The sequence below is a fragment of the Roseovarius sp. M141 genome (assembly GCF_024355225.1).
GTDB lineage: Bacteria > Pseudomonadota > Alphaproteobacteria > Rhodobacterales > Rhodobacteraceae > Roseovarius.
In genome coordinates this window covers 625,911-682,365 of record NZ_VCNH01000008.1, presented here as the reverse complement: position 1 = coordinate 682,365, position 56,455 = coordinate 625,911, and the positions used below count along the sequence as shown (strand labels likewise).

The window sequence follows — 56,455 nt, the reverse complement described above, 5'->3', positions numbered from 1 at the left end:
GGGTGATAGCAGCTACAGTCGAAATGGCCATTCCAGGCGGACCCTTCCTGGTCGCCATGGGTCGGGCTGACCGAGCTGTCCATGTCCAGAACGATGTACTTCAGCCCGTTACGGTCATGGAACCGGTCGATCCATTGCCCGTTCAGGTCGGCCAGCGCGGCACGGTTCCCGGCCAGAGCCAGCGTCTCGGTCTCGAACCGTCCCATCTGCGATGCCGAGGCCGCTTGTGCATCGACCGCTCTGCCGCCGACAACTTGGCGCATGACCGGATCGCAGGCGAGACGGTTGGCGTCGTTGACATCCTCGTATCCGGCCAGCCGCCCAAAGACTGATTGCCGGAACAGGCCGTCGAGCCGATGGACCGTGTTCTTGCCAGAGCGAGTATCGCGCAGCGCCGCTGACGCCAAATCGGACAACCCGAGCGCGTCATCAAGCTCGCGCATCACCAGAAGGCCGCCGTCGGAACTGAGCTGCGTGCCGCGAAATTCCAGCCGCACGCGAGGGTCGAAATCCACCCGATCTGCCCGTTGCAAGCCCGCACCCTCTGGGTGATCCATGAAACGCGCCCCTCGCAGCCTTCAACACCATGTTTTATATAGGAAATATAATGGTCAGGACAGCGAAATCAGCGCCTTACTTGGGAAATGTGGGTTTAGAACGATGAAAGCCGCCTTGGTTTTTTCTTGGTTCAAATACCCAAATCCCGCCCTCACCACCGGGCAAGAAGGCCTGCCAGCCGGGCGCGGCCGTCTATCGAATCCAGATTTCGACCCGGCGATTTGCGCGGCGCCCCCATTCGCTGTCATCACAGGCCATCGGCATGGCCTCGCCAAAGGTTTCGACATCCATCTCTAGCCGGTCCAGTTGCGCGGTTTCCGCAGTCTGCACAACGGCGTTTCGAACAGCATCGGCGCGGCGTAATGCGATGGCATTATTGGCCGATGCCAGCCCTTCTCCATCGGAAAAACCGACAAAGACCAGTTGTCGCCCATCGTAAAACCCGCTTTCCAGCGCGCGGGCCAGACTATCGACGTTCGAGCGTGATTGCGGGTCCAGCCGGATCGATCCCGGCTCGAACCGGAAGGTGGTGGTCAGGCGTTTCAGCGGGCCGAGCACCCGGACCATGCGTTGCAGATCGGCCAGCGTCACGTCCCCGCCCGCCCGCAGCACCGCATTGGCAAAGCGGTCGCCCTGCGCGTCGATCTCGATCTCCTCGGGTAGCTGGTCGACAAACCCCGCGCGCCGGATGACCAGTTGCGCTGCAGATTCCCGGGTAAAGACCAGAAATTCGCGCACCAGCCTGGGCAGGCGATAGGACGGCAGGTAAAGGAACATGGGCGCCGTCAGGGGGTAATCCTCGGTCTTGACGGCGCGGCGCGTGGCCTGCATCGCAAAACCGCAGGCACCTGTCAGCGCCAATTCGAATGTCGGCCCCATTTCCGAGCGGCTGCCGATTCCCAGCGCAAGGGGGTCTTGCGATACCGCTTGCGACAGCCCCTCGCCCGTTGCGTGCCGGATGGCGCCCGCTGCAAAACCCTGCGCGCCGCCGATCAGCATCTGCCGCTCGGTCACCTGCCCCAGCCCCGTATCCGGGTCGTGCAGATGGACCGCGATGGGCGCATCGGCGCCGCCCAGTTCGGCCCAATTGGTAATTTCACCTGACAGCACTTTGACAAGTTGCGGGGTCGTAATGGTCGTTACCGGATTGCCTGCGGATACCAGCGGCACCAGCGCATCCAGTGCCAGAACGCGACTGCGCCGCGCGTCGCGCAGATCGCCCAGCCCCGCCTCGCGGCCACGGATCGCCTCGCTTCGGGTGACTTCGCGCAGGGACATGACCATTTCCGCCTCGCCCGCCAGCAGATCGGCAAAGCCTTCGTCGGTATTGGTCAGGCGCACGTGAAACCTGCCACGCGGCTGTCCGCCACCCGGGTCGCTCAACGTATAGGTCATGGCGATGTCAGAGGTGGGCTGGCGCGACAGTTCCAGCCCCTGGCGCAGGGCGAATGCCTCGATCAGGGCCGGCATCAGGACGCGGCCGATGGTGGGAGCGCCGGACAGTGTGACATTTGCGACATAGGCCTTCAGGTCCGGGCATTCGGACCCCTCGCACAGCACGCCCGACCCATCGACAGTCAATTCCCCATAGATCGTATCGACCCGGTAGAATTCGCCGTCAAAGCCCAGAAGGTTGCCTGAAATCTCGATGTCGCCGGCGCGCGACGTCAGCGTGACGTCCTGCGCCGCGACGGGCAGGCCAGCGCAAATCATGATAAGTGCGGCGAGGGTCGCCGCACGCAGAATTGCCATCAGGGGACCTCGGACGCTGAAATTCAGTTGCGCGCGATGGTGAGGTCATTCAGCAGGTTTTTCAACACCAGAAAGCCCGCCACTGCGTCACATGCGGGAATTGCGCCCCGATATCACGGGCGCAAATAGGCTGCGCTACCGTGGCATCGACCGGAAAGGCGTCGGCCCGTCATGTTTGTTCAAACGTGGGAAAGGTATAAATCTCGGCCATCAGCGCCTCGGAATCGCACGGCACACACCTTGGCACTGGCCGTGCAAGACCCCTAAAGTCATCCGGGCCGCCCCTTACGGCGACCCGATGACGACAATACGCTGGCGAGGATCAGGCAAGGCGCCCGTGGCAATGCTTGAACTTCAGGCCTGAACCGCAGGGGCAGGCCGTATTGCGGCCCGGATTGCCCCATGTCGACTGATCACTCTCATCAAAGCCCTCAAGCGCGGCCTTCTGCGTGGTCTCGGCTTTCTGAGGGCCATCCTCGCGCGGGGTCGCCGCCTCGGTCTGGGCCTCCAGCGCCGCGCGCTCCTCCAGCATCCGTTCCAGCATGGCCTGCTGATCGGCCTGCGGCATCGGCTGCACCTGTGCCAGCTTGCGGGTGACGTCCTGACGCAGGGTGTCCAGCATCGTCTCGAACAGCTGAAACGCCTCGTTCTTGTATTCGTTCAGCGGGTCACGCTGCGCATAACCGCGGAATCCGACGACGCTGCGCAGATGTTCCAGCATCAGCAGGTGGTCGCGCCATTTGCCGTCGATGGTCTGAAGCAGAAGCTGCTTTTCCACCAGACGCATGTTGGCCGGTCCGAACGCGACGGCCTTTTTCGCCATCATCTCGTTCGCGTGCTTTTCAATGCGCTCGCTGATCTGCTCGTCATCGACGCCTTCTTCGTCTGCCCATGCCTGCACCGGCAGGTCCATGTTCAGCGCGTCGATGACGGCGTCGTGCATGCCGTCCATGTCCCACTGATCGGCGTAGGTCTTGGGCGGCATGTACTGATCGACCAGATCGTCGATCACTTCGCCGCGCATGTCCTTGACGATATCGCTGAGGTCGGCGGCGCGCATGATGTCGAGGCGCTGCTTGAAGATCACCTTGCGCTGCTCGTTCATCACGTCGTCGAATTTCAGCAGCTGCTTGCGGATGTCAAAGTTGCGCCCCTCGACCTTGGCCTGCGCGCGTTCCAGCGATTTGTTCACCCACGGGTGAATGATCGCCTCGTCCTCTTTCATGCCAAGGCCCGACAGAACCTTTTCCAGACGCTCCGAGCCGAAGATACGCATCAGGTCATCGTCCAGCGACAGGAAGAACGAGGATTGCCCCGGATCACCCTGACGGCCCGAGCGGCCGCGCAGCTGGTTGTCGATGCGGCGGCTTTCGTGGCGTTCGGTGGCGAGGACAAAGAGGCCCCCGGCGTCCTTGACCGCCTGCTCTTCGGTCTTGTGGCCCTCTTCGATCCGGGTGCGGATCTCGGCGGGATCGCCGTCGGGATCGGCATTGATCGCCTCAAGGATCTTGATGTCGATATTGCCGCCCAGCTTGATGTCGGTGCCGCGCCCGGCCATGTTGGTGGCGATGGTAACGGCGCCCAGTTTTCCGGCGTCGCCGACGATCTGCGCCTCTTTTTCGTGCTGGCGCGCGTTCAGGACGTTGTGAGTGATGCCCGCATCGGTCAGCATCTGGCTGAGCATTTCCGATTTCTCGATAGATGTGGTGCCGACCAGCGTCGGCTGGCCTTTCTCACTTGCCACCTTGATCTCTTCGATCACGGCCTTGTATTTTTCGGCGGTGGTGCGGAACACCGCGTCGTCCTTGTCGACACGGGCGATAGGGCGGTTCGTCGGCACTTCGACCACGCCAAGGCCGTAGATCTCGGCGAATTCCTCGGCCTCGGTCGAGGCGGTGCCGGTCATGCCCGCCAATTTGTCATAGAGCCGGAAATAGTTCTGGAACGTCACCTGCGCCAGCGTCACGTTTTCGGGCTGGATATTCGCGCCTTCCTTGGCCTCGATGGCCTGATGCAGGCCGTCGGACAGGCGGCGGCCCGCCATCATGCGCCCGGTGAATTCGTCGATCAGCACGACCTCGCCATTGCGAACGATGTAATCCTTGTCTTTCAGGAACAGCTTGTGCGCGCGCAGACCCTGATTGACGTGATGCACGATTGTCGTGCTTTCGGGGTCATACAGCGACTGGTCCTCGGGCAGGATTCCGCGTTCGACCAGCAGGGTTTCCAGAAATTCGTTGCCCTCGTCGGTAAAGGTGCAGCTGCGCGCCTTTTCGTCGATCTTGTAATGCTCTTCTTTCAGCTCGGGGATCAGCTTGTCGATGGACAGGTACAGGTCACTGCGGTCCTGCGCGGGGCCGGAAATAATCAGCGGCGTGCGCGCCTCGTCGATCAGGATGCTGTCGACCTCGTCCACGATGGCAAAGTTATGGCCGCGCTGGCTCATCTGGGTCAGCTCGGATTTCATGTTGTCGCGCAGATAGTCAAAGCCCAGCTCGTTATTCGTGGCATAGGTCACGTCGCAGGCATAGGCGCGCTGCTTCTCGTCCTCGGGCTGCTGCGGATAGACAACGCCGGTGGTCATGCCGAGCGCGCCGAAAACGGCGCTCATCCATTCGGCGTCACGCTTGGCCAGGTAGTCGTTGACCGTGACGATATGTACGCCGTCACCGGTCAGCGCATTCAGATAGGCCGGGAAGGTGGCGACCAGCGTCTTGCCCTCGCCGGTCTTCATCTCGGAAATGTTACCCTGATGCATGAAGATTCCGCCCATCAGCTGCACATCGAAGGCGCGCAGCCCCAGCGACCGGCGCGCCGCCTCGCGGCAGTTGGCAAAGGCCTCGGGCAGCAGCGCATCCAGCGACTCGCCGTTCTGTGCCCGCTGGCGCAGCTCGTTCGTCCTGGCGATGATGCCAGCGTCGTCCAGCGCCTGTATGTCGGGCTCCAGTGCGTTGATCTTGTCGATCAGCGGGCGCGTTGCCTTGACCTTGCGGTCGTTCGGCGTACCGAAAACCTTACGGGCGACCGTTCGAATACCCAGCATGTTCAATCTCAATCCCGTTTGTGATCAGCTCTGCGCGTGGCGATGCCTTGTCCCGTTTCCATTGCCACCCTACATGGGGCAAGGTATCAGCGGGAAAGCCTGTATTGACAGGCGATGTAAGGGCCTGCTGGCTAAGTGTCAACGTCGCGCCCCCGTGCGCGGCACCAACCGACCCAACTGCGAAGGAACCGCCATATGTTCGACCGTCTCAAACCGATTGCCACCTCTGTCATTCTGATGGGGGCACTCGGCGCCGCACCGGTCCTGGCCGATGACAGCGCCCCGACCGCCGATACCGTGGTTGCCACCGTTGGCGGCACCGATATCACGCTGGGCCATATGCTGACGCTGCGGGCCGGTCTGCCCGAACAGTTCACCCAAGTGCCCGCCGACGTGCTCTACAAGGGCATTATGGACCAACTGGTGCAGCAAACGCTGCTGGTGAACGCCCATGACGGCGATCTGCCCAAACGCGCCGCACTGGCACTGGAAAACGAGCGCCGCGCGCTGATCGCCTCCGAGGAGATGGCCGACATCGTGGAAACCGCCGTGACAGACGAGGCGATCCAGACCTATTTCGACGACAACTATACGAACGGCGAAGACGTCACCGAATTCAAGGCCGCGCATATTCTGGTCGAGGCCGAAGAAGACGCGCAGAAATTGGTGGACGAGGCCCGCGGCGGCGCCAGCTTTGCCGATTTGGCCAAAGAACACTCCACCGGCCCCTCCGGCCCCAGCGGCGGCGAGCTGGGCTGGTTCAGCGAAGGCATGATGGTAGAGCCGTTTCAAGAGGCCGTCGCGCAGATGGAGCCGGGCAGCATCAGTGACCCGGTCGAGTCGCAATTCGGCTGGCACGTGATCAAGCTGGAGGAAACCCGCATCAAGGACGCCCCCAAGCTGGAGGACGTGCGCGCCGAAATCGAAGAGGCGCTGCGCCAGCAGGCCATCGAGGCCCGCATCACCGAACTGGAGGAGGCGGGCAGCGTTGACCGCGCAGCCGGCGACGCGCTGGACCCGGCAGTTCTGAACCAGTTCGACCTGCTGGAAGAGTAAGCAAACGTGGCCAAGATCACCTCCGTCTCGCCGCTGGCGCCCGCTGCCTTTCCGGATCTTCCGGCCATCAAGGGCGTTCGTTTCGCCAGCATCGCCGCCGGTGTGCGCTATACCGGGCGCACCGATGTGATGTTGGCGCATCTTGCGCCGGGCAGCACGGTGGCGGGGGTGTTCACCCGCTCGGCCACGCGCTCGGCGCCGGTTCTGGACTGTCAGGCCAAGATTGGCCGTGACGGCGGCGAGGGGGCGGCGATCATCGTGAATTCGGGCAATTCCAACGCCTTCACCGGGCGCCACGGGGTGGAATCTGTCCGTGCGGTGACGTCCGGGGTGGCCGATGTGCTGGGCCTGCCGGCGCATCGGGTTTTTTCCGCCTCCACCGGTGTCATCGGTGAGCCGATGAAGCACGAGCGCATCGTCGCCAGCCTCGGCGCGCTGAACGACACGCTGAGCGACGACGGCATGGCAGACGCCGCCCGTGCGATCATGACGACCGATACCTTTCCCAAGGGATCGGCCACCCAGATCGAAATCGACGGCAAGATCGTGCAGATTGCCGGCATCGCCAAAGGCTCCGGCATGATCGAGCCGGACATGGGCACGATGCTGGTCTATATTTTCACCGATGCACAGGTTGACCAGCCGGTGTTGCAATCCATGGTCAGTGCGCTGAACCGCACCACGTTCAACTGCATCACGGTGGATAGCGACACGTCCACCTCCGACACCCTGCTGGTCGGCGCAACGGGGGCCTCGGGCGTGCGCATCACCGAACATTCCATCGGCTTCATGGAAGGGCTGCGCCGCGTCATGCTGGACCTAGCGCAACAGGTGGTGCGCGATGGCGAGGGCGCGACCAAGCTGGTCGAGGTGTCCGTCACCGGCGCCGCCAGCGATGCAGATGCACATAAACACGCCAAGGCGATCGCCAATTCACCGCTGGTCAAGACGGCCATCGCCGGTGAGGATCCCAACTGGGGCCGCGTTGTCATGGCCGTCGGCAAATCCGGTGCGCGCGCTGATCGCGATACGCTGGCGATCTGGTTCGGCGATATCAAGGTGGCCGAAAATGGCTGGGTCAGTCCCGACTATGACGAAACCCGCGCCGCAGCCTACATGACACAACAGGAGCTGTTGATTCATGTCGATCTGGGTCTGGGCGGTGGCACCGCGCGGGTCTGGACCTGTGATCTGACGCATGGCTACATCGACATCAACGCCGATTATCGATCGTGAAGGTCGTTCTGGTTTCGGCGGCCGCGCTCATCGATGTCGATGGGCGTGTCCTGCTGGCGCAGCGGCCCGAGGGCAAGTCGATGGCCGGTCTGTGGGAATTTCCCGGCGGCAAGGTCGAGCCGGGAGAGACACCCGAGGCCGCGCTGATCCGCGAACTGCACGAAGAACTGGGCATCGACACATGGGCCAGCTGCCTCGCGCCGCTGACCTTTGCCAGCCATTCCTACCAGGATTTCCACCTGCTGATGCCACTGTTTGCCTGCCGCAAATGGAACGGCATCGTGCAGGGGCGTGAGGGGCAGGCGCTGAAATGGGCGCACGCAGCGGATTTGAGAAACTATCCGATGCCGCCTGCGGATGTGCCGCTGATCCCGATATTGCGCGACTGGCTGTAGCTGGAGCGTTTCGCGAAACGCCTTGGAACACAGCAAAAGGGCGCCCGTTAAGGCGCCCTTTTTAGTGTCCATCGCCCGACTGGATCACTCCAGCGTGCGAACGATTTCCTCACGCTCGAAGATCTCGATCACGTCGTTCGGACGGACATCGTCGTATCTCTCGAAAGCCATGCCGCATTCCTGACCCGACTGAACCTCTTTCACTTCATCCTTGAAGCGCTTGAGCGTTTTCAGCGTGCCCTCGTGGATCACGACATCGTCGCGCAGCAGGCGCACACCGGCAGAGCGGCGCGCGATGCCTTCGGTGACAAGGCAACCGGCGACATTGCCGACGCCTGTAACCTTGAAGACTTCCTTGATCTTGGCGTAGCCGATGAACTTTTCGCGGATCTCGTTGCCCAAAAGGCCCGAAGCCGCTGCCTTCACGTCATCGACCAGGTCGTAGATCACCGAATAATACCGGATCTCCACACCCTTCTGGTTCGCGCTTTGGCGTGCGGGTGCGTTGGCCCGGACGTTGAAGCCGAACACAGGCGCACCGGACGCTTCGGCAAGGCTGATATCGGATTCTGTGATGGCACCGACACCCGAGTGAAGGACGCGCACGCGCACCTCATCATTGCCGATCTTCTCCATCGCCTGGCTGATCGCCTCGGCCGAGCCCTGTACGTCGGACTTAACAAGAATTGGCATTTCGGCCACGTTCTTGCTTTCCTTGGCTTGCGCCATCAACTGGTCCAGCGTGACGGCAGCACCGGCTGCGGCGCGCTTCTCCTTGGCGGCATTGGCACGGTACTCTGCAATCTCGCGGGCCTGCGCTTCGGTGTCGACGACGTTCAGAACGTCACCCGCCGAGGGCGTGCCATTGATACCCAGAACCTCGACCGGAACGGACGGGCCTGCCTTCTTGACGCGGTCGCCCTTGTCGTTGATCAGCGCGCGGACCTTGCCGTACTGCTCGCCCACGACAAAGATGTCGCCTTGGCGCAACGTGCCCTTCTGGATCAGCACGGTCGCGACGGGGCCGCGGCCCACATCCAGCTGTGCCTCGATCACGGCGCCTTCGGCCGCGCGGTTCGGGTTCGCCTTCAACTCGAGGATCTCGGCCTGAAGCGCGATGGCCTCCAGCAATTCATCCAGCCCCTTGCCGGTCTTGGCGCTGACCTCGACGTCCTGCACGTCACCCGACATCGCCTCGACGACGATCTCGTGTTGCAGCAGGTCGGTCCGTACTTTTTGCGGGTTCGCCGAAGGCTTGTCGATCTTGTTGATCGCGATGATCATCGGAACCTTTGCCGCCTTGGCGTGGTTGATCGCCTCGATGGTCTGCGGCATGACGGCATCATCGGCGGCCACCACCAGAACGACGATATCCGTCACCTGAGCGCCGCGCGAGCGCATCGACGTGAACGCCGCGTGGCCGGGCGTATCGAGGAACGACAGAACGGAGCCGCCGGCAGTCTTGACCTGATAAGCCCCGATATGCTGCGTGATCCCGCCCGCTTCGCCAGACTGAACCTTGGCATCGCGGATGGCGTCCAGCAGCGACGTCTTGCCGTGGTCGACATGGCCCATGATGGTGATGACCGGCGGACGCGGCAGCATGTCCTCAGCCTTATCTTCGATTTTTGCGATCACGTCCTCGACGTCCGCGTCCGAGACACGCACGACGCGGTGGCCGAATTCCTCGATGATCAGCTCGGCAGTGTCGGCGTCGATCGCCTGATTCTGCGTGACCATCATGTCATTGTTCATCAGCGCCTTGACCACGTCGGCGACCCGCTCGGCCATACGCTGGGCCAGTTCGGCGACAGAGATGGTTTCGGGCAGCTGCACGTCGCGGATGATCTTCTCACGCTCTTGCGTGCCACCCATTGCCTTTTGACGGTTGCGCTCTTGCTTGCGCTTCATCGCGGCCATGGATTTCTGGCGGCCACCTTCGCCGCCCGACAGCGCCTGATTCAGCGTCAACTTGCCCGTACGGCGATGGTCTTCGCCCATGCCCTTGCCCTTGGCGGGGCGTTTGGTTTCCGTGTCGCGATCCTGCTTGCGCGGGGTCGACGCGGGCGCGGGACCGCCGCGCGGGGCGACGCGGGCGGCGTCCGGCTCGGCCGGGGTGGCAGCCTGCTTGGCTGCGTCCTCGGCGGCACGGCGCTGGCGTGCGTCCTCTTCTTCCTTGGCTTTCAGGGCCTCGATGCGCTCTTGCTCTTCGCGCTCCTTGGCCTCGGCATCGTCACGGCGGCGCTGGCGCTCTACCTCGCGCTCTTTTTCTTCGGCTTCGCGGCGCGCGGCATCCTCGCCCTCACGGGCCTTGGCGGCCTGAAGCGCCTTCATCCGGCGCTCCATCTCGGCGTCGGATATGCCTGCGGGACGTCTGGAGGGATCACCAACGGGCGCGGGTTTGCCAGCACCAGCGAGGTTGCCTGCGCCCGGCTTGGGCACGACGACGCGCTTGCGCTTGGTTTCCACCACGACGTTCTTGGTCCGGCCATGGCTGAAGCTCTGCTTCACGTTGCCCGCACGCGGACCGCCACGAACACCCAATGTTTTCTTTCCGTCGTTGTCGCTCATTTGGTCTTTTTCCCTTTCCGATGGCCGCTGCCATCGTCCGAAACGCGCAGGCCCTTGAGCCTTGCCGCCTCATCTACAACACGTTGCGTCAAACCACCAGCGGACAGTGCCGCATGAATTGTGGTTTGTCGCCCGAAGGCCTGTCCCAGCTCATCGGCCGTCAGCCAGCCGATAAAACTGCCGTAATGCGGCGTGCTGAGCTTGGATTTGCCCCGCTCCGACCCGTCGCTGGCCTGTATCAAAACCTCGGCCTCTTCCTTGTCCAGGCTGGCCTTGACCTTCTCATAACCCGAAACCGCGCGCCCCCCCTTGCGGGCGAGGCTGATCAGGTTGACCACCCGCTGCGCCAGCAGGGATTCGACCCAGTCGGTCAGCCCCTCGGGCACCTGCACCGGCTGCCTGGCGGCGCGGGCGAACAGGCCCTTGGTTGCCGCCTTGTCCAGTGCGGCACGGTCGGCAGCCACCCAGATGCCCCGGCCCGGCAGTTTTTCCATCAGGTCGGGGGCAATCTGCCCCTCCGGCCCGATGACAAAACGGAGCAGCCCGAATTTCGGCTGCACCTCGCCTGTGGCGATGCACTTGCGCTCGGGACCGTCATCTCGGTCTTTGGGTTGCCCACCGCGGCCCATAAGGTCTCTCCGAAGCCTGCGATCAGGCTTCGGAATCCTCCTCGGTCTCGTCTTCTTCTGTCTCGGCCTCAAGCTCGGTCGGATCGACCCAGCCCAGCATCACGCGCGCGGTCATGACCATGTCCTGCGCTTCCTCAAGCGAGACGTCGAAAGGCTCCAGCAGGCCGTCATCCTTGATGCGTTCGCCGTCCTGAATGGTCCAGCCGCCGGCCAGCTCCCAATCGGCGCAGGTTGCGAAGTCTTCCAGCGTTTTCACGCCATCCTCGGCCAGCGCAAGAACCATCTGGGGTGTCAGCCCCTCGAATTCAACCAGGCTGTCCTCGACACCCAGTTCGCGGGCCTTGTCCAGCGCGGCCTTGGCCTTGGCCTCGAGGATATCGCGGGCACGGGCCTGAAGTTCCTTTGCGGTGTCGTCGTCGATGCCGTCGATCACCATCAGTTCGTCCAGATCGACATAGGCGACCTCTTCGAGATTGGTGAAGCCTTCGGAGACCAGCAGCTGGGCAAAGAATTCGTCCAGATCCAGATTTTCCATGAACAGGCCGGTGCGCTCTTCGAATTCCTTCTGGCGGCGCTCGCTATCCTCGGCCTCGGTCATGATGTCGATGTCCAGACCGGTCAACTGGCTGGCGAGGCGCACGTTCTGACCGCGGCGACCGATGGCGAGGCTCAGCTGTTCCTCGGGCACGACGACGTCGATCTTGCCGGCCTCTTCGTCCAGAACCACCTTGGTCACTTCGGCAGGCTGCAACGCGTTGACCAGGAATGTCGGCTGGTCGTCGTTCCACGGAATGATGTCGATCTTCTCGCCCTGAAGCTCGTTCACGACGGCCTGAACGCGGCTGCCGCGCATACCGACGCAGGCACCGACCGGGTCGATGGAGCTGTCATAGCTGATGACGGCGATCTTGGCGCGGCTGCCGGGGTCGCGCGCGACGGCCTTGATCTCGATGATGCCGTCGTAGATCTCGGGCACTTCCATCTTGAACAGCTCGGCCATGAATTCCGGCGCGGTACGCGACAGGAAGATCTGCGGGCCGCGCTGTTCGCGGCGCACATCCTTGATGTAGCAGCGGATGCGGTCGCCGGGGCGATATGCCTCGCGGCCGATTTTCTCGTTCCGGCGCAGAATGGCTTCGCCGCGACCCACGTCGACGATGACGTTGCCGTATTCCTCGCGCTTGACCAGACCGTTGATGATGGTGCCGGCGCGGTCCTTGAATTCCTCGAACTGGCGGTCACGCTCGGCTTCGCGGACCTTTTGCAGGATCACCTGCTTGGCCGATTGGGCAGCGATTCGACCCATTTCCACAGGCGGCACTTCTTCGGCGAATTCGTCGCCGATCGTGGGCTCGGCCATGTATTGCCTGGCCTGCTCGACGGTGAATTCGGCCTGATAGTTTTCGACCTCGTCATCGGCGACCACGGTGCGCACGCGGGTGAACGTCGCGCGGCCCGTCTTGCGGTCGATGCTGACGCGGATGTCCATTTCGGCGCCATAGCGGGACTTGGCCGCGCGCGACAGGGATTCTTCCATCGCCTCGACCACCAGACCGGGGTCGATCATCTTTTCGCGGGCCACGGCCTCGGCGGTTTGCAGCAGCTCAAGCTGATTTGCAGATGTGATTGCCATGGATATCAGTCCTCCTCAGAACCGGTGTCAGTCTGGATTTCGTCAAATTCGGTTTCGTCTATGGTGCCCGCCGCCTTGCGTTGGCGCAGCATTTCTTTAATCAACTCGTCGGTCAGGACCAGCTTGGCGTCGGCCAGCCAGTCGAATTGCAAGCCAATGGTGCCTTCGTCGACGTTGATCAGCACCTCGGTGCCCTCAACCCCGGCCAGTATCCCCTTGAAGCGTTTGCGACCATCAATCAGATCGTTCGTCTCGATCTTGGCCTCGTAACCCTCGAACGCCTCGAAATCCTTGAGCCGGGTCAGCGGGCGGTCGATGCCGGGGCTGGAGACCTCAAGCGTATACGCCTCGGTCAGCGGATCCTCGACATCCAGCGTGGCGCTGACGGCGGTGCTGACCTGCGCGCAGTCATCCACCTCGATACCGCCCTCGGGCCGCTCGACCATGATCTGAAGCGTGTGATATTTGCCGCCCATCAGCCGCACGCGCACCAATTCGAACCCCAGATCCTCGATCACGGGTGTGATGATCTCGGCCATGCGGCGGTCGATGGCGGCTTTGGCGATAAGGTCGTTGTTCATGGCGATCAGGTCAGTCTTTCTCATAGGTGTCGGCAAGCACAAAAAAACGGGCGCGCGGCCCGTTGCATTATCCGGTGGTGCGCTTCGGTGTGGACCCGAACCGCGCCGCTATCAATCCGCATATAGCGAAGCGGTCGGCAGGATGCAAGGGGATTGGCACGCCCCCGGCAATCAGCGCTGCGCCAGCCCATCCATCACGCGCACCAATTCAGCGCTGATCCCGGGTTCGGACAGGGCGTGACCGGCCAGCGGGATCATATGCAGGCGGCTGCCGGGCCAGGCATTTGACAGCTCATGGGCCGTCGCGGGCGGGCAAATCATGTCGTAGCGGCCCTGCACGATGGTGCCCGGCACCTGCGCCAGTTTGCCGACGTTGGACAGGATCCATCCGTCGTGATCCAGAAACCCGGCATGGCTGAAATAGTGATTCTCCAGCCGGGCAAAGGCGCGGGCGTAGTCCGCCGGGCTGTCGCCGCCGACCCCGGTGGAATTGACGGTGGCCAGCGCGTTTTCCCACGCGCTCCACGCCTTGGCATGCAGGATTTCAGTGTGCAAATTACCAGAAAACAGCCGTTGGTGATAGGCGCCGATCATATCCCCGCGCTCCTCCTCGGGGATCAGATCCTCGAATCGGGCCCATGTTTCGGGCCAGAACCGCCCGGCCCCGCCGCCATAGAACCAGTCAAGCTCGGCCTGGGTCATGGTGAAAACGCCGCGCAGCACCAGATGCGCGCAGCGATCCGGATGGGTGATGCCGTAGACCAGCGCCAGCGTGGCGCCCCAGCTGCCGCCGAAAACGATCCACCGCTCGATCCCCAGCGTCTGGCGGATCAATTCTATGTCATCAATCAGATGCCAGGTCGTGTTCGCCTCGACCGATGCATGGGGTTTCGAGCGTCCGCAGCCGCGCTGATCGAACAGGATGATGCGATAGGTCGCCGGGTCAAAATAGCGTCGCATCGCCGGGCTGCACCCCCCACCGGGGCCGCCGTGAAATACGATGACGGCGCGCCCCTGAGGGTTTCCCGACTGTTCGACATAAACCTGATGGCCATCGCCCACGTCCAGCATCTGGCGGTCGAACGGCTCGACCGGGGGATACAGATACTGGATCGCGCTTTTATGCACCGAGATTTTATCCATGCCCGCCCTATGTTATGTCGCGCACACAGGATAAAAGGTGATGCGCCTCTGGCGCAATGAATCATACGGAGAGCGAAATGCAAAGGGCAGCATCCACCATAGACCAGGGCGAAGTTGCCAAGTTCCAGGCCATGGCCGAAGAGTGGTGGGATCCCACCGGCAAGTTCAAGCCGCTGCACATGATGAATCCCTGTCGGCTGGACTACATCACCCGGCAGATCGCCGCCGAATTTCAGCGGGATCTGAGCGACGCCGCGCCATTTACGGGCCTGCGCATCCTGGATATCGGCTGCGGCGGGGGCCTGCTGTCCGAACCGATGGCCCGTCTGGGCGCCGAGGTGGTCGGCGCCGATGCCGCCGAACGCAACATTCCCGTCGCGCAGGTTCATGCGCGGCAATCGGGGCTGGAGATCGACTATCGCCACACCACAGCCGAGGCACTGGCCGCGGCGGGCGAGCAGTTCGACGCCATTCTGAACATGGAGGTGGTCGAGCATGTCAGCGATCCGGCGGCCTACCTGACCGCCTGCCGCGCATTGCTGAAACCGGGTGGCTTGCAGATCTGCTCCACCCTCAACCGCAATCCGAAAAGCTATGTCGCGGCCATCATCGGCGCCGAACATGTGATGCGCTGGCTGCCCAAGGGCACGCATGACTGGGCGAAATTCATCACGCCCGATGAGCTATATGAACTGCTGCGACAGGCGGGGCTGGAGCCGGTGGATCGCAAGGGATTCGTGTTCAATCCGATCAGCTGGAAATGGTCGATTTCCGACCGCGACCTGAGCGTGAATTACGTCACCGCCAGCCGCAAACCGCGCTAGGCATCCGGCTCCAGCCGGGCGCGCAGGCCGCGCAGCACCGGCAGGGCCGCGCGCACCTTGTCTTCGCCCAGTTCCGAAACGACCTCGGAAATCAGCGGCGTGATCGACGATATCGCCGCCGCGCGCGCGCGGCGACCTGACGGGCTGATCGACACCCGCTTGCGCCGCGCGTCATCCCAATCGGGCCGGATATGGACGTACCCGGCCCATTCCAGCTTGCGCAGGGTATTGGTCATGGCGCCGCGTGTGACGTGAAAGTTCTTGGCCAGTTCGGCAGGGCTACGTTCGGCGCCCGCCCGGGCCAGATGATTCAACACCGAAAAATGCGATATCTCCATCCCCTTGGGCAAAACGCGGCTCAGTTGATTGCGGATCAACTGGTCGTTCGTCAGGATCTCACTGAACAGTGCGACAGCAAGGGCGTTGGTGGGGGTATCGTCCATTCAGGGGCCGTCAAATCCAGGGTTATGCATCAGCGCCGGGATGCGCTGGCGCGCTTGTGCCACCTCGTCCATGCTCAGATCAACGTAAATCACCCCCGGCGCGGTGCCGCCATCCCCCAGCACCTCGCCCCATGGCGATATGGTCAGAGAGTGCCCATAGGTCTGGCGCGGCTTGCCATGGCTGGCGCTGTGCGTGCCGGTCTGGGCGGGGGCCAGCACATAGGACCCCGTTTCGATCGCGCGGGCACGCAGCAGCGTTTCCCAATGCGCCGCGCCGGTGACCGGCGAAAAGGCCGACGGCACGGTCAGAACAAGCGCGCCTGCCTGCGCAAGGTTGCGGTAGAGATGCGGAAACCGGACATCGTAGCAGATTGTCATCCCCAAAAGGCCGAAGGGCATGTCCGCCAATACCGCCTGTGTACCGGGAAGATAGCCAGCCGATTCGCGATAGCTTTCACTGTCCGAGATGGTAACATCGAACATGTGAATTTTGTCATACCGCGCGGCAATGCCCCCATCCGGGGCGATCAGGAACGACCGGTTTGCAAACCGCCCGTCCGCATCCCCCGTCTTCAGCGCCAGCGAGCCGATCAGCAGCCAGATCCCCCGCGTCGCCGCCAGATCGCGCAGCGCGGCCAGCGTCGCATCCTCGCCCTCGGGCCGCAGCACGTCCATCTGACGGGTGCGGCTGGCCGATACGCAGTTGGTGACCTCGGGCGTCAGAACGAAACCGGCGCCGCCTGCGACAGCCTGCTCGATCAGCGCCGCCGTCGCTGCGAGGTTCGCGGCAGGATCGTCACTGCTGCACAATTGGACCAGCGCGGCCCTCATGCCGCCAGCAGCGCGTCCAGTTTGCCCGCCCGCTCCAGCATGAACAGATCATCGCAGCCGCCGACATGCGTCTGGCCAATGAAAATCTGCGGCACGGTGCGCCCGCCATTGGCGCGCTGTGTCATCTCGGAGCGCCGCTCGGGCTGGCGGGCGATATCGATCTCGGCAAAGTTGACGCCCTTTTGCGACAAAAGGCGCTTGGCCGCGTGGCAAAAACCGCAAAGCGGCGAGGTGTAGATTTCGACGGGTTGCATGGCGGGCCTTCTTTTGGTTCAGGGCGTGCCTTTGAATTTAGGCATCCTTGCGCGCGCGCGCCAGTACCAGAATATCGACGCCCGCCGCCCCCGCCGCAAGGCACGCGTTCGCCGCCGCTGAAAAGGTGGCGCCCGATGCCATCACGTCGTCCACCAACAGGACATGCCGCCCGGCCAGACGGATGCGCCGCCGGGGATGCACGCGGATCGTGCCCTCCATCGTCGCAAACCGGGCATCGCGCCCCAAACCGCCCAAGGACGGCGTGGCGCGCGGACGGATCAGCAGATCGGGGCACATCGGGCGGTCGACCTCGGCGGCAACCGCGCGCGCCAGCAGCGCGGCCTGATTGTAGCGGCGACGAAGCAGCCGCAGCCAGTGCAGCGGCACCGGCGCGAACAGCGTATCGGGGCGCAGCAGCGGCTGCGCGGCGCGCGCCATCCAGACAGCGGCGGGGCGCACCATGTCCTGCCGGTCACCATGTTTCAGCGCCAAGACCAGTTTGCGCCCAGTGCCCGAATACGTCAGCGCCGCGCGCCCTGCGTCCCATGGTCGCGGTGTTCTGAGGCAATCGTCACAGGTCAGCAGGTCGCCCGGCGCGTCCGGCCCGGCAGGCAGCGATACGCCGCACAGGTTGCACACCTGCCCCATCACGAAAGGCGTATCGCGCCAGCACGGCCCGCAGAGACCGAAATCGCTGTCCACCAGATCGCCGCAGACGGTGCAGCGCGGCGGATAGACCAGCCGCAGTGCCGATTGCAAATGCGTGGCCTTCACCTATATGTCCCATCCATGCGAATGATGTTCCCCCGATGACCGCGCAACTGACAGACCGCGCCGCCCTGATGCGCCAGCGCGCCCGCGCCGTTGACGCAGGTCCGGCGCTGTTCCTGCACGAGGCGGCAACCGACGAGATGCAGGATCGCATTTCGATGGTTAACAAAGCGTTTACAGCGCCTGCAATCATCACCGGCTGGCCGGCGCCATGGCGCGCCGCCTTTCCCGAGGCGACGATCATCGCGGACGAGCCGACCCTCGCGCTGGAGCCGGAAACCCATGATCTGGTCATTCACGCCATGGCGCTGCACTGGTCGGACGACCCGGTGGGCCAACTGATCCAAGCGCGCCGCGCGCTGAAACCTGACGGCCTGTTTCTGGGCGTCATGTCGGGCGGCACGACGCTGCACCAGTTGCGCGCCAGCCTGGCGCAGGCAGAATCCGAGGTGACGGGCGGCCTGTCGCCCCGGATCGCCCCCACCGGCGAAGTGCGCGATCTGGGCGGCTTGCTGCAACGCGCCGGGCTGGCCCTGCCGGTTGTGGACAGCGTACCGTTGACCGCCAGCTATACCGATATGACCGCCCTGATGCGCGATCTGCGCGCCATGGGCGAAGGCAACGCCATGGCTGCGCGGCCCCGCCATTTCGCCCGACGCGCCGTGTTCGACCGCGCCGCGCAGATCTATGCCGATGCCTTCGGGGATGGCGCAGGACGGATCATCGCCACCTATGATCTGATCTTTCTCACCGGCTGGGCACCGCATGCGTCACAGCAGCAGCCACTCCGCCCCGGGTCGGCCACAACGCGGCTGGCGGACGCCCTGAACACCAAAGAGACACCGCTGGACGATTGACCCCCGCCGTCATTCGCTTATGTCCCGGTTTCAGACCGGCGCAGGATAAAGGACGACCCCATGACGCAGCCAACCCTTCAGGCCACCTGCCCCGCGCATGCGCCCGTAGATCACCCCGCGATCCCACGTGAGAAGACAGGCATCCTTCTGGCAAATCTCGGCACGCCGGATAGTTACGACTATTGGCCAATGCGCCGCTACCTGAACGAATTCCTGTCCGACCGCCGCGTGATCGACTATTCCCCGTGGAAATGGCAGCCGCTGCTGCAACTGGTGATCCTGACGAAGCGCCCCTTCACCTCGGGCAAGGCGTATAAATCGATCTGGAACGAGGCCAAGGGCGAAAGCCCCCTGATGACGATCACCCGCGACCAGACCGACGCAATGCGCAACACACTGACCGCCGAATATGGCGACGACGTGATGGTCGATTTCTGTATGCGCTACGGCAATCCCTCGACCCGGTCAAAAGTGCGCGAAATGACCGAAGCAGGCTGCACGCGCATCCTGTTCGTGCCGCTTTACCCGCAATATGCCGGGGCGACGTCCGGCACGGCAAATGACGAATTCTTTCGCGCGTTGATGAAGGAAACCCGCCAGCCCGCCGCGCGCACCATCGCGCCCTATTTCGACCAGCCTGCCTATATCGATGCGTTGGCGACCTCGGTCGAGACGGCCTATGCAGGCGCAGCACGGCCCGAAATTCTGGTCGTATCCTATCACGGCATGCCGCAGCGCTACCTGATGCAGGGCGATCCGTATCATTGCCAATGCCAGAAAACGACGCGCCTGCTAAAGGAACGGCTGGGCTGGGATGACAGCCAGATCACCACGACGTTCCAGTCGGTCTTTGGTCCCGAAGAATGGCTGAAACCCTACACCGTCAAAGAGGTCGCGCGCCTAGCCACCGAAGAAGGCAAGCGCCGGATCGCCGTGGTCGCCCCCGCCTTTTCCGCCGATTGCATCGAGACGCTGGAAGAGATCAACGAGGAGATCCGCGAAAGCTTTGAAGAGGCCGGAGGCGAGGAATTCACCTATATCCCATGCCTCAACGACAGCCCGGCGCATATCGACGCGCTGGCGGATATGATCCGCGAAAATCTGCAAGGCTGGATCTGACTGACCGGCAAAGAAAAAGGCGCTGAACCCGATGGTCCAGCGCCTATTCCGTAGCAAAAATCGCGAAACGCTTTAGTCAGCAATGACCACAGCTGCGACGATTGCCAGCAGAACCAGCGGAACCCAGACACCTGCGGACGACGAGCTAGCGTTGGTTTCTTCGACGATGACGGGCGCTTCCATGACGGGCGGCTCCATGTTGCCAGCGAAGGCAGTCGAAGCAGCAGCGGAAAGAGCAGCGGCGAGAACGATTTTTTTCATAGTATTCTCCAGAAATTAGCCTGCGCCGCGTATCGCGACAGCAAGCACCCAAGACGTTTACCTCGTGTCAACTTTGTAGACAGCAATTTTTCGTGATTGCAATTAATTCTGGGCTGAGCTGGCCAAGAGGCGTCGCCACTTCGTCAAATAAGCAACACTTGCGTGCCGACTTTGGTGAGGCTGAAAAGCTCGGCGATGTGCTGATTGTACAGGCCTATACAGCCGCTCGACGATTTGCGCCCGATCTTGCGTTTATCGTGCGTGCCGTGGATCCGGTAATACTTCCACCCCAAATACAGGGCATGGGTGCCCAGCGGATTATCCGGGCCGGGCGGCACATATCTGGGCCAATCCGGATTGCGCTTGAGCATGTTTGCCGTCGGGCTCCAGCTGGGCCCCACGACCTTGCGGGTTATGCTGGTGCGGCCCCGGCGCGTCAGACCCTCGGACATGGGCACGGAGGACGGATAAAGCCTGTAGGTCTTGCCATCCGCACTCCAGAAATGCAGGGCACGCGAATCGATATCGACCAATACGGCGCCGTTTCTGAGGCTTGAGAAGTAAGGCTGCCAGGTCAGCGACCGAAAGCTCGAGATGTTGCGACGCACGGTGGAGCTTACATCCGCCTCCATCTGGGTGGTGTTCACGCTCTGCCCTATTGCGGGGGCACCTATCATAGCGACTGATGCAGCCAGAAAGCTGCGACGATTCAACATCTTGGGGGTATTCTGATTCATATCTGCCTCCAAGGCGGCGGGATGCTTCTGATCCGGTTGACCATATTGCGCGAAAGACGCAGTCGCAATTCAAACTATACCACAACCGCGAGGTTCCGGCCATGTGGGTTTGAATCGCAACGCCGGGCACTGTACAGCTTGCACACACAAATCATGCTGGGTGGTCCTTAGTCTATGTCGCGAATTCTGGTTCTTCTCCTCACCGCACTGCTCGCTCTCAGTGCCTGTGCGCCTTCTCTTCCGTCGCAACCGCAGATCGGCCCCGATGGTAAGCCGTTGCCGAAGGTCTACCCTATCCGGTCCCGCGACACGTCGACGATCCAGTACCGCATGCTGGATTCGGTCAATTCCCTGCGCAGCGCCGCGGGCCGTAGCCCGGTCGCGTTGAACGCGCAGTTGAACGCAGCCGCAGCGACCCATTCGCGCGATATGTCGGTGCAGAACAGGCCGTGGCATTTCGGCTCGGACGGGTCGTCCCCGATCGACCGGATCCGCCGCGTGGGATATACGGGCAACCTCGTCGGCGAAAACATTTCGGAAACCTACGAGACCGAGCTGGAAACCCTCGCCGCATGGATGGATGAACCCTCGACGCGCAAGGTCGTGCTATCGCCCAACGCCCGCGATCTGGGGTTTTCCTGGCTTCAGGAAAACAATGGCAAGATCTGGTGGACCATGGTGATGGGCGGCTGACGCCCCACTGCCCTGCCCGCCTGAAATGTCAAAACGCCGGAACGGGGTCAAATCCGCTCCGGCGCTTTCGTCTTCCTAATTATACTAATGCCCGGGCCGCAACCCGACATCCTGTCATGGATATACCGTAATGGGCGTGCCGTCCTTCACCATTGCATAGATCCATTCGACCTCTTTGTTGCTGACGGCGATGCACCCGGCGGTCCAGTCGCGCCCCTGACGACGCCCCTTGGCTCCGTTGGGTTGACCATGAATAAAGATATCGCCTCCCGGGCTTTTGCCCCGCGAATAGGCCTGCGCGCGATCCACCACATTGGGATAGGAGATTCCGATGGACAGGTGGAATTTGCTGTTCGGATTGCGGCGGTCGATCAGATACGTGCCCTCGGGCGTGCGCCCGTCGCCCTCTTCGGTTTTGTGACCGGCCGGCATAAAGCCAAGGTCGAAATCGTAATCCTCCAGCACCTTGTTATGATGCAGCAGATACATCTTGCGCTCGGCCTTTTTCAGCACGACATGCGTGACTTCGGGGCCTTTATACGTCTTGAACTTGGAACCGCATGCCGACAGTCCAACAACGACCAGCGCGATCGCAAAAAATCTAATAATCCTCATGTGCCCTACTCGATCCGTTTTTTTCTATGTATACCCCAGTTTGGGGGCCCCGAGATAGAGGAAATTCGCAGGCACGCGTCACATCCGGGCGAAATCGGCCACCAGTTCGACGTGACTGGACCACCGAAACTGGTCCACCACGCGCAATCCGGACAGGGTATACCCGCCCGAGATCAGCGCCGCCGCATCGCGTGCAAAGGTCACCGGATTGCACGAAACATAAGCGATGCGCGGGATCGCCGCAGCGATCAACTGCGCCACCTGCGCCTCGGCCCCGGCGCGCGGCGGATCGATCACCGCCCCGTCAAAGCGTTTCAGTTCGTCCGGCAGCAGTGGGCGGCGAAACAGATCGCGCACCTCCCCCGTCACCTGTTTCAGCCCCGCCGCCTTGCGCCAGCCAATGTCGAGCGCCTCGATCATCGCCGCCTCGCCTTCGACCGCATGAACCTGCGCCCGCGCAGACAGCGGCAACGTAAATGTGCCGCACCCGGCGAACAGGTCGACGATCCGCGCCGCATCCGTCACCGCCGCCATGACATCGGCCAGCAGCGCCGCCTCGCCCTCGGCCGTCGCTTGCAGGAACGCGCCGGGCGGCGGGACGATCTGGGTGTTTCCAAAGCGTTGCACAGGCGAATTGCGCGTGGCGATCACCTCGCCCTCCCACGCAAGGCGCGCCAGATCATGCGCCTCGGCCAGCCCGGCAAGCGTGATACGCAGTGGACCGTCCAGCGCCCGGCCGCCCGTGACGTTTACATCCAGCCCCCCGCCCGACAGGCAGGCGGCCACGTCCAGCGCGCCCTTGCGGCTGGCCGTTTCCCGCGCCAGCGCCGCGGCCACCGGGATCGCGCGCATCAGATCGGGGTGCAGCAGCCGGCACTCCGGTATTTCCACAATCACATCCGACGCACGCCCATGAAACCCGGCCATCGCGCCCTTTTTGGTGCGCCGCGCCGACAGGGTCGCACGCCGCCGCGCCTGCGGCGGGGACGTTGCGATGGGACGAAACGGCGCCTCGATCCCGTGCGCAGCGAGGGCGGTGCGCACGACATCTTCTTTCCACGTCGCGACAAAGGCGTCATCCGCATGCTGTAACTGACAGCCTCCGCAGGCCTTGAAGTGTCGGCAGGGCGGCGAGACCCGGCGCGCGCTAGGCTCATCGATGCGAATATCCGCCAGCCGCTGGCCGTTCAGCGTGCCGCTGACCACCTCGCCGGGCAGGGTCATGGGCGCGAATACCGGGCCGGCGGCGATGCCGTCCCCCTGATGGCCCAGACGGTCGATGCGATAGCTCATGGCGTCCCTTCCAGCAATTCCTGCCGCGTCAGGGCAAAGCCCGAGGCGATCCACCGCTCTTCGAGCGTTTTCAACCGTGCGCCCAGCGCTGCGCCCTGATGCTGCGGCATCAGATCGCGCGCCTTGATCGGAAATACCGCCTCGGCGCCAATCGATGCCGCATCCAGCGCGGCAACGTCCAGCGGCCCCTCCAGCATGGCCGCACGCAGCAGCAAAATATCGCGCGCGCTCGACAGCCCGTGTCGGTAGCCCAGCGCAGCGGGGCCTGTTGGCGCGCCGACCTCGCCACGCAGCAGATCCAGCCGCGCCCCATCGGCATTCGACAGGCGCAAACGCTCGCGCGGTGCCTCACCGCCAAGGGCCGCAAGGCGGCGCATGGATTCGGGCGGCGTGCCGGTCTGATCCTCAAGATGCACCAGCGGCGCCAGCGCCCGCATATCCGCCCCCGGCAGAACCCGCGCCAATGCTCCGACCTGTGCCATCGCAGCAATCGCCAGCGCCGGATCAGGCGCAGCCAGTAGCCGCCGCATTTCGGTGCCAACCCGTTCGCGGGCAAGGCTGTCCAGACCATCCAGATTATCAGCGACGGCAGCCAGCCCATCGGCGTCGATGCCGCGATCGCCACCATATTGGGCGTGAAACCGAAAAAACCGCAGGATGCGCAGATAGTCCTCAACGATACGCTGGCCCGCGTCACCCACAAAGCGCACGCGCCGCGCCAGCGCGTCCGGCAGCCCGCCCAGCGGGTCGATCACCACACCATCGGCATCGGCATAGAGCGCGTTCATCGTGAAATCGCGGCGGCGCGCATCCTCGGCCATCTCGCGGGTGAATTCGACAGTCGCGCGCCGCCCGAATGTTTCGACATCGCGGCGAAACGTGGTGACTTCGTGCGGCACACCATCCGCGACCAGTGTCATGGTGCCGTGATCGGCGCCAGTTGGCACGGCCTTGATGCCCGCCGCCCTGGCCAGCTGCGTCATTTGCTGGGGTGTCGCGTCGGTGGCAAGGTCCAGATCGCCGACCGGCTCGCCCAGGACAGCATTGCGCACCGCGCCGCCCACCAACCACGCCCGATGACCCGCATCACGGAACGCGGCGAACACCGCCTGAAGCGGCGCAGCGGCCAGCCAAGGCGCGTCGATCCTCACGGGCGGCCCGCCACTTCGGCCAGCGACCGCAGCATCCGCGCCGTCGCGCCCCAGATATAATAGGGGCCGAATGGCACGGTATAATACCGCCGCATCGTGCCACGCCAATAGCGCGCCTCAATCCGGTAACGGCAGCGCCGTAGCACGTGACCGAGCGGTACATCGAACACCTCGGCCACCTCGGCCACTTCCGGGACGGGGATGTAGGGGGACAGCACGCGCGCGACCACGGGAGTCACGGTAAACCCTGTCACCGTCTCATGCGTGGGCAAATATCCCAGAACCTCGACATTGGCAGGGTCAAGACCGATCTCCTCGCGCGCCTCGCGCAGCGCAGCGGCGGTCACGTCGGCATCGCCCTCGTCCTGCTTTCCGCCCGGAAAAGCAATCTGGCCGGGGTGATGTTTCAGCCCCGATGACCGCTGCGTCAGCACAACACGCGCGCCGGTCGCACCCATCATCAGCGGCACCAGAACGCCGGCCGGGCGCAGCCTGCGCCCCTCGGCCAGGACCGTTTCGGGGTTCAGATCGAAATCAGACGTCGGCCCCCCTGCGCGGCCCAGCGCAGTGGCGACCGCCGCGATGGGATCTGACGCACTCATGCCGCGCCGCCGTCATCCTTGCTGCCTGCCTTGCCTTGCGTGGACTCGAACCCCAGTGTTTCGGGGTCCAGATCGTAATGCGCGCCGCAGAACTGGCAATCGGCGGTGACGCGGCCATCGTCCCTCGTCATCGTCTGAATATCCTTGGCCGAGTAAATCGACAGGCTCTGGCGCACACGCTCGGCCGAGCAGGTGCAACCAAACCGGACAGCCTGCGCATCATAAACACGCGGCGCCTCTTCGTGAAACAGCCGCAGCAAAAGGTCAGTCGGCGCGACGCTGGGGCCGATCAGTTCCAACTCGTCGACTGTATCCAAAAGCACGTTCGCACGGGTCCAGTTCTCACCCTCTTCGCCGTCCGGGGCGACATCGGCGGGCTGCAACAAGCGTTCCTCGCCACTGCCCGCACCGGCAATCTGCGGCGACGCCTTGGGCATATGTTGCAGCATGACGCCGCCGGCCCGCCAATGCTCGGAACCTGCCTGTTCCGTCGAGCGGCCAAAGCTCAGGGCAAATCTGGTGGGAATCTGCTCGGACTGGGCAAAATATGCCTCGGCGCAGGCGCGCAGGCTGCCCCCTGCCAGCGGCGTGATACCCTGGTAAGGGGTGGTGCCCTTGCCCTGATCGATCATGATGGCAAAATATCCCTCGCCAACCTGTGCAAACGGGGCGGCATCCGTCAGGCGATCCGCGTCATAACTGGCATAGGCCCGGATGCGCGCAGGCTCTCCGTCCTCTTGCGGGCCGTAGTAATCGGTGGCGATCATGCGAACAGGGCCGTTCGACTGCACCTGAAGCGACAGCTTCCAGCGCAGCTTGATCGTCTGGCCGATCAGCGCGGTCAAAAGGGCCATTTCCGCGACCAACGCCTCGACCACCGGGGGGTACTCATGCTGCTTCAGGATGCCGCCAAGCACCCCGTCAAGCCGCGCAACGCGACCCCGAATATCCGAATTATCCAGCTGGAACGGCAGAACCGTGTCGTCCCAGGCAAGTTTTTCACCGAGTGTCATGGGGGTTTCCTTATGTGCCGGACCTTGGCATATCGCGAAGATATAGGCAGGGGCAACCCGCCGTCCAAGAGGAGCAAACCATATGATCCGACGCGTGGGAAATCTGCCCCGGCCCGATATCTCCTATCGGATGCGCCACGGGGTCTATGCAATCCTGCCGCGGCAGGGCGGTCTGCTGGTCACTCTGCAAGAGGAACCAAAGCCGGAATTACAGCTACCGGGCGGAGGAATAGATCCGGGCGAATCGCCACTGCGCGCGCTTCACCGCGAAGTTATGGAGGAAACCGGGTGGATCATCGCGGCGCCCCGCCGGATCGGTGCGTTTCGCCGCTTCGTCTATATGCCGGAATATGACATGTGGGCCGAAAAGCTGTGCACGATCTATGTCGCCAGACCGGTACGGGCGATCTGTGCCCCGACGGAGGCCGGTCATCGCCCCCTGACAATCAGCACCCCCGATGCCACCGAACAGCTGGGCAACGAAGGCGATCGCATGTTCGTCAGCCACTGGGCCGGATTGGCTTGATCTCCAGCAGGATCGCCGACACATCGTCGGCAAAGCTGTCATCGCCTGCGAAATCGGCCAGTTTCCAGATCAACGATTCCAGGCACGCCATCGCGCGCGTGCCGCGCAGATCCTCCAGCAGTCGTGCCAGCCCCTCATCATCCAGCAGCTTGCCGTCCATCCCGGCGCACTCTGTCACCCCATCCGAATGAATCATCAGCCGATCCCCCGGGGCAAGCTGAACCTCGAACTCCTGAAATTCGGCCCCCGGAATCAGACCGACCGGTAATCCGCCACATCCAATCATCTCGACCGAACCGTTCGCGCGCTGGACAGCCGGATACGGATGGCCGGCCTGCGCCATCACCACCCGGCCGGTCGCCAGATCCACATCGGCCAGCAGCAGGGTAAAGTAGTGCTCCGTCTCCAGTTCGCTAAGAAATAGGTCATTAAGCGCGGCGATCGTCTGCCCGGGCGGGCGCGATGCGAAGGTGCCATCGGGCATTCGGCGCATCGCGACGTTCTGCTCAGGTGCCGCGCCCGACAGGTACCCCGCCAGCCGCGCCGTCATTAACGCCGAACTGATTCCATGGCCCGACACATCGATGCCGTACAGACCGATGCGCGTGTCACTGACCGGAAACATCCCCACCAGATCACCGCCCACATGCCCCGATGATCGCAACAGCATCGACACCTCAGCGGTGCCATAATCCCGGTGGCGATCACTGACCAACGACTGCTGCAGTTTTTTCGCCTCGATCAGGTCATTGTCCAGCGATTCATAGAGCGCGCTCAGCTTCCCAAGGGTAGCGTTGATCAAGCGGTTCTTGTCGGTCAGTTGCCGTTCCATCTGCAAAATCCGCTCGCCCGCCGCGATGCGCGCGCGCAATTCGCCGGAATTGACCGGTTTTGTCAGAAAATCGTCCGCACCTGCATCCAGACCACTGGCAATCTCTGCCTTGTCCGATTTTGACGTCAGCAGGATGAAATATCCGTAGCTTTCACGGTCCATACGGCGAAATTCATCGCAGAATTCCAAACCGGACATGCCGGGCATCATCCAATCGCTCAACACCAGATCCGGCGGGTCGGACCGGCAGATCTGCAACGCGTCTTCGCCTGACTCGGCCTCGGCCACCACGAACTCCCACTTCCTGAGAGATGCGGCAAGAATACGCCGCTGCAATCGGCTATCGTCGACAATCAGAACACGCTGAATCGCACGGGTCGAGGCGGCTACATCCAGCGCGGGATCGGTTGGCAGTTGAGTAATATGGGACACGGAAATTCCCTTTGAAAATAATTCACCAGTCCTAGCGCACAAAGGATTAACACTCGGTGAAAGTCGATATTTTTGACCAGGCCGCTCCCCGTAACGCCTTGTTAAGAGATATGCGCCATTTTCAACCGCAAATGGCGGAGGCGACATGATTGATTGGAGTCGGGTCAGAGAATTGCAAAATGAAATCGGCGCCGAAGATTTCGGCGAGGTGGTTGAAATATTCCTGGAGGAGGTCGAGTCCGAGATCGCTGATTTGCATGCCGGGTGCGATCCGGCGCAGTTGGAGTACAAATTTCACTCGCTCAGAGGGAGCGCGCTGAATTTGGGCTTCCGGGCATTTGCCGAACATTGCCAGACCGGTGAAACGGCTGCAGCACAGAGCCAACACTCACAGATTGATGTCCCGGCAACGCGCACCATCTACGATCTCTCAAAAACAGAGTTCCTGACACGCCTGAACCAGCAAAGCCGATGAAACAGCCCCTGTCGGCGATCAACAGGAAGGCTGGGGAAATACGAAGGCAAAATGCCGGGCGTCGGTCAGATCAGGAATTCGGCCAGTACCCTGTCGTCGGTGATATCGCGATAGTCAAACCCTGCTGACGTGAAAGCCCCCAGCAGACGCACGAAATTCTCTTCGCGGCTCGTTTCGATACCGATCAAGACCGAGCCAAAGTTGCGCGCGGATTTCTTGAGATACTCAAATCGGGCAATGTCGTCTTCAGGGCCCAGCAAATTCAGGAAATCCTTCAGCGCACCGGGTCGCTGAGGCATACGAAGGATAAAATACTTCTTGACCCCGGAATGGCGCTGCGCGCGTTCCTTGACCTCGGGGAGGCGCTCGAAATCGAAGTTTCCACCGGAGGTCACGCAGACCACAGTCTTGCCACGGATACGGTTTTTCATGTCCTTGAGCGCGTCGACGGCCAGCGCGCCAGCGGGTTCCAGCACGATACCTTCGATGTTCAGCATTTCGATCATCGTCGTGCACAAACGGTCCTCGTCGACGGTCACCGCCTGACCGGGGTCAAGATGGCGCAGCCGTTGAAACGTTCGCGCGCCAATCTGCGCCACGGCGGCGCCATCGGCAAAGGTGTTCACATGCTCCAGCCGCACGGGCGCACCGGCCATCAGCGCCGCATGCAGGCTGGCGCCCCCGGCTGGCTCGACCAGTGTCAATTCGGCCCGATCACCAACATAGCTGCAAACGCCGGCCGACAGTCCACCACCGCCGACAGGCATCACGATGTGATCAGGCATTCCGCCTAGGTCGCGTTCGATCTCGACCATCACCGAGGCCTGGCCCTCAATCACGTCCTCGTCGTCAAATGGCGACAGGAAATGCGCGCCGATACGCACGCAATACTCCTGCGCCGCAGCGAGCGTGACGTCAAAATAATCGCCTGTCAGTTCGACACGGACGTTGTCACCGCCGAAAATCCGCGTCTTGCCGATTTTTTGCTGCGGCGTCGTGACCGGCATGTAGATAACGCCCTGCACGCCGAAATGTCGGCACATGAACGCAACGCCCTGCGCATGGTTGCCCGCGCTGGCGCACACAAAGGTCGGCGTCTCGTCGCCCAGCGCCAACACCTTGCGCATGGCATTGAACGCGCCGCGCAGTTTGTAAGAGCGGACCGGCGTCAAATCCTCTCTTTTTAGCAATATGTTGGCGTCGTAGCGCTCGGACAGATGCTCGTTGCGCTGAAGCGGAGTCGGGTCAAAGACCGGGCGCATCGCAGCTTCGGCGGCGCGGGCGTTTTGCTGAAAATCACTCATGCGGACATGCCTGCCTCAACCGCCTGCCCGGCGCAAGACATGGCGAACCGCCGGGCATCGCTTTTCCATGGATGGGCGGGACATTTTCCGGCCCGCAACCTTTGCAACCGCCGCCAGTCCCCGCGCAGTGCGGCGCTCCTTTGCGCCTCCGCGTCATATAACGGTCCTCGCACCCATGCAGCAACGCCTGCCCGCCTTGCCTGCCATGGCAAAACCCGCTAAGCCCCTGCCCGACCCTGACAAAGGAAACTGTCTCATGTCCGCGCCCAAGAAAGTCGTGCTGGCCTATTCCGGCGGCCTCGATACATCGATCATCCTGAAATGGCTGCAAACCGAATATGGCTGCGAGGTGGTGACCTTCACCGCGGATCTCGGCCAGGGCGAAGAGCTGGAGCCCGCCCGCGAAAAGGCCGTGATGCTGGGGATCGACCCAAAGAACATCTATATCGAGGACGTGCGCGAGGAATTCGTGCGCGATTTCGTGTTCCCGATGTTCCGCGCCAATGCGGTCTATGAGGGGCTGTACCTTCTGGGCACGTCCATCGCGCGGCCCCTGATTTCCAAGCGGCTCGTCGAGATTGCCGAAGAAGTCGGCGCCGATGCGGTCGCACATGGCGCGACCGGCAAGGGCAACGATCAAGTCCGTTTCGAACTGGCAGCCTATGCGCTGAACCCTGATATCAAGGTCATCGCGCCGTGGCGCGAGTGGGATCTGTCCAGCCGCACCAAACTGCTGGATTTCGCCGAGAAAAACCAGATCCCGATCGCCAAGGACAAGCGCGGCGAAGCGCCATTTTCGGTGGATGCGAACCTTCTTCACACCTCATCCGAAGGCAAGGTGCTGGAAGATCCCGCCGAAATGGCGCCCGATTATGTCTATCAGCGCACCGTCCACCCCGAGGATGCACCGAACGAGCCTGAATTCGTCGAAATCGGGTTCGAGCGCGGCGATGCCGTGTCAATCAACGGCGAGGCGATGAGCCCCGCAACTGTCCTGACCAAACTGAACGAACTGGGCGGCAAACATGGCGTTGGCCGGCTGGACCTCGTCGAAGGGCGTTTTGTCGGCATGAAATCACGCGGAATCTACGAGACCCCCGGCGGCACGATCCTGCTTGAGGCGCATCGCGGGATCGAAAGCATCACGATGGATCGCGGCGCGATGCACCTCAAGGACCAGCTGATGCCGCAATACGCCGAACTGATCTATAACGGCTTCTGGTTCTCACCCGAACGGAGCATGTTGCAGGCCGCCATCGACGCCAGCCAGACGCATGTCACCGGAACTGTCCGGCTCAAGCTCTACAAGGGCAGCGCACGCACGGTCGGTCGCTGGTCGGACCATTCGCTGTATTCCGAGGCGCATGTGACGTTCGAGGACGATGCAGGCGCCTATGACCAAAAGGACGCCGCCGGCTTTATCCAGCTGAACGCCCTGCGGCTGAAACTGCTCGCCGCGCGGGATCGCCGTCTGAAAGGCTGAAACCCGCTTGAAAGGGCAGCGCAACCTGCCCTTTCAATGTTCCAAAAATACTCAAATAATGTCGATTAAAGCACAGGCCGCCCTTATCTGGGCGACCGTTTTGCCAATATCCGCTGCAGCGTCCGCCGATGCATGTTCAGACGCCGCGCGGTCTCGGATACATTGCGGTCACACAGCTCATATACGCGCTGGATATGCTCCCACCGGACGCGGTCGGCACTCATCAGGTTTTCCGGCGGTGGCGGCAGTTCGTCTCCCGTGGCCATCAGGGCGTTGATGATGTCGGTGGCGTCGGCAGGTTTTGACAGATAGTCGGTCGCACCAATCTTGACCGCCGCGACGGCCGTGGCGATGGCGCCATAGCCGGTTAACACCACCACGCGGCTTTCCGGACGTTTCTCGCGGATCACTTCGACCACGTCCAGACCGTTGCCATCCTCCAACCGCAGATCACAGACGGCATATGCAGGGGGCCGGGCCGTCGCACTGGCGCGCCCTGCCTTGACCGAGGTGGCGACATCCACGTCGAACCCGCGCTTCTCCATGGCCTTGGCCAGTCGGCGCACGAACGCCTCATCATCATCGACCAAAAGCAGCGATTTATCGTCGCCCAGATCCAGTTCGGTATCGGCCATGGCGCGCTTCCAGTTCCTGATTGTCCCCGAGCGAGGATTTAGTCCGTTACCATGCACTGGTCAAACCGGGCCGTCCAGCCAGTCAATCGGCGTTCAGGAAGCACTGCACCTGGTCTGCCATCTGCTCGCCCGTCACATCGCGGCGGAAGAATTCGACAAACCCATGGCCGGGCATCGTGAAGTAAGTGAAGGTCGAGTGATCGACCAGATAATAGTCTTCCTCGCCCGGCGCCGCTTCCTGCGCCTTGTAATAGGTGCGGTAGGCTTGGCTGGCTTCGCGCACCTGCTCGGGCGATCCGGTCAGGCCCAGCATCCGGGGGTGCATCGCGTCGGTGTAGTCCGCGACCACTTCGGGCGTATCCCGGGTTGGATCGATGGAGATAAAGACCGGCTTGACCATCACGCCGCGCTCTTCCAGGATGCTGACCGCCTCGGCGTTGCGGGCTACGTCCAGCGGGCAGACATCCGGGCAGAATGTATAGCCAAAGTAGATCAACGCCGGCTCATCCAGAACATCGGCGCTGGTCACGGTCTTGCCTGTTTCGTCGATCAGCGTGAAATCGCCGCCGATATCTCCGCCGCCGGCAACCGCTGTACTGCGGCATTCGGCGAAATCGCCTCCCGAACGCCCCGTCGTCATCATGTAAATGCCCGCGGCCAAAGCGATGATTGCGGCGGCTATGGTGGTGATCAACAGACGCGACATATTGGATCCTTCAGGGTTTTAGAACGGGTTTGCGAACCCGGCTTCTGGGCAAGAACGCCCTACTGTGCCACATCTAACAAAAGATACCGGGCACGCAACGGGGCGATTTACCGCATATGGCGAACCAACCATCACAGGCGCAGGTCGCGCCCAAGCGCAGGGGCAGCTGGATTCGGTTGCGCACGCTGATCCTGCTGCGCTGGTGGGCTGTCATCGGCCAGATCACGGCGCTGATCGTCGCCGAACGCGCGCTGCATCTGAACTTGCAAATTGGCCTGTGCTACATGGTGATTGGCGCGTCGATCATCAGCAATCTGGTCGCGTCGCTGGTGTTCCCGGTCAACAAGCGCCTGACCGAGGCTGAAAACCTGGCGATGGTGCTGTTCGATCTGATCCAGCTGGGGGTGTTGCTCTATTTGACCGGCGGCTTGAACAATCCGTTTTCGATATTGATTGTCGGGCCCGTTGTGGTGTCGGCGTCCTCGTTGTCATCGCGTTCGACCATATTTCTGGGCCTGACGGCGATCCTGATCGTGTCAGTTCTGGCGCGGTTCAACCTGCCGCTGACCACCGATGACGGCTTTGTCATGCGGGTGCCGGTCATCTTCCTGTTCGGCAATTGGGTGGCGATCGTCATCGGGATCGTATTCCTCGGGGTTTATTCACGCTGGACCGTCAATGAAATGCGCGCCATGTCCGGCGCGCTTCAGGCCACGCAAATGGCCCTCGCCCGCGAGCAGAAGCTGACCGACCTGGGCGGTGTCGTCGCAGCCGCAGCGCATGAGCTGGGCACACCGCTTGCCACGATCAAGCTGACCAGCGCCGAGCTGGCGGACGATCTGCCCGAAGGCAGTGATGCGCGCGACGATGCGCTGCTGATCCGCGATCAGGCGGACCGGTGCCGCGATATCCTGCGGTCGATGGGCCGCGCCGGTAAGGACGATCTGCATCTGCGCCACGCCCCCCTGACCGCCGTCATCGACGAGGCGGCCGGCCCGCACGCCCAGCGCGGCAAGGCGCTGCTGTTCGATCACGCCCCGGTGGGCAGCGCACCCCAGGAGCCGCCCGTCATCCCGCGCCGCCCCGAGATTATCCACGGCCTGCGCAACCTGATCCAGAATGCCGTGGATTTCGCAGACAGCCGCGTCTGGATCGAAACCCGTTGGTCGGATCAAATGATCGCATTGCGTATCATGGATGACGGACCCGGCTATCCACCCCACCTGCTGGGCCGGATTGGCGATCCGATGATGCGCCGCCGCGCGCGCGGCCCCATTTCCAACCGGCCCGAATACGAGGGGATGGGCCTTGGTTTGTTCATTGCCAAAACGCTGCTGGAGCGGTCGGGCGCGACCCTCAGCTTCGCCAACGGGGCCGATTCGTTCCGGGGCGATTCGATCCGGCGCGAACGTATTGGCGCAGTGGTCGAAGTGGTCTGGCCGCTCGCTGAACTGGCGCAATACAGCACCGCAGGCAGCGGCGGGATCGGCCAGAATATCCCCTTTACGCACTGAATTCGCCGGTTTTCTCTGAAATACGCATGGATCTGCGCGTTACTTAACTCGCCGTTAACTCAGATTGCGCAGTGTTTTCGTCAGGGAAAATGCAAAAGGGACAGACGCATGGCTGCGATACCGCTGACGCTATGGCTGGGATTGGCCGCGATGGCCGGGGCGATTTCAGTCGCTGTCCTGTGGCTGATCGGTCGGTGGACACCTGAAACGCATGGCAGGCGGGGCATCTCGCCAACTGGCGGCAATGATGCGGTATTTCTCTTTCAGGACGATCATATGTTCGATCACCATTCCGGGGCCCTGCCGGATACACCGAATACATCGCTGGCCTGGCCAGAACTGCGCGCATGGTTTGAACCGCGCTTTGCCGGCCTTCCACAGACGCTGAAACATCTGACAGAAGATCAGGGGCTTTCCATCCGCTCATGCGAAGACGGTGACACCGCCGAACTGCGCCTGCTGCGCACCCAGCACGGAACCCGCGTAACGCTGTGCGATCCCCCCCATTCCTGCCCCGGTGAGCGACACCAGATGCTGGCCCAGCGCACGCGCCTGATCGAAGAGACAGAGGTGCTGCACGCCGCCCACTATCCGATCTGGAAGACCTCCCATGACGGCACGACCCTGTGGCAAAATGCAGCCTGCCGCGCGGCTTTTGATCCCGACGCGCAAGAGGTGACCATTCCGGAACCCGACCAGAACAGCGTCAGCCGATTTTCCATCACCCCTGTCAATGGCGGCCGCCCGGTATGGTACGAAGTGCATTCCGCCGCCTATCCGTCGCTGGTGCTGCATCACGCCATCGACATAACCAAGATCGTGACAGCCGAAACCATGCAGAAGGACTTTGTTCAGACCCTGACCAAGACATTCGCCTATCTGACCATTGGACTCGCCGTTTTCGACCGCAACCGAAAGCTTGCCCTGTTCAATCCCGCGTTGGTGGATCTGACATCGCTTCCGGCCCATTTTCTCAGCGCGCAGCCGGATCTGATGGCCTTCTTCGACAACCTGCGCAACCGCCGCGTCATGCCCGAACCGCGCAGCTACGCCACGTGGCGTACACAAATCAGCAACGTGATCGAAAGCGCCCAGGGAGGTCTGTATCAGGAAACCTGGTCACTGCCGAACGACGTGACCTACCGCGTCACCGGTCGGCCCCATCCCGACGGCGCGGTCGCCTTTCTGTTCGAGAACATCAGCGCCGAAGTCATGCTGGCCCGGCGGTTCCGGGCGCAGCTGGACTTGCGGCAATCTGCGCTGGATTGCCTGCCAGATGCGGTGATGGTGATTGGCGCTGACAACGTTCTGGCCTTCTGCAACGCTGCGGCAACGCGGCTGCTGGGGATCGATCCCGATATCTGCTTTGACGATATGACAGTGCCCGATCTGATAGGCGCCTGCGCCGCCGTGCTGCCTGCCCCGGCAGTCTGGCGCGACATCGAGGCCAGCCTCAGGACGCGCGGCCAGAGTGGCGGGATACATAAAACCGTGCCGGGGCACGGTCACAATCATCAATGCCGGTTGGAGCCACTGCCGGGCGGCGCCTGCATGATGACCCTTCAGACTCAGCCGGGAGTACCCCAGAAGGCAGCCGTCGCAGCCATAGCAGGCTGAACGCGGTTGCAGGCATCGGTGCCATGTGTAGTGTCCCGTCATGCACAAGTCGCACACACGCACGCTTACCTCGGACAGTCCTGACCGGACCTGCGCCATCGCCCACCGGCTGGCGCCGCTTCTGATGTCTGGGGACGTCCTGCTGTTGACAGGAGACATCGGCGCCGGCAAAACCCACTTTGCCCGCTGCCTGATCCAGTCTCTGCTGCCGGTGCCCGAAGACGTGCCGTCGCCCACTTACACGCTGGTTCAGACCTACCCCGGTCCCAAATCGGAAATCTGGCATGCGGACCTGTATCGGCTATCGGATACAAACGAGGTTTTTGAACTCGGTCTCATCGATGCGTTTGACAGCGCGATCTGTCTGATCGAATGGCCGGACCGGCTGGGCGATCTGGCGCCACCCGGGGCGCTTCGTCTGACGCTGGCCGCACTTGCCGACCCAAGCGCGCGATTGCTGACCCTTGAATGGCGCGGCGAGAACTGGACAAAACGTATTGAGGATCTCCTGGATGACTGACCGCACGGCCAAGGCCATGAATTTTCTCAGCCAAACCGTCTGGGCGGGGGCGACTGCGGCGGCGCTGGCCGGGGATGCGTCGAACCGCCGGTATCTTCGCATCCGGAAAGGCGACGAGACAGCCGTCCTGATGGACGCGCCGGCCGAACGCGGCGAAGACGTGCGCCCTTTCATCACCATTGCCGAGCATCTTTTGGCGCTTGGGCTAAGCGCACCGCGCATTCTGGCGCAGGATATCGATCAGGGATTTCTGCTGATCGAGGATCTGGGCGACGATCTGTTTGCGCGGATCATCCCGAGGCATCCGGAAATCGAGATCGACCTTTACCGCGCCGCCACTGACGTGCTGATTGAACTGCACAAGGCCGTCGCGCCGGCCGATCTGCCGTCATATGATACCGAACTCATGGCGCAGATGGCGGCCTTGGCTCTCGATTGGTATGCTGGTGCTGATGACGCGGCTCTGCGCGCGGACTTCATTAATGTGATGTCCCGGACCCTGGCCACGCATTGCGCAGGCCACGAGGTGCTGATCCAGCGCGATTACCATGCAGAGAACCTGTTGTGGCTGCCAGACCGCTCTGGGGCTGCCCGTGTTGGCCTGCTGGATTTTCAGGACGCGATGCGCGGGCATGTGGCCTATGATCTGGTGTCGCTGCTTCAGGATGCGCGGCGCGATGTGCCAGCCGGATTAGCGACCCAGATGATCGACCGGTATGTTTCGATGACAGGGCAGGACGATGCGGCGTACCAAGCGGCCTATCATGTGCTGGGTGCACAGCGTAACCTTCGGATTCTCGGGGTTTTTGCGCGGCTTTGCCTGCGCGATGGCAAGGCCCATTACGTCGATCTGATCCCGCGCGTCTGGGCACATCTGATGCATGATCTGAACCACCCCGCAATGGCCGACGCCGCGCCGCTTGTCCGCCGGGCATTGCCCGAACCAACATTAACCTTCCGTGAGGATCTGAAAAGCCGATGCGCACTGAACCAGACGCAATAATGCTGTTTGCCGCCGGGTTTGGCACACGGATGGGCGCGCTGACGGCGGATCGCCCAAAACCGTTGATCGTGGTTGCAGGGCAGCCTTTGCTGGATCATGCGCTAGATATCGCGACGGCGGTGCCTGTATCGCGAATTGTGGTTAACGCCCATTACAAGGCCGACCAGATCGCGGCGCATTTGAGCGGGCGTGACATACAGATCGCGTATGAAACACCGGAAATTCTGGACACTGGCGGCGGTCTGCGTGCCGCGCTGCCGATGCTGGATGCGGCCACGATCTATACGATGAACACCGATGCCGTCTGGCGCGGGCCTAATCCCCTGCGCCTGCTGTCCGACGCGTGGCAGCCCGACATCATGGATGCGCTGCTTTTGTGCCTACCCCCAACCCAAGCAATCGGGCATGTGGGCCCGGGCGATTTCCTGCGGTCCGAGGACGGCACCCTGTCGCGGGGCGCCGACCTGATTTACTCGGGCGTCCAGATCATCAAGGCCGAGACGTTGGAGGATACACCGCAAGGTGCGTTTTCGCTGAACATGGTTTGGGACAGACTGCTGGCAACGGGGCGGCTGCACGGCTGCATCTATGCCGGCAAATGGTGCGATGTGGGCCATCCCGGTGGTATCACGCTGGCCCAGGACATGCTGAGCGCGCCTGATGTTTGATCCCTCGGAACACGCGCGCGTCTTTGGCCTGCCGCCCGGCGTCGACTTTCCCGCCGCGCTGGTCGATGGCGTGCTGGACCGGCTGAGGGATACCCCGCCCGAGGCGATGGGCCGCGTGCATCTGATCGTCAACACAAGGCGCATGGCGCGGCGCATCCAAGCGCTGCTGAGCGATGGGACCGCGCGGCTGCTTCCCCGGATCTCGCTGGTCACCGATCTGGGGCGCGACTGGCGGATGGCGGATATCGCCCAGCCCGCGCCGCCGCTACGCCGGCGGCTGGAGCTGATCCAGCTTATTTCGTCCCTGCTGGACCAGCAGCCGGGGCTGGCGCCGCGCACCGCGCTGTATGATCTGGCCGACAGCCTTGCCAGGCTGATGGACGAGATGGAGGGCGAGGGCGTGTCGCCTGACGTCATCGATCAACTGGATATCAGTGACCAATCAGGCCATTGGGAACGCATCCGCGCCTTTCTGAATATCGTGCGCCACTTTACCGAAGGGCGCGGCGCGGCCGGCGCCGAGGCGCGTCAGCGGCAGGTGGTGCGGCGCACGATCAGCGGCTGGCAGGATGCGCCGCCACAGCATCCTGTGTTGCTGGCCGGCTCCACCGGGTCGCGCGGCACGACTCAGCTGCTGATGCAGGCGGTGGCCAACCTGCCGCAAGGCGCGGTTATTCTGCCCGGCTATGATTTCGACATGCGGGCCAGCGTCTGGGGCGCGCTGGACGACCCCATGCTCAGCGAGGATCATCCGCAATATCGTTTTTATGCGCTCCGCGCCGCGTTGGGGCTGGAGGGGATCGAGCGCTGGTCAGAGGCGCGCCCACCCAGCCCGGCGCGTGCGCGCCTTGTGTCGCTGGCCCTGCGCCCTGCCCCGATCACCGACCAATGGCTGGAAGAAGGGCCAAGGCTGGAGGGTATTGTGGGCGCCATGCAGGGCGTGACCCTGCTGGAGGCCCCTTCCCAGCGGATCGAGGCGCAGTGCATCGCCATGCGTCTGCGCGCGGCGGCTGAGAACGGCCAGACCGCCGCGCTGATCACCCCCGACCGCAGCCTGACGCGCCGCGTTGCTGCGGCGCTGGACCGGTGGGGCATCCTCCCCGACGACAGCGCCGGGGTGCCGCTGCACCTGTCACCGCCGGGCCGGTTCCTGCGCCATGTGGCCGAACTGTCGCTTGGGCCGCTGACGGCCGAGTCGTTGCTGACGCTGCTCAAACACCCGCTGACCCATACCGGCGGCGAACGCGGCGCGCATCTGCGCCTGACCCACGAGCTGGAGTTGCATCTGCGCCGCAATGGGCCGCCCTACCCGGGACCCAGCGACATCACAGCTTGGGCGGCGACGCTGAGCGAGCCACTGGCGGCAAACTGGGCGGGCTGGATCGCCAGCCATATCGCCGGGCAGGACGCACCCGACGCCCTACCGCTGGACGCACGCGCCAACGCTCATATCGTGGCAGCCGAGGCTATCGCGCAGGGCTGCGACACAGGCGCGGCCAGCGAACTTTGGCAGAAGGACGCGGGCAAGAAGGCGCGCGAGATTTGCAATATGCTGGTCGCCGAGGCGCCCCATGGCGGCGACATGATAGCGACCGACTACGCGACCCTATTTACCGCGATCCTGCAGGGCGAAGAAGTGCGCAGCGCCACCAATCCCCATTCCGGTATCCTGATCTGGGGCACGCTGGAGGCCCGCGTTCAAGGCGCCGACATGCTGATCCTTGCCGGCCTGAACGAGGGCAGTTGGCCGGAATCCCAGCCGCCCGATCCGTGGCTGAACCGCGCGCTGCGCCATCAGGCCGGGCTGCTGCTGCCTGAACGGCGGATTGGCCTGGCGGCGCATGATTTCCAGCAGGCGGTCCTGTCGGGCGAGGTGTGGATCACCCGCAGCGTGCGGTCGGACGATAGCGAAACGGTCGTTTCGCGCTGGCTGAACCGTCTGCAAAACCTGCTGGCAGGCTTGCCGGAACAAGGGGGCAAGACCGCGCTGGACGACATGCGTGCACGCGGGCAGATCTGGCTGGATAAGGCCGCCTTGCTGGAGGCCGTCACCCCAATCCCGCCCGCCCCGCGCCCGGCCCCCTGCCCGCCGGTGGATGTCAGGCCAAACCGCCTGTCAGTGACCGAAATCAAGCGCCTGATCCGCGACCCCTACGCCATTTACGCCAAGCACGTCCTGCGCCTGCGCCCGCTGAACCCCTTGATGCAGGCCCCCGATGCCTTGCTGCGCGGCATTGTCCTGCACGAAGTGCTGGAACGCTTTATCAAGGACAGCGTCGCCGATCCCAACCGCCTGACACGCGAGGCGCTCATGGAATTGGCGCAGCAGGTTCTGACGCGCGACGTGCCTTGGGCCGAGGCGCGGGCCCTGTGGCTGGCCCGTCTGGAACGTGTCGCCGACTGGTTCATCGACACTGAAATCGCGCGCCGCGACTTGGCGACGCCCACCGCGTTCGAGGCGCGCGGGCAGGCGGTGATGGCCGATCTTGGCTTTACCCTCGTGGCCGAGGCCGACCGGATCGACATCGACACGGACGGGCGGCTGCATCTGTATGATTACAAGACCGGCAAGCCTCCCTCGAAGAAAGAGCAGGCGATTTTTGACAAACAACTGCTGCTCGAGGCCGCGATTGCCCAGCGCGCAGGGTTCGGTGATCTGGCGCCCTGCGATGTGGCCCGCGCGATCTATATCGGCCTTGGCAGCACCCCTGCCGAAGTGCCCGCACCGCTGGAGAACGAGCCCGCCGAAAAGGTCTGGCAGGGCCTGCACGATCTGATTTCTGCCTACCGCGATCTGCGGCAGGGTTACACGGCCCGCCGCGCGATCCAGCGCAAGGACGAGGTGGGCGATTACGACCAGCTTGCGCGCTTTGGCGAGTGGGACATCACCGACGATCCGGCCCCGCAGGAGATGCCATGATGCAGCGCGACGATGCCACACTGCGCCAGATGGCAGCGGCGCGCCCGGACATGTCGACATGGCTCAGCGCCAATGCCGGTTCGGGCAAGACGCGGGTTCTGACCGACCGGGTGGCGCGCCTGCTGCTGGACGGGGTCGATCCGCAGCATATCCTGTGCCTGACCTACACCAAGGCCGCCGCCAGCGAGATGCAGAACCGCCTGTTCCTGCGGCTGGGCGCGTGGGCGATGCTGGAAGAGGACACACTGACCGCCGCGCTGAGTGATCTGGGCGTCGCCGGACCGCTGAGCGATACCGCCCTGCGCGATGCGCGGCGCCTGTTTGCCCGCGCGATCGAAGCGCCCGGCGGGTTGAAGATCCAGACGATCCATTCCTTCTGCGCCTCCCTGCTGCGCCGCTTTCCTTTGGAGGCGGGGGTCAGCCCGCAGTTTGTCGAAATGGAGGACCGGACCGCCAAGCTGCTGCGTGCCGAGATCGTCGAGCAGATCGCAGCTGGTCCTGATGCGGCCAAACTCTATGCACTGGCGCGTCACCATACCGGCGAAACGTTGGATGATTTGACCGCTGAGATCGCTGGCAAGGCGCCCCTGTTCGATGAAACCTGGACCCAGGCCGGGATGGCCAAGGCGCTGGGCCTGCGCCCGGATGCAACGCGACGCGGCCTCGAAAGCGACGTGTTTCATGGCCATGAAACCCAGCTATTGACCAAGTTAGTATCTGCCTTGAGCGTCGGCAGCACAAACGACATCAGAGCTGCAGCCAAGCTGAAGCGCATCAATGCGCTGGACTTCAGCTCCCTTCCCATCCTCGAGGACGCATTCCTGACGAAATCCGGCAAGGCGCCCTTCACCGTCTCCACCCGCTTTCCGACCAAGGCGACCCGCGCCGCGCTGAGCGATACGATGGATCTGATCGATGCGTGGATGCACCGTGTCGAGGCTGCCCGCCCGCAGCGCATCGCGCTGGAGGCGCTGTATTTCAGCACCGCCTTGCACGAATTCGCCCAGATATTCCTGCCCGCCTATGCACGCGCCAAACAACTGCGCGGCTGGCTGGATTTCGATGATCTGATCCTGCGGGCGCGGGCCCTTCTGACCCGATCGGACGTGGCGGCGTGGGTGCTGTTCCGGCTGGATGGCGGCATAGATCACATTCTGGTGGACGAGGCGCAGGATACCAGCCCGGTGCAATGGCAGGTGATCGACCGGCTGGCGCAGGAATTCACCAGTGGCCTTGGCGCGCGGCAGGATGTGCAGCGCACGATCTTTGTCGTCGGAGACAAGAAACAGTCGATCTATTCCTTTCAGGGCGCCGATCCGCGCGAATTCGACCGGATGCAGCGCGACTTTGCCGAGCGGTTGGAGGCGGCCGGTACGCCCCTGCAAACCCAGAGGCTGGAACATTCGTTCCGCTCTTCCAGCGCCATTCTCGATACCGTCGACGCCACGTTTCACGGGCGCGAGGAATCGGGGTTTTCCCCGGAACAGAGCCACATTCCCTTTTGGTCCGCCCTGCCCGGCCGCGTCGATCTGTGGCCGGTCAAACCCGCGCCTGAGGCATCCGATGATCCGCCATGGCACATGCCTGTCGACGTGCGCGCCGAAAGCGACCCCGACATCGTACTGACCGGGCAGATCGCGGATGCCATCGCCCAAATGATCTCTGACGCGCAGCCCATCCCCGAGGGCGACGGCATGCGTCCGGTTTGCGCCGGCGATTTCCTGATCCTCGTGCAGCGCCGCGCCGCGCTCTTTCACGAGATCATCCGCGCCTGCAAAGCGCGCGATCTGCCCATCGCCGGGGCCGACCGGCTGAAGGTGGCTGGCGAACTGGCGGTCAAGGATCTGGCGGCGATCCTGTCCTTTCTCGCCACGCCCGAGGATGATCTGTCGCTCGCCGTTGCCCTACGCTCGCCCATTTTCGGCTGGGACGAGGCGCAGCTATACGGCTTGGCGCAGGGGCGGCGGCATAAATATCTGTGGGAGGCGCTGCGCGAGCGTGCGGCGGAATTCCCCGAAACCATGCAAATCCTGAACGATCTGCGCGATCAGTCCGAATACATGCGCCCCTATGATCTGATCGAACGTATCCTGACGCGCCACGATGGCCGCCGCCGCATGCTGGCCCGGCTGGGGTCCGAGGCCGAGGACGGCATCGACGCACTATTGTCGCAGGCAATGGCCTACGAGCGGCGCGCGGTGGACAGCCTGACCGGGTTTCTGGTCTGGCTGGAAACCGACGATATGGAAATCAAGCGCCAGATGGACAGCGCCGGCGACCGCATCCGCGTGATGACGGTCCACGGCGCCAAGGGGCTGGAGGCCCCCGTTGTCATCCTGCCGGAAGCGGGCAAGCGGCAGATCACGATCCGCGACCAGATCCTGAAAACCGGCGGCGCTCCGCTGTGGCGCATGCGCGCGGGCGCAATGCCAGAGGCCCAGACCGCCATCGTCGAGGCCATGAAAGACGCGCAAGAGGCCGAGCGCGATCGCCTGCTATACGTGGCGATGACGCGCGCCGAAAAATGGCTGATCGTCGCTGCGGCCAAGGATCCCGGCGATGGCGGCGACAGCTGGCTGGCAAAGATCCGCGAAGGCATGACGCGGCTGGGCGCGTTGCCGCACCGCTTTGACGGCGGCGACGGCCTGCGGCTGGAGCGCGGCGATTGGGCGGCGGTCAATGTAGTCCCGTCCGTCGCGGAACCGGCTCAAAAGACCCAGCTAGAGCCGTATTTTCGTGCCCCTGCCCCCACGCCACCGGACGAGGTTCAAACGCGCCGCCCATCCGATCTGGGCGGCGCCAAGGCATTGCCCGGCGATCCCGGCCAGGACGAGGAAACCGCCAAGAAGCGCGGCCGCCAGATCCATGCCCTGCTGGAATTCCTGCCGACCCTGCCCGAGGCTGACTGGCCCGGCGCAGCCGCGTCCATCCTGGGCCAGGGGCCGGATGCAGCAGATCCGGCCCAGACAGAGGCGCTGCACGCCGAGGCGGCGCACGTCCTGCAAGACAAGTCCCTCGCCCACCTATGGGGCCCGGATGCCCTGCCCGAGGTCGGCATCATCGGCGACATTCCCGGTCTGGGGCGTCTGCAAGGCATCATCGACCGGCTGATCATTCGCGGCGACACCGTGCTAATCGTTGACTTCAAATCCAACATTCTGGTTCCCGGCAGCCCGGGCGACTGCCCCGAAGGCCTGCTGCGGCAGATGGGCGCCTACGCCGCCATGGCCGCGGAAACCTACCCTGACCGCCATATCCAAACCGCTATTCTCTGGACCGCCACCGCAACGCTGATGACCCTGCCCCTTGAGGCCGTGACCGCTGCACTGCATCGGACCGGGGCAACTTGACCTTGGCGGCATCGCTACTTAGGTATCGACAGAACCCAAACGCAGGAGAGCAACATGGCCACCGTAGCCGTCACTGACGATACTTTCGACGCCGAAGTGAAGAATTCCGACATCCCCGTCGTGGTCGATTTCTGGGCCGAATGGTGCGGCCCCTGCAAGCAGATCGGACCCGCACTGGAAGAACTGTCAGCCGAAATGCAGGGCAAAATAAAAGTCGTCAAGGTCGACGTCGACAGCAACCCGAACTCGGCCGTTGCGATGGGCGTGCGCGGTATTCCGGCGCTGTTCATCTTCAAGAACGGCGAAGTGGTGTCGAACCGCTCGGGCGCCGCACCCAAGGCCGCCCTCCAAAGCTGGATCGAAGACTCGATCTGATCTTTGCTGTTTCACGATATCCAAAGGGCGCCGCATGTGGCGCCCTTTTTGCATGCCGCGCCGCAGAACTTGCAGTCTGGCGGCACGGCTTCCATATAGTCCCAAAGACATAAGGAGCGATCACATGGCGAGCGAGCAATTCCCCGGATGGCATGGCACCACCATCATCGGCGTGCGCAAGGGCGGCGAAGTGGTGATCGCAGGCGATGGGCAGGTCAGTCTGGGCCAGACCGTGATCAAGGGCACCGCGCGCAAGGTGCGCCGCCTCAGCCCCGGTGGCTTTGACGTGGTCGCAGGATTTGCCGGGTCCACCGCCGATGCCTTTACCCTGCTGGAACGGCTGGAGAGCAAACTGGAGGCGACCCCCGGCCAGTTGCAACGCGCAAGTGTCGAACTGGCCAAGGACTGGCGCACCGACAAATACCTGCAAAAGCTGGAGGCGATGCTGATCGTCACCGATGGCGCCGAGCTTTACGTCATCACCGGCGCCGGCGACGTGCTGGAGCCCGAACATGACGTGACCGCCATCGGATCGGGCGGCAACTACGCCCTCGCCGCCGCGCGCGGCATGATGGACAGCGATCGCAATGCCGAGCAGATCGCCCGCGACGCGATGGCGATCGCCGCTGACATCTGTGTCTATACCAACGGCAATCTGACGGTCGAGATGATCGCCAAATAAGCCGCCGAAAGGACCCCCAATGACCGACCTTACCCCCCGCGAAATCGTCAGCGAACTGGATCGCTTCATCATCGGCCAAAAGGACGCCAAGCGCGCCGTCGCCGTCGCCCTGCGCAGCCGCTGGCGCCGCAGGCAACTGGCCGATGACCTCCGCGACGAGGTCTATCCCAAGAACATCCTGATGATCGGGCCCACCGGCGTCGGCAAGACCGAGATCAGCCGCCGTCTGGCCAAACTGGCCCGCGCCCCCTTTATCAAGATTGAGGCGACGAAATTCACCGAGGTCGGATATGTCGGTCGCGATGTCGAGCAGATCATCCGCGATCTGGTCGAATCCGCCATCGCCATGATCCGCGAGCAGATGCGCGAGGATGTCGCCTCCGCCGCCCGCACGGCCGCCGAGGAGCGCGTCATCACCGCCATCGCCGGCGAGGATGCCCGCGAAGGCACGCGCGGATTGTTCCGCAAAAAGCTGAAATCGGGTGAATTGGACGATACAATCATCGAGTTGGACGTCGCCGACAACTCGAACCCCATGGGCATGATGGACATTCCCGGCCAGCCCGGCGGCGGCCAGATGGGGATGATGAACCTTGGCGATATCTTCGGTAAGGCATTCGGCGGGCGCACCGTGAAACGCAAGATGACCGTCGCCGACAGCTATGACATCCTGATCGGCGAAGAGGCCGACAAGCTACTGGATGACGAAACGGTCAACCGCGCAGCGCTGGACGCGGTTGAGCAGAACGGCATCGTCTTTCTGGACGAGATCGACAAGGTCTGCGCGCGCAGCGACGCACGCGGCGGCGACGTCAGCCGCGAGGGCGTGCAGCGCGACCTGTTGCCGCTGATCGAGGGCACGAATGTCAGCACAAAGTACGGAACGGTGAAAACCGACCATATCCTGTTCATCGCGTCGGGCGCGTTTCACATCGCCAAACCGTCCGATCTGCTGCCGGAATTGCAGGGCCGCCTGCCCATCCGGGTCGAACTGCGCGCCCTGACCGAAGGCGATTTCGTGCGCATCCTGACCGAAACCGACAACGCGCTGACCCGCCAATACACTGCCCTGATGAAAACCGAGCAGGTCACTGTCACCTTCACCGAGGACGGTATCGCCGCCCTTGCGCATATCGCGGCCGAGGTGAACGCATCGGTCGAAAATATCGGCGCCCGCCGTCTCTATACGGTGATGGAGCGGGTGTTCGAAGAACTCAGCTTTAACGCGCCCGAACGAATTGGCGATGAGGTCACGGTGAATCGGGCCTTCGTCGACAAGAACCTGGGCGAGCTGGCCAAATCCACCGATCTCAGCCGGTACGTTCTCTGACGGTGTAGCGCTTGCGGGCTTTTTCTTGGTGAAAATACCCAATTCCGGCCTACCATCCGGCGCGGCGGCCCTGTTACCGGGGGCGTCGCAAATAAACGTAGTAGGCACCACCGCCGCCGTGGCGATTATGCGCATTCGTCACCTGCATCACCAGACCGGACAGCGGCGGAATACTTAGCCAGTGGGGCACATTATGGCGCAGCACACCCTGGCGCACCGGCATCGGACCGTCTGTATCGCTGCGACGCCCCTTGCCCGTGATGACCAGAACCAGCCGTTTACCCTGCCCGTGGGCGCGAAAGATGAACCCTGACAGCGCACCATGGGCGCGGTCCACCGTCATACCGTGCAGGTCAATGCGCGCCTCTGGCGACAGCTTGCCCCGTTTCAGCTTGCCGTAAGCCTTGCGGTCCATGGTGACCGGCAGCGCGCGCATTCGGTCCGTCAGCCCTGGCAGAACGTCATGCACCGGTCCACCGCGCGCCGCCTTTTGCCCCAGCGCAAATGGCTTGACCGGTTGGGGCGCCTCAGGCGCGGACTGGACCGGACGGTCAAGCGTTTGCGCGGGTGGTTTCGGACGCGGCTGAACCGGGTTCAGCGGTGTCGCGGTGCGGGCGACCTGCGTCCACAGGTCAAGCTCATCAGGGCGAAGGCGTCGGCTGCTCATCACATGGCATCCGGTGCCATCGCATAAGCGCGTTGAATCGGCATCAAAACCAGCATCCGGCCCTCATCGCGCAGCGTACCGGCAGCGCGGCCTGCCGCGTCACCCGTCCCCATGAACAGATCAGCCCGCTGTGCGCCCTTGATCGCCGATCCGGTATCCTGGGCCACCATCAGGCGGTGAACGGGCTGGACCCCCGCCTTTTCGATCCAGACCGGCGCGCCCAGCGGGACAAAGGCCGGGTCGACCGCGATCGACCGCCCTGTGGTAATCGATCGGTTCATCGCACCGCGCGGCCCGTCAGCGGGATCCAGATCGTCGATCCGGCGAAAAAAGACATAGGACTCATTGTGAAACAGCAGTTCGGCCCCTTCTTCGGGATTCCGACGCACCCAGTTTTTGATCACCTGCGCCGATACCTGATGCACCTCGTAAATGCCGCGACGGACCAGTTCGGCCCCGATAGAGCGGTATTCGTGCCTGTTAGAGCCACCATAGCCCACGCGGATCATGCGCCCATCTGGCAGGCGAATCCGACCCGATCCCTGGATCTGAAGGAAAAACAGTTCGACCGGGTCATCGACCCATGCAATTTCAAGGCCGCGATCCTTCATGTCCGGGCCTGTTTCGATCTCGCGGCGCGTCAGCCATGGCCCCTCGATCTGCGCCTCGGGCGGCTGGCGATAGAGCGGATATTGAAACCGTCCTGAGCGGCGCAGCGATCCGTCAAGCTCGGGCTCGAAATAGCCAGTAAAAAGGGCAGACCTGCCTTCGCTGATCAGGACGGGGCGAAAAAACAGCTCAAAGAAATCGCGCGCCCCCGGCTTTTGCTGAGCAAACGCGCAGAGGGGGCGCCAATCGATGTCTTTCATGTCCGGGCACGTCTGGGTAAAAACACCCAGCGCGCTGGCATGATCGTCAGCCTCCCAACCTTCAAGATCGGCAAAGCTGAGAATATCGTAGTTCACATCGGACGCTGTGGCACAGCCGGGCCATGGCAGCGCCAGCGTTATCGCGACAACAGCCGCCCTGATCATTCGCCCGTGGCGACGAGCCGCCAGTTGGGATCGTCGGCACCCATGACACGTTCGAAGGTCCAGACGTCCTTTTGACGCTTCGATTTGTCAGGCTCGCCCTCCACGATTTCACCGTCCGGGCCGCGCACGACCGAAACCAGCTCGCCCACGAATCTAACGGTGATTTCCGCCGTTCGAGTAGCGGCGTCAAACGCGGCCGAGGACAGTGTCATATCGCGAATCCCGATAAAATCAGCCTCGATGGTCAGACCTTTTTCTTCGCGGATGGCGATTACTTCGGCGAATGAATTGTAGACATCCTCCGACAGGAAGGGGCGCATATCGTCCATTTCGCCGCGTTCGAACGACATCAGGATCATCTCGTATGCGCCGCGCGCACCGCCGAGGAAATCGGTCACGCCAAAGGATGGCTCGGCGCGCTTCATCTCGGCGAGGGCTGCGGCAGAATCACTGCCCTCGGGCACGTGATCGATAATGTCGTGGTCCGGGCCACCTTCGATCACTTCCAGATTGTGGGTACGCGGTGTGGGCGCACCCTGCACCTCGTGCGGGGGCTCGTGGCCGTCGCGGGTTCCCAGAACGCTTCTGAGCCGCAGGATCAGGAAAACAGCGATGCCGGCAAGCACCAGAAGCTGCAAAACGGGCGAGTTCATTGATACCTCATTCAGGCAAAGCGTTGAAAAACGTGTATTGTTGACCTTATGTAGGCATGAGTGCGCGGCAAGTCCACCTTGGCGCGCCGTAAAACAAAGGAGTTGCCCCCTCATGTGGCTATTGCTGGCGTTCATCGTCGTCCCGCTGATCGAAATCGGTCTGTTTATTCAGGTCGGCGGCATCATCGGATTGTGGCCAACGCTTCTGATCGTCCTGCTGACGGCGATTCTGGGCACCTGGCTTGTCCGGGCGCAGGGGGCGGTGACCTTGGGACAGCTTCGCGGCTCGTTTTCGCAGCAGACCGACCCGACCGAACCGCTGGCGCATGGTGCAATGATCCTGATCGCCGGCGTCCTGTTGCTGGTGCCCGGGTTTTTCACCGATGCGCTGGGGTTCGCGCTGCTCACGCCGCCGTTTCGGCGCGCGGCATTCGCCTATCTGCGCAAGCGGATCAATGTCCAAAGCTTCGCCGCCGGACCGCAAGACGCGCCGCGCGCACAAGGCCCGACCACCATAGAGGGTGATTATCACGAGGTTTCGCCTGACGATGAGCCACGCGGCCCATCAGGCTGGACGAGGGATTGAGACAGCCACGCCAACCTGCTATTTCAGGCGCATATTCCGCCTAACGAGGAGACAACGATGGCCGAGCAGGAAAACGGCGCCGATGGCGCGCAGGACCAACAGCAGCAACAGCCCCAGGTAAAAATGAACACCCTCACGCAGTTCGTGCGCGATCTGTCGTTCGAAAATATTCTGGCACAGCGCGGCACCGGCGGCGAAGTACAGCCCGTTATCACGGTCAACGTCCATCTGGAGCCGAAAAAGCGCAACGCCGAGCACCAGTATGAGGTGATCGCCAAGCTCAAGATCAATTCCAAGAACAAGGGCACCGATGAGGACCTGTTCGTGCTGGAACTGGAATATGCGGGCGTTTTCCACATCGAAGGTGTTCCCGAGGATCAGCTGCATCCGTTCCTGATGATCGAATGCCCGCGCATGATGTTCCCGTTCTTCCGCCGCATCGTATCGGACGTGACGCGCGACGGTGGCTTCCCGCCGCTGAATCTGGAAAATATCGACTTCGTGGCGATCTACCGTCAGGAAATCGCACGTATTCAGGCCGAAAAAGGCCAGCGCGCCGACGCCTGATCGCGCGGTGCGGCACTCTTTCAGGCCACCTGTGTCACGGCGTGGCCTGAAAGACCTTAACCCGGCTTATCCCATAGCGGCGCATCGCCCAATGTCTTGACGAACGCGCTATGCGCTTGGGCCTCGGCGTCACTCAGGCGGGCGGGCAGGGGGTGTTGCCTGGGGGCAGGGCGCCATGCATTATGTGTCTCTGTTCCCTTGGTTTGGGTCTGATCTGCACCCAGAACCAGGTCGGGTTGACGCCCGCCAATCAGCTCCAGATACACTTCGGCCAGTATTTCGGAATCGAGCAGGGCGCCGTGTAGCGTGCGCGCGCCATTGTCGATGTTGAAACGGCGGCACAGCGCGTCCAGGGACGCGGGAGAGCCGGGAAATTTCTTGCGCGCGATGGCCAGCGTGTCGATGGCCTGCTCCCATGGTAATTGGGGCAGGCGCAGCCAGCGCAGTTCGGCATTCAGGAATTTCATGTCAAACGCAGCGTTATGAATCACCAGTTTGGAATCGCCGACAAAGCTGAGAAATGCCTGCGCGATATCGGCAAATAGCGGCTTGTCCCGCAAGAAATCATCGCCTAGCCCATGCACCTTGAACGCATCTTCGGGCATGGCGCGCTGCGGGTTGATATACTGGTGATACGTCCGCCCGGTCGGCATGTGGTTCAGCAGCTCGACACCGCCGATTTCAACGATACGATCGCCCTGTTCAGGCTCGAATCCAGTGGTTTCAGTGTCTAGCACGATCTCACGCATGGTGCAGACCTTTCCTGATGTCATCCACAATAGCCTGCACCTGCGCGCGGGCATGTTCAAGCGTATCGGTGGTGACCACCCATGTCGCGCGGGCGCGTTTTTCAGCATCCGGCATCTGTTTGGTCAAAATCGCGCTGAACTGCGCCTCGCTCATCGTGTTGCGGGCCAGAACGCGGGCGCGCTGAACCTCGGGCGGGGCGGTCACGCAGATGGTGGCGTCCATCGTCGCGTCAAACCCGCTTTCAAACAGCAGAGGAATGTCGAGAACGGCAATATCAGCCTCTGTTGCGGCCAAAAATGCCTGTCTGTCGGCAGCGACCAACGGGTGAACAATAGCCTCGATCCGGGCGAGGGCGGTGTCATCCGCCGCGATGATCGCCTTGAGCCGGGTGCGCGACACACCGTCATCCTCGATCGCGTCCGAAAATTCGGACCGCATCGGCGCAACGGCTGCGCCGTCTGGCGCATACATGTCATGCACCGCGGTATCCGCGTCCCAGACGGCACAGCCCAGGTCCGCAAACATGCGCGCCGTGGTCGATTTACCCATGCCGATCGATCCGGTCAGTCCCACCAGATACGTCATCGCAGCGCGGCATCCCGCGTGGCGGCGTCGACCTCGGGCCTCTTGCCAAACCACCGCTCGAACCCTGGAACCGCCTGATGCAGCAGCATCCCAAGGCCGTCGACGGTATGGCATCCCATTTCTTCTGCAGTTTCCAATAGCTGCGTGCGCAGCGGGGCATAGACGATGTCAGTGACGACGGCACCCTTTTGCAGACCCTGCAGCGGCACATCCAAGGAGGGCTGGCCGACCATTCCCAGCGACGTGGTATTCACCACCGTCGCGCAATGCTCCAGCATGTTTCCCGCCTGCCTCCAGTCGAACACGCGTATCCGCTTGCCAAATTCCTGCGCCAGCGCGTCGGCGCGCATGCGGGTACGGTTCGACAGCAAAATTTCCGGCACGCCCGCATCCAGAAGCGCCACGATCACAGCGCGCGATGCGCCGCCAGCCCCCAGCACAGCCGCAGGCCCGTTGGCGCCGTCCCAGCCGCACGGGGCATTTTTCAAATTATTGATAAATCCGTAACCATCTGTATTATCAGCATGGATTTTCCCATCCTTGCCGAAAATCAGTGTGTTGGCGGCCCCGATCAGCGCCGCGCGATCGGTTACTATATCGACCAGTCCCAGCACCTTTTCCTTGTGCGGGATCGTGATGTTGGCACCTACAAACCCGGCCTTGGGCAGAGTCCGCAATACCTCGGCCAGGTTTTCAGGACTGACATTCATCGGAACATAATGCCCCGGAAGATCCATCACCGTCAGCCAGTGACGGTGAATTCTGGGGGATTTCGAATGGGCGATAGGCGATCCTATCACACCCGCCAGAGGTATGGTCTGATCCGTCATGTGTCCAACACTCCCCGCGTCGTCAGAAAGCCGAGCAGCTCCAGCAGGGGCAGGCCCAGCACATGGAAATAGTCGCCGGTGATACGCCCGAACAACCGCACGCCTTCCTCTTCCAGTTTATAGGCGCCGACGGAATGGCGGATGCTGTCCCAGTTGCGCGCCACATAATCATCCGTATAGGAATCGGATACATCACGCATCTGCATCTGCACAACACCTACATGACGCCAGACAGACGCACCTCCCTGACATATGACAGCGGCGGATATCAGACGGTGGACCTGACCGCGCATCTGCGCCAGTTGGGTGATCGCGGCCTCTGGCGTACCGGGTTTGGACAGGATTAGTCCGTCCAGATCCAGAACCTGATCGCAGCCTATGACCAAAGCCTCTGGATAGCGTTCGCTGATCTTTCGCGCTTTCATCTCGGCCAGGGCATCGGCGATATCACGCGGCGATACGCCATCGGCGATCAGCGATGCCTTGGCGCTATCCTCATCGACGCGAGCGCCCATCACATCAAAGACGACTCCGGCATTGCGCAGCAACGTACTGCGAATTTCCGAGTTCGAGGCAAGGATAATGCGGACAGACATGTGGACAACTCCATGAGCAAGTGGGGGAGGGTTGGCCCGTGTTATCCACATTTTGGTGCAACCGCCACGCAGATGGGGACAGACGAGCTGCGCCAGCCCCGTTCGCGGGTGTCATACCACTGTGGATTGTATGGAATCTGCGGCTGTAGGAATCACCTGCCGCGAAGTTTATCCCAAAGGCGGGGATCATCCTCAGGGAAAGAGAAACATCGGTAAAAAGCCTTATACACAAGGGTATTTGTCCACGCTATATCCGTATGTGTCGCAGTGAATGAACAGTGTTATCCACAGGGTGGATCACTGTGGACAGATCTGTGGGGAATACAATAATCCACAGAGTCTGGCGGCCCTACCTAATCATCATCTTTTTCTATATTTCTTTCATTTATTAGTAAGTCCATCCCGGCGGAGACGTTCCATGATCCCAATTCTCGCAGAGCTTTACCTTTGGACAAAGGCGCTTCATATCGTGTCGGTCATCGCCTGGATGGCCGGTCTGTTCTATTTGCCCAGGTTGTTCGTCTATCACACCGAAGCAGCGCGGAGGGGCGACAGCCGCGACGAAATATTCCAGGTGATGGAGCGCAGACTTCTGCGCGCGATAATGAGCCCGGCGATGGTTGCCACCTGGCTGTTTGGTCTGGCGCTGGTTCTGACACCTGGTATTGTCGATTGGTCGTCTGTCTGGCCTTGGACCAAGGCAGCCGGTGTGCTGGGAATGACGTGGTTCCATCAATGGCTGGGCCTGCGTCGCAAGGAGCTTGCAGCAGGTACCTGCACCGTCAGCGGTCGTACGTTCCGGATTATGAACGAGGTGCCGACCCTTCTGCTGATTGTCATCGTTTTTTCCGTTGTTCTGAAGTTCTAGGCTGATTGACTCGGGCGGCTTGCACGCGTATTCACCGCCCAAGCGCCCCGTCCGGGGCTATGCAATTCCCTGATGATCCAATCGATGTTTGCGCCGACGCGCCTGTGAGGCTGATCCATGTCCGATGATGACCGTTTGAACCTGTGCGATCTAAAGGCGCATACCGCCAAGCATCTTCTGTCTATGGCCGAAGAGCTGGAGATCGAGAACGCCTCGACCATGCGCAAGGGCGAGATGATGTTCTCGATCCTGAAAGAGCGGGCCGAGGATGGGTGGACCGTGTTCGGCGATGGCGTGATTGAGGTCTTGCAGGACGGTTTCGGGTTCCTGCGCTCGCCCGAGGCGAACTATCTGCCCGGCCCGGACGATATCTACGTGTCGCCCGAGATGATCCGGCGCTATTCGCTGCGCACCGGGGATACCATCGAAGGCGAAATGAAGCAGCCCGATGATACCGAGCGTTACTTTGCCCTGACCAGCGTTGAACAGATCAATTTCGAGGATCCGCAAAAGGCACGTCACAAGATCGCATTCGACAACCTGACGCCGCTTTATCCTGACGAGCGTCTGACGCTGGAAATCGACGATCCGACGATCAAGGATAAAACTGCGCGAATCATCGACCTGGTCGCGCCAATCGGCAAGGGCCAGCGCTCGCTGATCGTCGCGCCGCCGCGCACGGGTAAAACGGTGATTCTGCAAAACATCGCGGCAAGCATCGAACGCAACCACCCGGAGATTTATCTGATCGTCCTGCTGATTGACGAGCGACCCGAAGAAGTCACTGACATGCAACGCTCGGTCAAGGGCGAAGTCGTCAGCTCGACCTTTGACGAACCCGCAACGCGCCACGTTGCCGTTGCTGAAATGGTGATTGAAAAGGCAAAGCGTCTGGTCGAACATAAACGAGATGTTGTGATCCTTTTGGACTCTATCACAAGACTTGGTAGGGCATACAATACGGTTGTGCCGTCCTCGGGCAAGGTTCTGACAGGCGGTGTCGATGCAAACGCCCTGCAAAGGCCCAAGCGGTTCTTCGGTGCGGCGCGCAACATCGAAGAGGGCGGATCGCTTACCATTATCTCGACTGCGCTGATCGATACCGGCAGCCGCATGGACGAAGTCATCTTTGAAGAGTTCAAAGGCACCGGTAACTCCGAGCTGGTGCTTGATCGCAAGATCGCGGATAAACGCGTGTTCCCAGCCATCGACATCCTCAAATCGGGCACCCGCAAAGAGGAACTTCTGGTCGACAAGATGGACCTTCAGAAGACGTTCGTTCTGCGCCGCATTCTGAACCCGATGGGAACAACGGACGCCGTCGAGTTCCTGATTTCCAAGCTCAGACAGACCAAGACGAATGCCGAGTTCTTCGATTCGATGAATACCTGACACTTCAGTCAACGGGGGAACGGTCGTGGAGACGATCTTTGCAATGTCCTCAGCGCAGGGCAAGGCGGGTGTATCTGTGCTGCGTGTCTCCGGTCCGCAGGCGTTTGATGCATGCCGCAGCCTGTGCGGCGATGTTCCGCCTACGCGTGTCGCGTCGCTCCGCCTCCTGACGGATGCTGACGGGGTGTTACTGGACCAGGCCCTGGTACTGACCTTTGCAAAAGGGGCCAGTTTTACCGGTGAAGAAAGTGTTGAATTCCAAGTACATGGAAGCATTGCAGTTGTTTCTGCTGTATTGAGCAGGTTGGCGGACATGCCAGATCTCAGGATGGCTGATCCCGGAGAGTTCACGCGCCGCGCGTTGGATAACGGATGTCTGGATGTTGCCCAGATCGAAGGTCTTGCCGATCTTATCGATGCTGAAACCGAGGTGCAGCGCACTCAGGCGTTACGGGTTCTGTCTGGGGAACTTGGCGCGCGGGCCGAAGGGTGGCGGCGCGATCTGATCCGCGCGGCTGCTTTGATTGAGGCGACAATTGATTTCGCGGATGAGGATGTTCCTGTAGACGTATCGCCGGAGGTCACAGGGCTGATTTCTGGTGTAATTGGCGATCTCGATCGCGAAATTTCAGGCGTCGTCGTAGCTGAACGGATCCGAACAGGGTTCGAAGTGGCGATCCTTGGCGCGCCGAATGTCGGTAAATCGACATTGTTGAACGCTTTGGCGGGCCGCGATGCCGCCATCACCTCAGATGTCGCAGGTACCACGCGGGATGTGATCGAGGTGCGGATGGATCTCAGGGGGTTGCCGGTCACGCTTTTGGATACAGCGGGCCTGCGTGATACAGCCGACCGTGTCGAGGCGATTGGCGTCGAAAGAGCAAAATCGAGGGCCGTATCAGCAGATTTGCGGGTTTTTTTGGTGGAACCTGGCGAAACACCTCCCTTGGAACCACTTGCCGACGATATTGTACTGCTCGCGAAAAGTGATATTCAAACCGGTGATTACCCCGGTATTTCAGGGCAGACCGGCGCGGGTATCGATAAGTTGGTAGCTCAAATAGCCGATATCTTGAGCCAGCGTGCCGCGAGGGCGGGGATCGCGGTCAGGCTGCGGCACCGCGACGCGATGCTCAGGGGCATTGACTGTCTTCGTGCGGCGAAGAATTTGATCGATACTGCTCCGGATATGGCAGATCTGGCGGCAGAAGAGTTGCGCAGCGCTGTTCGGGCGCTTGATTCTCTGGTAGGTCGTGTAGATATCGACAATGTTCTGGATGAGATCTTCGCCAGTTTTTGCCTCGGGAAATGAGGAGTGTTTCACGTGAAACATTATGACTTCGACGTTCTGGTTATCGGCGGCGGTCACGCCGGTTGCGAGGCTGCGCATGCAGCCGCGCGAATGGGCGCACGTACGGGGCTGATCACACTCACACGCGCCGGTATTGGTGTCATGTCTTGTAATCCAGCTATCGGTGGGTTGGGTAAGGGGC

General features: G+C 62.3%; 56 protein-coding genes (2 of these 56 only partly in view). 26 read left to right on the top strand and 30 right to left on the bottom strand.

Annotated features, from left to right (window positions below):
- From FGD77_RS07445 to secA, 3 genes are all read right to left on the bottom strand, one after another.
- Window positions 1-557, bottom strand: partial view of a transposase gene (locus tag FGD77_RS07445; protein WP_255008076.1) — the start only. The gene continues 649 nt to the left of window position 1, outside the view; the window shows 557 of its 1,206 coding nt (coding positions 1-557); the start codon lies at window positions 555-557; the stop codon falls past the left edge of the window.
- Between the two features lie 193 nt (window positions 558-750).
- Window positions 751-2,310: a substrate-binding domain-containing protein gene (locus tag FGD77_RS07440; RefSeq protein ID WP_255008074.1), complete on the bottom strand. Its 1,560-nt coding sequence runs from the start codon at window positions 2,308-2,310 to the stop codon at window positions 751-753.
- Window positions 2,311-2,632: 322 nt separating this feature from the next.
- On the bottom strand, window positions 2,633-5,353 hold the full coding sequence (gene secA / locus FGD77_RS07435) for a preprotein translocase subunit SecA (protein WP_255008072.1): 2,721 nt from the start codon (window positions 5,351-5,353) through the stop codon (window positions 2,633-2,635).
- Between the two features lie 195 nt (window positions 5,354-5,548).
- On the opposite strand from secA, the gene FGD77_RS07430 reads away from it, so the two are divergent.
- The 3 genes from FGD77_RS07430 to mutT are packed head-to-tail and all read left to right on the top strand — an operon-like array spanning window position 5,549 to window position 8,040.
- Entirely contained in the window at window positions 5,549-6,409 is an 861-nt protein-coding gene (locus FGD77_RS07430; protein ID WP_255008062.1) for a peptidylprolyl isomerase, read from the top strand.
- 6 nt (window positions 6,410-6,415) lie between these two features.
- Window positions 6,416-7,645: a bifunctional glutamate N-acetyltransferase/amino-acid acetyltransferase ArgJ gene (gene argJ / locus FGD77_RS07425; RefSeq protein ID WP_255008060.1), complete on the top strand. Its 1,230-nt coding sequence runs from the start codon at window positions 6,416-6,418 to the stop codon at window positions 7,643-7,645.
- On the top strand, window positions 7,642-8,040 hold the full coding sequence (gene mutT, locus FGD77_RS07420) for an 8-oxo-dGTP diphosphatase MutT (protein WP_255008058.1): 399 nt from the start codon (window positions 7,642-7,644) through the stop codon (window positions 8,038-8,040). The genes argJ and mutT overlap by 4 nt, the downstream gene beginning before the upstream one ends.
- Window positions 8,041-8,124: 84 nt before the next feature.
- Here mutT and infB read toward each other — a convergent pair whose 3' ends face one another.
- The 5 genes from infB to pip all read right to left on the bottom strand — a co-directional run bounded on the left by infB (window position 8,125) and on the right by pip (window position 14,597).
- Complete coding sequence (gene infB / locus FGD77_RS07415; protein ID WP_255008056.1) at window positions 8,125-10,611, bottom strand: translation initiation factor IF-2; 2,487 nt, start codon at window positions 10,609-10,611, stop codon at window positions 8,125-8,127.
- Window positions 10,608-11,240 (bottom strand): RNA-binding protein, encoded by a 633-nt coding sequence (locus FGD77_RS07410; protein ID WP_255008054.1) that lies wholly within the window; start codon window positions 11,238-11,240, stop codon window positions 10,608-10,610. The genes infB and FGD77_RS07410 overlap by 4 nt, the downstream gene beginning before the upstream one ends.
- A 22-nt stretch (window positions 11,241-11,262) precedes the next feature.
- Window positions 11,263-12,873, bottom strand: a complete 1,611-nt coding sequence (nusA, locus tag FGD77_RS07405; RefSeq protein WP_255008052.1) for a transcription termination factor NusA — start codon at window positions 12,871-12,873, stop codon at window positions 11,263-11,265.
- A 5-nt stretch (window positions 12,874-12,878) separates the two neighbouring features.
- Window positions 12,879-13,454: a ribosome maturation factor RimP gene (rimP, locus tag FGD77_RS07400; protein WP_255008051.1), complete on the bottom strand. Its 576-nt coding sequence runs from the start codon at window positions 13,452-13,454 to the stop codon at window positions 12,879-12,881.
- A 171-nt stretch (window positions 13,455-13,625) separates the two neighbouring features.
- On the bottom strand, window positions 13,626-14,597 hold the full coding sequence (pip, locus tag FGD77_RS07395) for a prolyl aminopeptidase (protein ID WP_255008049.1): 972 nt from the start codon (window positions 14,595-14,597) through the stop codon (window positions 13,626-13,628).
- A gap of 77 nt (window positions 14,598-14,674) precedes the next feature.
- Between pip and ubiG the strand changes: the two genes are divergently transcribed.
- On the top strand, window positions 14,675-15,421 hold the full coding sequence (gene ubiG, locus FGD77_RS07390) for a bifunctional 2-polyprenyl-6-hydroxyphenol methylase/3-demethylubiquinol 3-O-methyltransferase UbiG (RefSeq protein WP_255008047.1): 747 nt from the start codon (window positions 14,675-14,677) through the stop codon (window positions 15,419-15,421).
- Here ubiG and FGD77_RS07385 read toward each other — a convergent pair.
- The 4 genes from FGD77_RS07385 to FGD77_RS07370 are packed head-to-tail and all read right to left on the bottom strand — an operon-like array spanning window position 15,418 to window position 17,724.
- The gene (locus FGD77_RS07385; protein WP_255008045.1) at window positions 15,418-15,864 is read right to left on the bottom strand and encodes a MarR family winged helix-turn-helix transcriptional regulator; all 447 of its coding nucleotides are present in this window, start codon (window positions 15,862-15,864) and stop codon (window positions 15,418-15,420) included. The genes ubiG and FGD77_RS07385 overlap by 4 nt on opposite strands.
- A complete protein-coding gene (locus FGD77_RS07380; RefSeq protein ID WP_255008043.1) occupies window positions 15,865-16,695 on the bottom strand; it encodes a carbon-nitrogen hydrolase family protein in 831 nt (276 codons plus the stop codon).
- Window positions 16,692-16,949 (bottom strand): glutaredoxin 3, encoded by a 258-nt coding sequence (grxC, locus tag FGD77_RS07375; protein WP_255008041.1) that lies wholly within the window; start codon window positions 16,947-16,949, stop codon window positions 16,692-16,694. The genes FGD77_RS07380 and grxC overlap by 4 nt, the downstream gene beginning before the upstream one ends.
- 37 nt (window positions 16,950-16,986) lie before the next feature.
- A complete protein-coding gene (locus FGD77_RS07370; RefSeq protein ID WP_255008039.1) occupies window positions 16,987-17,724 on the bottom strand; it encodes a double zinc ribbon domain-containing protein in 738 nt (245 codons plus the stop codon).
- 35 nt (window positions 17,725-17,759) lie between these two features.
- Between FGD77_RS07370 and FGD77_RS07365 the strand changes: the two genes are divergently transcribed.
- Both FGD77_RS07365 and hemH read left to right on the top strand, forming a co-directional pair.
- Window positions 17,760-18,578: a methyltransferase domain-containing protein gene (locus FGD77_RS07365; protein ID WP_255008037.1), complete on the top strand. Its 819-nt coding sequence runs from the start codon at window positions 17,760-17,762 to the stop codon at window positions 18,576-18,578.
- Window positions 18,579-18,638: 60 nt separating this feature from the next.
- Window positions 18,639-19,697, top strand: a complete 1,059-nt coding sequence (gene hemH / locus FGD77_RS07360) for a ferrochelatase (protein ID WP_255008034.1) — start codon at window positions 18,639-18,641, stop codon at window positions 19,695-19,697.
- A gap of 72 nt (window positions 19,698-19,769) precedes the next feature.
- On the opposite strand, the gene FGD77_RS07355 is transcribed toward hemH, so the two are convergent.
- Window positions 19,770-19,958: a hypothetical protein gene (locus tag FGD77_RS07355; protein ID WP_255008031.1), complete on the bottom strand. Its 189-nt coding sequence runs from the start codon at window positions 19,956-19,958 to the stop codon at window positions 19,770-19,772.
- A gap of 143 nt (window positions 19,959-20,101) precedes the next feature.
- Window positions 20,102-20,695, bottom strand: coding sequence for a L,D-transpeptidase (locus FGD77_RS07350; RefSeq protein ID WP_255008028.1), 594 nt, complete (start codon window positions 20,693-20,695; stop codon window positions 20,102-20,104).
- 174 nt (window positions 20,696-20,869) lie between these two features.
- On the opposite strand from FGD77_RS07350, the gene FGD77_RS07345 reads away from it, so the two are divergent.
- Window positions 20,870-21,388 carry a CAP domain-containing protein gene (locus FGD77_RS07345; protein WP_255008025.1) on the top strand — a complete coding sequence of 173 codons (519 nt, stop codon included), beginning with the start codon at window positions 20,870-20,872 and terminating at the stop codon, window positions 21,386-21,388.
- Between the two features lie 114 nt (window positions 21,389-21,502).
- Here FGD77_RS07345 and FGD77_RS07340 read toward each other — a convergent pair whose 3' ends face one another.
- The 5 genes from FGD77_RS07340 to FGD77_RS07320 form a co-directional block, all read right to left on the bottom strand.
- A complete protein-coding gene (locus FGD77_RS07340) occupies window positions 21,503-22,003 on the bottom strand; it encodes a murein L,D-transpeptidase family protein (protein WP_255008024.1) in 501 nt (166 codons plus the stop codon).
- A gap of 78 nt (window positions 22,004-22,081) precedes the next feature.
- Entirely contained in the window at window positions 22,082-23,296 is a 1,215-nt protein-coding gene (locus tag FGD77_RS07335) for a class I SAM-dependent RNA methyltransferase (protein ID WP_255008023.1), read from the bottom strand.
- Window positions 23,293-24,441, bottom strand: a complete 1,149-nt coding sequence (locus FGD77_RS07330; protein WP_255014134.1) for a CCA tRNA nucleotidyltransferase — start codon at window positions 24,439-24,441, stop codon at window positions 23,293-23,295. Before FGD77_RS07330 ends, FGD77_RS07335 begins: the two co-directional genes overlap by 4 nt.
- A 2-nt stretch (window positions 24,442-24,443) precedes the next feature.
- Window positions 24,444-25,049: a CoA pyrophosphatase gene (locus FGD77_RS07325; RefSeq protein WP_255008022.1), complete on the bottom strand. Its 606-nt coding sequence runs from the start codon at window positions 25,047-25,049 to the stop codon at window positions 24,444-24,446.
- Window positions 25,046-26,062 (bottom strand): Hsp33 family molecular chaperone HslO, encoded by a 1,017-nt coding sequence (locus tag FGD77_RS07320; protein ID WP_255008020.1) that lies wholly within the window; start codon window positions 26,060-26,062, stop codon window positions 25,046-25,048. The genes FGD77_RS07325 and FGD77_RS07320 overlap by 4 nt, the downstream gene beginning before the upstream one ends.
- Window positions 26,063-26,144: 82 nt before the next feature.
- Here FGD77_RS07320 and FGD77_RS07315 point away from each other — a divergent pair, with 82 nt between their 5' ends.
- A complete protein-coding gene (locus FGD77_RS07315; protein WP_255008010.1) occupies window positions 26,145-26,588 on the top strand; it encodes an NUDIX domain-containing protein in 444 nt (147 codons plus the stop codon).
- Here FGD77_RS07315 and FGD77_RS07310 read toward each other — a convergent pair.
- Complete coding sequence (locus tag FGD77_RS07310) at window positions 26,563-27,843, bottom strand: SpoIIE family protein phosphatase (RefSeq protein ID WP_255014132.1); 1,281 nt, start codon at window positions 27,841-27,843, stop codon at window positions 26,563-26,565. The two genes, FGD77_RS07315 and FGD77_RS07310, sit on opposite strands and share 26 nt — an antisense overlap.
- A gap of 154 nt (window positions 27,844-27,997) precedes the next feature.
- On the opposite strand from FGD77_RS07310, the gene FGD77_RS07305 reads away from it, so the two are divergent.
- On the top strand, window positions 27,998-28,327 hold the full coding sequence (locus FGD77_RS07305; protein WP_255008007.1) for an Hpt domain-containing protein: 330 nt from the start codon (window positions 27,998-28,000) through the stop codon (window positions 28,325-28,327).
- 65 nt (window positions 28,328-28,392) lie between these two features.
- On the opposite strand, the gene ilvA is transcribed toward FGD77_RS07305, so the two are convergent.
- Entirely contained in the window at window positions 28,393-29,631 is a 1,239-nt protein-coding gene (ilvA, locus tag FGD77_RS07300; protein ID WP_255008005.1) for a threonine ammonia-lyase IlvA, read from the bottom strand.
- 256 nt (window positions 29,632-29,887) lie between these two features.
- Between ilvA and FGD77_RS07295 the strand changes: the two genes are divergently transcribed.
- The gene (locus FGD77_RS07295) at window positions 29,888-31,114 is read left to right on the top strand and encodes an argininosuccinate synthase (protein WP_255008003.1); all 1,227 of its coding nucleotides are present in this window, start codon (window positions 29,888-29,890) and stop codon (window positions 31,112-31,114) included.
- Window positions 31,115-31,197: 83 nt separating this feature from the next.
- Here FGD77_RS07295 and FGD77_RS07290 read toward each other — a convergent pair whose 3' ends face one another.
- Window positions 31,198-31,749 carry an ActR/PrrA/RegA family redox response regulator transcription factor gene (locus tag FGD77_RS07290; protein WP_255008001.1) on the bottom strand — a complete coding sequence of 184 codons (552 nt, stop codon included), beginning with the start codon at window positions 31,747-31,749 and terminating at the stop codon, window positions 31,198-31,200.
- A gap of 82 nt (window positions 31,750-31,831) precedes the next feature.
- On the bottom strand, window positions 31,832-32,455 hold the full coding sequence (locus tag FGD77_RS07285; RefSeq protein ID WP_255007989.1) for an SCO family protein: 624 nt from the start codon (window positions 32,453-32,455) through the stop codon (window positions 31,832-31,834).
- Between the two features lie 116 nt (window positions 32,456-32,571).
- Between FGD77_RS07285 and regB the strand changes: the two genes are divergently transcribed.
- The 10 genes from regB to hslU all read left to right on the top strand — a co-directional run bounded on the left by regB (window position 32,572) and on the right by hslU (window position 46,434).
- Window positions 32,572-33,969, top strand: a complete 1,398-nt coding sequence (gene regB, locus FGD77_RS07280; protein ID WP_255007987.1) for a sensor histidine kinase RegB — start codon at window positions 32,572-32,574, stop codon at window positions 33,967-33,969.
- 108 nt (window positions 33,970-34,077) lie between these two features.
- Complete coding sequence (locus FGD77_RS07275) at window positions 34,078-35,586, top strand: PAS-domain containing protein (RefSeq protein ID WP_255007985.1); 1,509 nt, start codon at window positions 34,078-34,080, stop codon at window positions 35,584-35,586.
- A gap of 40 nt (window positions 35,587-35,626) precedes the next feature.
- Complete coding sequence (gene tsaE, locus FGD77_RS07270; RefSeq protein ID WP_255007982.1) at window positions 35,627-36,106, top strand: tRNA (adenosine(37)-N6)-threonylcarbamoyltransferase complex ATPase subunit type 1 TsaE; 480 nt, start codon at window positions 35,627-35,629, stop codon at window positions 36,104-36,106.
- Complete coding sequence (locus FGD77_RS07265; RefSeq protein WP_255007971.1) at window positions 36,099-37,109, top strand: aminoglycoside phosphotransferase family protein; 1,011 nt, start codon at window positions 36,099-36,101, stop codon at window positions 37,107-37,109. Before tsaE ends, FGD77_RS07265 begins: the two co-directional genes overlap by 8 nt.
- A complete protein-coding gene (locus FGD77_RS07260) occupies window positions 37,085-37,777 on the top strand; it encodes a nucleotidyltransferase family protein (RefSeq protein ID WP_255007968.1) in 693 nt (230 codons plus the stop codon). Before FGD77_RS07265 ends, FGD77_RS07260 begins: the two co-directional genes overlap by 25 nt.
- Complete coding sequence (gene addB / locus FGD77_RS07255; protein ID WP_255007965.1) at window positions 37,770-40,697, top strand: double-strand break repair protein AddB; 2,928 nt, start codon at window positions 37,770-37,772, stop codon at window positions 40,695-40,697. The genes FGD77_RS07260 and addB overlap by 8 nt, the downstream gene beginning before the upstream one ends.
- Complete coding sequence (addA, locus tag FGD77_RS07250; RefSeq protein WP_255007963.1) at window positions 40,694-44,047, top strand: double-strand break repair helicase AddA; 3,354 nt, start codon at window positions 40,694-40,696, stop codon at window positions 44,045-44,047. The genes addB and addA overlap by 4 nt, the downstream gene beginning before the upstream one ends.
- A 54-nt stretch (window positions 44,048-44,101) precedes the next feature.
- Entirely contained in the window at window positions 44,102-44,422 is a 321-nt protein-coding gene (gene trxA, locus FGD77_RS07245) for a thioredoxin (protein ID WP_255007960.1), read from the top strand.
- A 124-nt stretch (window positions 44,423-44,546) separates the two neighbouring features.
- The gene (gene hslV, locus FGD77_RS07240) at window positions 44,547-45,104 is read left to right on the top strand and encodes an ATP-dependent protease subunit HslV (protein ID WP_255007958.1); all 558 of its coding nucleotides are present in this window, start codon (window positions 44,547-44,549) and stop codon (window positions 45,102-45,104) included.
- A 19-nt stretch (window positions 45,105-45,123) separates the two neighbouring features.
- Window positions 45,124-46,434 carry an ATP-dependent protease ATPase subunit HslU gene (gene hslU, locus FGD77_RS07235; RefSeq protein WP_255007955.1) on the top strand — a complete coding sequence of 437 codons (1,311 nt, stop codon included), beginning with the start codon at window positions 45,124-45,126 and terminating at the stop codon, window positions 46,432-46,434.
- A gap of 73 nt (window positions 46,435-46,507) precedes the next feature.
- Here the strand turns inward: hslU and FGD77_RS07230 are convergent, their stop codons facing one another.
- From FGD77_RS07230 to FGD77_RS07220, 3 genes are read right to left on the bottom strand one after another with little or no spacing between them, the layout of a single operon-like run.
- On the bottom strand, window positions 46,508-47,101 hold the full coding sequence (locus FGD77_RS07230) for a Smr/MutS family protein (protein WP_255007953.1): 594 nt from the start codon (window positions 47,099-47,101) through the stop codon (window positions 46,508-46,510).
- Entirely contained in the window at window positions 47,101-48,135 is a 1,035-nt protein-coding gene (locus FGD77_RS07225) for a murein transglycosylase A (protein ID WP_255007950.1), read from the bottom strand. Before FGD77_RS07225 ends, FGD77_RS07230 begins: the two co-directional genes overlap by 1 nt.
- Window positions 48,132-48,788, bottom strand: coding sequence for a Tim44/TimA family putative adaptor protein (locus tag FGD77_RS07220; RefSeq protein WP_255007947.1), 657 nt, complete (start codon window positions 48,786-48,788; stop codon window positions 48,132-48,134). The genes FGD77_RS07225 and FGD77_RS07220 overlap by 4 nt, the downstream gene beginning before the upstream one ends.
- A 112-nt stretch (window positions 48,789-48,900) precedes the next feature.
- Here FGD77_RS07220 and FGD77_RS07215 point away from each other — a divergent pair, with 112 nt between their 5' ends.
- Both FGD77_RS07215 and secB read left to right on the top strand, forming a co-directional pair.
- Window positions 48,901-49,374: an FxsA family protein gene (locus FGD77_RS07215; RefSeq protein ID WP_255007937.1), complete on the top strand. Its 474-nt coding sequence runs from the start codon at window positions 48,901-48,903 to the stop codon at window positions 49,372-49,374.
- A 57-nt stretch (window positions 49,375-49,431) separates the two neighbouring features.
- Window positions 49,432-49,941 (top strand): protein-export chaperone SecB, encoded by a 510-nt coding sequence (gene secB, locus FGD77_RS07210; RefSeq protein WP_255007935.1) that lies wholly within the window; start codon window positions 49,432-49,434, stop codon window positions 49,939-49,941.
- 56 nt (window positions 49,942-49,997) lie between these two features.
- Here the strand turns inward: secB and dnaQ are convergent, their stop codons facing one another.
- Genes dnaQ through FGD77_RS07190 form a run of 4 tightly spaced genes read right to left on the bottom strand, consistent with a single transcriptional unit; the run spans window position 49,998 to window position 52,702 of the window.
- A complete protein-coding gene (gene dnaQ, locus FGD77_RS07205) occupies window positions 49,998-50,690 on the bottom strand; it encodes a DNA polymerase III subunit epsilon (RefSeq protein WP_255007934.1) in 693 nt (230 codons plus the stop codon).
- Complete coding sequence (gene coaE / locus FGD77_RS07200; RefSeq protein WP_255007933.1) at window positions 50,683-51,276, bottom strand: dephospho-CoA kinase; 594 nt, start codon at window positions 51,274-51,276, stop codon at window positions 50,683-50,685. The genes dnaQ and coaE overlap by 8 nt, the downstream gene beginning before the upstream one ends.
- Window positions 51,273-52,106: a shikimate dehydrogenase gene (locus FGD77_RS07195; RefSeq protein ID WP_255007932.1), complete on the bottom strand. Its 834-nt coding sequence runs from the start codon at window positions 52,104-52,106 to the stop codon at window positions 51,273-51,275. The genes coaE and FGD77_RS07195 overlap by 4 nt, the downstream gene beginning before the upstream one ends.
- Entirely contained in the window at window positions 52,103-52,702 is a 600-nt protein-coding gene (locus FGD77_RS07190; RefSeq protein WP_255007931.1) for a nucleoside triphosphate pyrophosphatase, read from the bottom strand. The genes FGD77_RS07195 and FGD77_RS07190 overlap by 4 nt, the downstream gene beginning before the upstream one ends.
- A 418-nt stretch (window positions 52,703-53,120) precedes the next feature.
- Here FGD77_RS07190 and hemJ point away from each other — a divergent pair, with 418 nt between their 5' ends.
- The 4 genes from hemJ to mnmG form a co-directional block, all read left to right on the top strand.
- Window positions 53,121-53,570 (top strand): protoporphyrinogen oxidase HemJ, encoded by a 450-nt coding sequence (hemJ, locus tag FGD77_RS07185; protein WP_255007923.1) that lies wholly within the window; start codon window positions 53,121-53,123, stop codon window positions 53,568-53,570.
- A gap of 117 nt (window positions 53,571-53,687) precedes the next feature.
- Entirely contained in the window at window positions 53,688-54,962 is a 1,275-nt protein-coding gene (rho, locus tag FGD77_RS07180) for a transcription termination factor Rho (RefSeq protein WP_255007921.1), read from the top strand.
- 25 nt (window positions 54,963-54,987) lie between these two features.
- Window positions 54,988-56,274: a tRNA uridine-5-carboxymethylaminomethyl(34) synthesis GTPase MnmE gene (gene mnmE, locus FGD77_RS07175; protein ID WP_255007917.1), complete on the top strand. Its 1,287-nt coding sequence runs from the start codon at window positions 54,988-54,990 to the stop codon at window positions 56,272-56,274.
- Window positions 56,275-56,286: 12 nt separating this feature from the next.
- Window positions 56,287-56,455, top strand: the start of a protein-coding gene (gene mnmG / locus FGD77_RS07170) for a tRNA uridine-5-carboxymethylaminomethyl(34) synthesis enzyme MnmG (protein WP_255007915.1). 1,700 nt of this gene lie beyond the right edge of the window; only the first 169 of its 1,869 coding nucleotides appear in the window; it begins with the start codon at window positions 56,287-56,289; its stop codon lies off the right edge, out of view.

Bases quoted from the DNA above. Each gene is read 5' to 3' on its own strand.
- FGD77_RS07440 (WP_255008074.1), bottom strand. From the start codon at position 2,310: ATGGCAATTCTGCGTGCGGCGACCCTCGCCGCACTTATCATGATTTGC.
- secA (WP_255008072.1), bottom strand. From the start codon at position 5,353: ATGCTGGGTATTCGAACGGTCGCCCGTAAGGTTTTCGGTACGCCGAAC.
- FGD77_RS07430 (WP_255008062.1), top strand. From the start codon at position 5,549: ATGTTCGACCGTCTCAAACCGATTGCCACCTCTGTCATTCTGATGGGG.
- infB (WP_255008056.1), bottom strand. From the start codon at position 10,611: ATGAGCGACAACGACGGAAAGAAAACATTGGGTGTTCGTGGCGGTCCG.
- FGD77_RS07410 (WP_255008054.1), bottom strand. From the start codon at position 11,240: ATGGGCCGCGGTGGGCAACCCAAAGACCGAGATGACGGTCCCGAGCGC.
- nusA (WP_255008052.1), bottom strand. From the start codon at position 12,873: ATGGCAATCACATCTGCAAATCAGCTTGAGCTGCTGCAAACCGCCGAG.
- rimP (WP_255008051.1), bottom strand. From the start codon at position 13,454: ATGAACAACGACCTTATCGCCAAAGCCGCCATCGACCGCCGCATGGCC.
- pip (WP_255008049.1), bottom strand. From the start codon at position 14,597: ATGGATAAAATCTCGGTGCATAAAAGCGCGATCCAGTATCTGTATCCC.
- ubiG (WP_255008047.1), top strand. From the start codon at position 14,675: ATGCAAAGGGCAGCATCCACCATAGACCAGGGCGAAGTTGCCAAGTTC.
- FGD77_RS07385 (WP_255008045.1), bottom strand. From the start codon at position 15,864: ATGGACGATACCCCCACCAACGCCCTTGCTGTCGCACTGTTCAGTGAG.
- FGD77_RS07380 (WP_255008043.1), bottom strand. From the start codon at position 16,695: ATGAGGGCCGCGCTGGTCCAATTGTGCAGCAGTGACGATCCTGCCGCG.
- grxC (WP_255008041.1), bottom strand. From the start codon at position 16,949: ATGCAACCCGTCGAAATCTACACCTCGCCGCTTTGCGGTTTTTGCCAC.
- FGD77_RS07365 (WP_255008037.1), top strand. From the start codon at position 17,760: ATGACCGCGCAACTGACAGACCGCGCCGCCCTGATGCGCCAGCGCGCC.
- hemH (WP_255008034.1), top strand. From the start codon at position 18,639: ATGACGCAGCCAACCCTTCAGGCCACCTGCCCCGCGCATGCGCCCGTA.
- FGD77_RS07355 (WP_255008031.1), bottom strand. From the start codon at position 19,958: ATGAAAAAAATCGTTCTCGCCGCTGCTCTTTCCGCTGCTGCTTCGACT.
- FGD77_RS07350 (WP_255008028.1), bottom strand. From the start codon at position 20,695: ATGAATCAGAATACCCCCAAGATGTTGAATCGTCGCAGCTTTCTGGCT.
- FGD77_RS07345 (WP_255008025.1), top strand. From the start codon at position 20,870: ATGTCGCGAATTCTGGTTCTTCTCCTCACCGCACTGCTCGCTCTCAGT.
- FGD77_RS07340 (WP_255008024.1), bottom strand. From the start codon at position 22,003: ATGAGGATTATTAGATTTTTTGCGATCGCGCTGGTCGTTGTTGGACTG.
- FGD77_RS07335 (WP_255008023.1), bottom strand. From the start codon at position 23,296: ATGAGCTATCGCATCGACCGTCTGGGCCATCAGGGGGACGGCATCGCC.
- FGD77_RS07325 (WP_255008022.1), bottom strand. From the start codon at position 25,049: ATGAGTGCGTCAGATCCCATCGCGGCGGTCGCCACTGCGCTGGGCCGC.
- FGD77_RS07320 (WP_255008020.1), bottom strand. From the start codon at position 26,062: ATGACACTCGGTGAAAAACTTGCCTGGGACGACACGGTTCTGCCGTTC.
- FGD77_RS07315 (WP_255008010.1), top strand. From the start codon at position 26,145: ATGATCCGACGCGTGGGAAATCTGCCCCGGCCCGATATCTCCTATCGG.
- FGD77_RS07305 (WP_255008007.1), top strand. From the start codon at position 27,998: ATGATTGATTGGAGTCGGGTCAGAGAATTGCAAAATGAAATCGGCGCC.
- ilvA (WP_255008005.1), bottom strand. From the start codon at position 29,631: ATGAGTGATTTTCAGCAAAACGCCCGCGCCGCCGAAGCTGCGATGCGC.
- FGD77_RS07295 (WP_255008003.1), top strand. From the start codon at position 29,888: ATGTCCGCGCCCAAGAAAGTCGTGCTGGCCTATTCCGGCGGCCTCGAT.
- FGD77_RS07290 (WP_255008001.1), bottom strand. From the start codon at position 31,749: ATGGCCGATACCGAACTGGATCTGGGCGACGATAAATCGCTGCTTTTG.
- FGD77_RS07285 (WP_255007989.1), bottom strand. From the start codon at position 32,455: ATGTCGCGTCTGTTGATCACCACCATAGCCGCCGCAATCATCGCTTTG.
- regB (WP_255007987.1), top strand. From the start codon at position 32,572: ATGGCGAACCAACCATCACAGGCGCAGGTCGCGCCCAAGCGCAGGGGC.
- FGD77_RS07275 (WP_255007985.1), top strand. From the start codon at position 34,078: ATGGCTGCGATACCGCTGACGCTATGGCTGGGATTGGCCGCGATGGCC.
- tsaE (WP_255007982.1), top strand. From the start codon at position 35,627: ATGCACAAGTCGCACACACGCACGCTTACCTCGGACAGTCCTGACCGG.
- FGD77_RS07265 (WP_255007971.1), top strand. From the start codon at position 36,099: ATGACTGACCGCACGGCCAAGGCCATGAATTTTCTCAGCCAAACCGTC.
- FGD77_RS07260 (WP_255007968.1), top strand. From the start codon at position 37,085: ATGCGCACTGAACCAGACGCAATAATGCTGTTTGCCGCCGGGTTTGGC.
- addB (WP_255007965.1), top strand. From the start codon at position 37,770: ATGTTTGATCCCTCGGAACACGCGCGCGTCTTTGGCCTGCCGCCCGGC.
- addA (WP_255007963.1), top strand. From the start codon at position 40,694: ATGATGCAGCGCGACGATGCCACACTGCGCCAGATGGCAGCGGCGCGC.
- trxA (WP_255007960.1), top strand. From the start codon at position 44,102: ATGGCCACCGTAGCCGTCACTGACGATACTTTCGACGCCGAAGTGAAG.
- hslV (WP_255007958.1), top strand. From the start codon at position 44,547: ATGGCGAGCGAGCAATTCCCCGGATGGCATGGCACCACCATCATCGGC.
- hslU (WP_255007955.1), top strand. From the start codon at position 45,124: ATGACCGACCTTACCCCCCGCGAAATCGTCAGCGAACTGGATCGCTTC.
- FGD77_RS07230 (WP_255007953.1), bottom strand. From the start codon at position 47,101: ATGAGCAGCCGACGCCTTCGCCCTGATGAGCTTGACCTGTGGACGCAG.
- FGD77_RS07225 (WP_255007950.1), bottom strand. From the start codon at position 48,135: ATGATCAGGGCGGCTGTTGTCGCGATAACGCTGGCGCTGCCATGGCCC.
- FGD77_RS07220 (WP_255007947.1), bottom strand. From the start codon at position 48,788: ATGAACTCGCCCGTTTTGCAGCTTCTGGTGCTTGCCGGCATCGCTGTT.
- FGD77_RS07215 (WP_255007937.1), top strand. From the start codon at position 48,901: ATGTGGCTATTGCTGGCGTTCATCGTCGTCCCGCTGATCGAAATCGGT.
- secB (WP_255007935.1), top strand. From the start codon at position 49,432: ATGGCCGAGCAGGAAAACGGCGCCGATGGCGCGCAGGACCAACAGCAG.
- dnaQ (WP_255007934.1), bottom strand. From the start codon at position 50,690: ATGCGTGAGATCGTGCTAGACACTGAAACCACTGGATTCGAGCCTGAA.
- coaE (WP_255007933.1), bottom strand. From the start codon at position 51,276: ATGACGTATCTGGTGGGACTGACCGGATCGATCGGCATGGGTAAATCG.
- FGD77_RS07195 (WP_255007932.1), bottom strand. From the start codon at position 52,106: ATGACGGATCAGACCATACCTCTGGCGGGTGTGATAGGATCGCCTATC.
- FGD77_RS07190 (WP_255007931.1), bottom strand. From the start codon at position 52,702: ATGTCTGTCCGCATTATCCTTGCCTCGAACTCGGAAATTCGCAGTACG.
- hemJ (WP_255007923.1), top strand. From the start codon at position 53,121: ATGATCCCAATTCTCGCAGAGCTTTACCTTTGGACAAAGGCGCTTCAT.
- rho (WP_255007921.1), top strand. From the start codon at position 53,688: ATGTCCGATGATGACCGTTTGAACCTGTGCGATCTAAAGGCGCATACC.